General features: G+C 61.7%; 60 protein-coding genes (2 of these 60 running past the window's edge). 28 read left to right on the forward strand and 32 right to left on the reverse strand.

The window, feature by feature from the left end:
- Positions 1-248, forward strand: partial view of a LysR family transcriptional regulator gene (locus LPJGGPFB_RS06890; RefSeq protein WP_173420969.1) — the 3' end only. It extends 646 nt beyond the left edge of the window; the window shows 248 of its 894 coding nt (coding positions 647-894); its start codon lies beyond the left edge, outside the window; it ends in the stop codon at positions 246-248.
- Between the two features lie 53 nt (positions 249-301).
- On the opposite strand, the gene tam is transcribed toward LPJGGPFB_RS06890, so the two are convergent.
- From tam to LPJGGPFB_RS06910, 4 genes are all read right to left on the reverse strand, one after another.
- Positions 302-1075, reverse strand: a complete 774-nt coding sequence (gene tam / locus LPJGGPFB_RS06895; RefSeq protein WP_173419314.1) for a trans-aconitate 2-methyltransferase — start codon at positions 1073-1075, stop codon at positions 302-304.
- A 12-nt stretch (positions 1076-1087) separates the two neighbouring features.
- A complete protein-coding gene (locus tag LPJGGPFB_RS06900) occupies positions 1088-1750 on the reverse strand; it encodes a haloacid dehalogenase type II (RefSeq protein ID WP_173419315.1) in 663 nt (220 codons plus the stop codon).
- Between the two features lie 179 nt (positions 1751-1929).
- The gene (locus LPJGGPFB_RS06905) at positions 1930-2490 is read right to left on the reverse strand and encodes a phosphatase (RefSeq protein WP_173419316.1); all 561 of its coding nucleotides are present in this window, start codon (positions 2488-2490) and stop codon (positions 1930-1932) included.
- Between the two features lie 112 nt (positions 2491-2602).
- Positions 2603-3643, reverse strand: coding sequence for a zinc-dependent alcohol dehydrogenase family protein (locus tag LPJGGPFB_RS06910; protein ID WP_173420970.1), 1041 nt, complete (start codon positions 3641-3643; stop codon positions 2603-2605).
- Positions 3644-3802: 159 nt separating this feature from the next.
- Between LPJGGPFB_RS06910 and LPJGGPFB_RS06915 the strand changes: the two genes are divergently transcribed.
- Positions 3803-4684, forward strand: a complete 882-nt coding sequence (locus LPJGGPFB_RS06915) for a branched-chain amino acid aminotransferase (RefSeq protein ID WP_173419317.1) — start codon at positions 3803-3805, stop codon at positions 4682-4684.
- Positions 4685-4881: 197 nt separating this feature from the next.
- Here the strand turns inward: LPJGGPFB_RS06915 and LPJGGPFB_RS06920 are convergent, their stop codons facing one another.
- Positions 4882-5220: a hypothetical protein gene (locus LPJGGPFB_RS06920; RefSeq protein WP_173419318.1), complete on the reverse strand. Its 339-nt coding sequence runs from the start codon at positions 5218-5220 to the stop codon at positions 4882-4884.
- A gap of 221 nt (positions 5221-5441) precedes the next feature.
- On the opposite strand from LPJGGPFB_RS06920, the gene LPJGGPFB_RS06925 reads away from it, so the two are divergent.
- Both LPJGGPFB_RS06925 and LPJGGPFB_RS06930 read left to right on the forward strand, forming a co-directional pair.
- Positions 5442-6044 (forward strand): superoxide dismutase, encoded by a 603-nt coding sequence (locus tag LPJGGPFB_RS06925; protein WP_173419319.1) that lies wholly within the window; start codon positions 5442-5444, stop codon positions 6042-6044.
- Positions 6045-6165: 121 nt separating this feature from the next.
- Positions 6166-7050, forward strand: a complete 885-nt coding sequence (locus tag LPJGGPFB_RS06930; RefSeq protein WP_173419320.1) for a metallophosphoesterase — start codon at positions 6166-6168, stop codon at positions 7048-7050.
- Here LPJGGPFB_RS06930 and LPJGGPFB_RS06935 read toward each other — a convergent pair.
- Positions 7016-7711: a helix-turn-helix transcriptional regulator gene (locus LPJGGPFB_RS06935; RefSeq protein WP_173419321.1), complete on the reverse strand. Its 696-nt coding sequence runs from the start codon at positions 7709-7711 to the stop codon at positions 7016-7018. The genes LPJGGPFB_RS06930 and LPJGGPFB_RS06935 overlap by 35 nt on opposite strands.
- A gap of 132 nt (positions 7712-7843) precedes the next feature.
- On the opposite strand from LPJGGPFB_RS06935, the gene LPJGGPFB_RS06940 reads away from it, so the two are divergent.
- The 4 genes from LPJGGPFB_RS06940 to LPJGGPFB_RS06955 all read left to right on the forward strand — a co-directional run bounded on the left by LPJGGPFB_RS06940 (position 7844) and on the right by LPJGGPFB_RS06955 (position 10968).
- Positions 7844-8479 carry a LysE family translocator gene (locus LPJGGPFB_RS06940; protein WP_173419322.1) on the forward strand — a complete coding sequence of 212 codons (636 nt, stop codon included), beginning with the start codon at positions 7844-7846 and terminating at the stop codon, positions 8477-8479.
- A 212-nt stretch (positions 8480-8691) separates the two neighbouring features.
- Entirely contained in the window at positions 8692-9138 is a 447-nt protein-coding gene (locus LPJGGPFB_RS06945; protein ID WP_173419323.1) for a c-type cytochrome, read from the forward strand.
- Positions 9139-9304: 166 nt separating this feature from the next.
- Positions 9305-10219 (forward strand): cytochrome c, encoded by a 915-nt coding sequence (locus LPJGGPFB_RS06950; protein ID WP_173419324.1) that lies wholly within the window; start codon positions 9305-9307, stop codon positions 10217-10219.
- Between the two features lie 74 nt (positions 10220-10293).
- Entirely contained in the window at positions 10294-10968 is a 675-nt protein-coding gene (locus LPJGGPFB_RS06955; protein WP_173419325.1) for a nitroreductase family protein, read from the forward strand.
- A 12-nt stretch (positions 10969-10980) separates the two neighbouring features.
- Here LPJGGPFB_RS06955 and LPJGGPFB_RS06960 read toward each other — a convergent pair whose 3' ends face one another.
- From LPJGGPFB_RS06960 to LPJGGPFB_RS06970, 3 genes are all read right to left on the reverse strand, one after another.
- Positions 10981-11505 (reverse strand): DJ-1/PfpI family protein, encoded by a 525-nt coding sequence (locus LPJGGPFB_RS06960; RefSeq protein ID WP_412728329.1) that lies wholly within the window; start codon positions 11503-11505, stop codon positions 10981-10983.
- A 67-nt stretch (positions 11506-11572) separates the two neighbouring features.
- A complete protein-coding gene (locus LPJGGPFB_RS06965) occupies positions 11573-12076 on the reverse strand; it encodes a GNAT family N-acetyltransferase (protein ID WP_173419327.1) in 504 nt (167 codons plus the stop codon).
- 260 nt (positions 12077-12336) lie between these two features.
- Positions 12337-12750 (reverse strand): MerR family transcriptional regulator, encoded by a 414-nt coding sequence (locus LPJGGPFB_RS06970; RefSeq protein WP_173419328.1) that lies wholly within the window; start codon positions 12748-12750, stop codon positions 12337-12339.
- A 694-nt stretch (positions 12751-13444) separates the two neighbouring features.
- On the opposite strand from LPJGGPFB_RS06970, the gene bla reads away from it, so the two are divergent.
- On the forward strand, positions 13445-14335 hold the full coding sequence (gene bla / locus LPJGGPFB_RS06975) for a class A beta-lactamase (protein WP_173419329.1): 891 nt from the start codon (positions 13445-13447) through the stop codon (positions 14333-14335).
- Here bla and LPJGGPFB_RS06980 read toward each other — a convergent pair.
- The 5 genes from LPJGGPFB_RS06980 to LPJGGPFB_RS07000 all read right to left on the reverse strand — a co-directional run bounded on the left by LPJGGPFB_RS06980 (position 14332) and on the right by LPJGGPFB_RS07000 (position 20238).
- Positions 14332-16032, reverse strand: a complete 1701-nt coding sequence (locus tag LPJGGPFB_RS06980; RefSeq protein WP_234902776.1) for an ABC transporter ATP-binding protein — start codon at positions 16030-16032, stop codon at positions 14332-14334. The two genes, bla and LPJGGPFB_RS06980, sit on opposite strands and share 4 nt — an antisense overlap.
- 93 nt (positions 16033-16125) lie before the next feature.
- Positions 16126-16590 carry a hypothetical protein gene (locus LPJGGPFB_RS06985; RefSeq protein ID WP_173419330.1) on the reverse strand — a complete coding sequence of 155 codons (465 nt, stop codon included), beginning with the start codon at positions 16588-16590 and terminating at the stop codon, positions 16126-16128.
- 105 nt (positions 16591-16695) lie between these two features.
- Positions 16696-19029, reverse strand: coding sequence for a glucose/quinate/shikimate family membrane-bound PQQ-dependent dehydrogenase (locus LPJGGPFB_RS06990; RefSeq protein WP_173419331.1), 2334 nt, complete (start codon positions 19027-19029; stop codon positions 16696-16698).
- Between the two features lie 365 nt (positions 19030-19394).
- Positions 19395-19694, reverse strand: a complete 300-nt coding sequence (locus LPJGGPFB_RS06995; protein WP_173419332.1) for a DUF6958 family protein — start codon at positions 19692-19694, stop codon at positions 19395-19397.
- Positions 19678-20238, reverse strand: a complete 561-nt coding sequence (locus LPJGGPFB_RS07000) for a GFA family protein (protein WP_486599031.1) — start codon at positions 20236-20238, stop codon at positions 19678-19680. The genes LPJGGPFB_RS06995 and LPJGGPFB_RS07000 overlap by 17 nt, the downstream gene beginning before the upstream one ends.
- A gap of 109 nt (positions 20239-20347) precedes the next feature.
- Between LPJGGPFB_RS07000 and LPJGGPFB_RS07005 the strand changes: the two genes are divergently transcribed.
- Positions 20348-20980, forward strand: a complete 633-nt coding sequence (locus LPJGGPFB_RS07005; RefSeq protein ID WP_173419334.1) for a TetR/AcrR family transcriptional regulator — start codon at positions 20348-20350, stop codon at positions 20978-20980.
- Positions 20981-21025: 45 nt separating this feature from the next.
- Here the strand turns inward: LPJGGPFB_RS07005 and LPJGGPFB_RS07010 are convergent, their stop codons facing one another.
- Both LPJGGPFB_RS07010 and LPJGGPFB_RS07015 read right to left on the reverse strand, forming a co-directional pair.
- Positions 21026-22531, reverse strand: a complete 1506-nt coding sequence (locus LPJGGPFB_RS07010; RefSeq protein WP_173419335.1) for a protein adenylyltransferase SelO — start codon at positions 22529-22531, stop codon at positions 21026-21028.
- A 163-nt stretch (positions 22532-22694) separates the two neighbouring features.
- Positions 22695-23651, reverse strand: a complete 957-nt coding sequence (locus LPJGGPFB_RS07015; RefSeq protein WP_173419336.1) for a homocysteine S-methyltransferase family protein — start codon at positions 23649-23651, stop codon at positions 22695-22697.
- A 239-nt stretch (positions 23652-23890) separates the two neighbouring features.
- Here LPJGGPFB_RS07015 and LPJGGPFB_RS07020 point away from each other — a divergent pair, with 239 nt between their 5' ends.
- Entirely contained in the window at positions 23891-24508 is a 618-nt protein-coding gene (locus tag LPJGGPFB_RS07020; protein ID WP_077504068.1) for a TetR/AcrR family transcriptional regulator, read from the forward strand.
- A gap of 3 nt (positions 24509-24511) precedes the next feature.
- Here the strand turns inward: LPJGGPFB_RS07020 and LPJGGPFB_RS07025 are convergent, their stop codons facing one another.
- From LPJGGPFB_RS07025 to gstA, 5 genes are all read right to left on the reverse strand, one after another.
- Positions 24512-25039: a DUF1697 domain-containing protein gene (locus LPJGGPFB_RS07025; RefSeq protein WP_173419337.1), complete on the reverse strand. Its 528-nt coding sequence runs from the start codon at positions 25037-25039 to the stop codon at positions 24512-24514.
- Between the two features lie 10 nt (positions 25040-25049).
- Positions 25050-27164: a S9 family peptidase gene (locus tag LPJGGPFB_RS07030; protein WP_173419338.1), complete on the reverse strand. Its 2115-nt coding sequence runs from the start codon at positions 27162-27164 to the stop codon at positions 25050-25052.
- 156 nt (positions 27165-27320) lie between these two features.
- Complete coding sequence (locus LPJGGPFB_RS07035; RefSeq protein WP_173419339.1) at positions 27321-27533, reverse strand: tautomerase family protein; 213 nt, start codon at positions 27531-27533, stop codon at positions 27321-27323.
- Between the two features lie 10 nt (positions 27534-27543).
- A complete protein-coding gene (locus LPJGGPFB_RS07040) occupies positions 27544-27939 on the reverse strand; it encodes a nuclear transport factor 2 family protein (protein ID WP_173419340.1) in 396 nt (131 codons plus the stop codon).
- Positions 27936-28550 (reverse strand): glutathione transferase GstA, encoded by a 615-nt coding sequence (gstA, locus tag LPJGGPFB_RS07045; protein ID WP_173419341.1) that lies wholly within the window; start codon positions 28548-28550, stop codon positions 27936-27938. The genes LPJGGPFB_RS07040 and gstA overlap by 4 nt, the downstream gene beginning before the upstream one ends.
- A 134-nt stretch (positions 28551-28684) precedes the next feature.
- On the opposite strand from gstA, the gene LPJGGPFB_RS07050 reads away from it, so the two are divergent.
- Positions 28685-29086 carry a winged helix-turn-helix transcriptional regulator gene (locus LPJGGPFB_RS07050; protein ID WP_173419342.1) on the forward strand — a complete coding sequence of 134 codons (402 nt, stop codon included), beginning with the start codon at positions 28685-28687 and terminating at the stop codon, positions 29084-29086.
- Between the two features lie 27 nt (positions 29087-29113).
- Here LPJGGPFB_RS07050 and LPJGGPFB_RS07055 read toward each other — a convergent pair whose 3' ends face one another.
- On the reverse strand, positions 29114-30034 hold the full coding sequence (locus LPJGGPFB_RS07055) for a LysR family transcriptional regulator (protein ID WP_173419343.1): 921 nt from the start codon (positions 30032-30034) through the stop codon (positions 29114-29116).
- A gap of 150 nt (positions 30035-30184) precedes the next feature.
- On the opposite strand from LPJGGPFB_RS07055, the gene LPJGGPFB_RS07060 reads away from it, so the two are divergent.
- The 3 genes from LPJGGPFB_RS07060 (at position 30185) to LPJGGPFB_RS07070 (ending at position 31897) form a co-directional block, all read left to right on the forward strand.
- Entirely contained in the window at positions 30185-30457 is a 273-nt protein-coding gene (locus tag LPJGGPFB_RS07060; protein WP_173419344.1) for a DUF2798 domain-containing protein, read from the forward strand.
- A 132-nt stretch (positions 30458-30589) separates the two neighbouring features.
- On the forward strand, positions 30590-30967 hold the full coding sequence (locus LPJGGPFB_RS07065; RefSeq protein ID WP_234902861.1) for an SH3 domain-containing protein: 378 nt from the start codon (positions 30590-30592) through the stop codon (positions 30965-30967).
- A 165-nt stretch (positions 30968-31132) separates the two neighbouring features.
- Positions 31133-31897 (forward strand): class I SAM-dependent methyltransferase, encoded by a 765-nt coding sequence (locus LPJGGPFB_RS07070; protein ID WP_234902777.1) that lies wholly within the window; start codon positions 31133-31135, stop codon positions 31895-31897.
- A gap of 60 nt (positions 31898-31957) precedes the next feature.
- Here LPJGGPFB_RS07070 and LPJGGPFB_RS07075 read toward each other — a convergent pair whose 3' ends face one another.
- Both LPJGGPFB_RS07075 and LPJGGPFB_RS07080 read right to left on the reverse strand, forming a co-directional pair.
- Positions 31958-34117 carry an inverse autotransporter beta domain-containing protein gene (locus tag LPJGGPFB_RS07075; protein WP_173419345.1) on the reverse strand — a complete coding sequence of 720 codons (2160 nt, stop codon included), beginning with the start codon at positions 34115-34117 and terminating at the stop codon, positions 31958-31960.
- Positions 34118-34393: 276 nt separating this feature from the next.
- Positions 34394-35233 carry an SDR family oxidoreductase gene (locus LPJGGPFB_RS07080; RefSeq protein ID WP_173419346.1) on the reverse strand — a complete coding sequence of 280 codons (840 nt, stop codon included), beginning with the start codon at positions 35231-35233 and terminating at the stop codon, positions 34394-34396.
- 135 nt (positions 35234-35368) lie between these two features.
- Here LPJGGPFB_RS07080 and LPJGGPFB_RS07085 point away from each other — a divergent pair, with 135 nt between their 5' ends.
- Positions 35369-35728, forward strand: coding sequence for a winged helix-turn-helix transcriptional regulator (locus LPJGGPFB_RS07085; protein WP_173419347.1), 360 nt, complete (start codon positions 35369-35371; stop codon positions 35726-35728).
- A gap of 46 nt (positions 35729-35774) precedes the next feature.
- Here the strand turns inward: LPJGGPFB_RS07085 and LPJGGPFB_RS07090 are convergent, their stop codons facing one another.
- Positions 35775-36662 carry a VOC family protein gene (locus LPJGGPFB_RS07090; protein ID WP_173419348.1) on the reverse strand — a complete coding sequence of 296 codons (888 nt, stop codon included), beginning with the start codon at positions 36660-36662 and terminating at the stop codon, positions 35775-35777.
- A 308-nt stretch (positions 36663-36970) separates the two neighbouring features.
- Between LPJGGPFB_RS07090 and LPJGGPFB_RS07095 the strand changes: the two genes are divergently transcribed.
- The gene (locus LPJGGPFB_RS07095) at positions 36971-37393 is read left to right on the forward strand and encodes a universal stress protein (protein WP_173419349.1); all 423 of its coding nucleotides are present in this window, start codon (positions 36971-36973) and stop codon (positions 37391-37393) included.
- Between the two features lie 65 nt (positions 37394-37458).
- Positions 37459-37803 (forward strand): TraR/DksA family transcriptional regulator, encoded by a 345-nt coding sequence (locus LPJGGPFB_RS07100; protein WP_173419350.1) that lies wholly within the window; start codon positions 37459-37461, stop codon positions 37801-37803.
- Positions 37804-37920: 117 nt separating this feature from the next.
- Here LPJGGPFB_RS07100 and LPJGGPFB_RS07105 read toward each other — a convergent pair whose 3' ends face one another.
- Positions 37921-38391 (reverse strand): GNAT family N-acetyltransferase, encoded by a 471-nt coding sequence (locus tag LPJGGPFB_RS07105; protein ID WP_173419351.1) that lies wholly within the window; start codon positions 38389-38391, stop codon positions 37921-37923.
- A 241-nt stretch (positions 38392-38632) separates the two neighbouring features.
- On the opposite strand from LPJGGPFB_RS07105, the gene trhA reads away from it, so the two are divergent.
- Positions 38633-39295: a PAQR family membrane homeostasis protein TrhA gene (gene trhA / locus LPJGGPFB_RS07110; protein ID WP_173419352.1), complete on the forward strand. Its 663-nt coding sequence runs from the start codon at positions 38633-38635 to the stop codon at positions 39293-39295.
- A gap of 118 nt (positions 39296-39413) precedes the next feature.
- Here the strand turns inward: trhA and LPJGGPFB_RS07115 are convergent, their stop codons facing one another.
- From LPJGGPFB_RS07115 to LPJGGPFB_RS07125, 3 genes are all read right to left on the reverse strand, one after another.
- Positions 39414-39938, reverse strand: coding sequence for a hypothetical protein (locus LPJGGPFB_RS07115; protein WP_173419353.1), 525 nt, complete (start codon positions 39936-39938; stop codon positions 39414-39416).
- A gap of 113 nt (positions 39939-40051) precedes the next feature.
- Positions 40052-40459 carry a peptide-methionine (R)-S-oxide reductase MsrB gene (gene msrB / locus LPJGGPFB_RS07120; protein ID WP_173419354.1) on the reverse strand — a complete coding sequence of 136 codons (408 nt, stop codon included), beginning with the start codon at positions 40457-40459 and terminating at the stop codon, positions 40052-40054.
- A 148-nt stretch (positions 40460-40607) separates the two neighbouring features.
- A complete protein-coding gene (locus tag LPJGGPFB_RS07125; protein WP_345790985.1) occupies positions 40608-42224 on the reverse strand; it encodes an EAL domain-containing protein in 1617 nt (538 codons plus the stop codon).
- 529 nt (positions 42225-42753) lie between these two features.
- Here LPJGGPFB_RS07125 and LPJGGPFB_RS07130 point away from each other — a divergent pair.
- The 8 genes from LPJGGPFB_RS07130 to LPJGGPFB_RS07165 all read left to right on the forward strand — a co-directional run bounded on the left by LPJGGPFB_RS07130 (position 42754) and on the right by LPJGGPFB_RS07165 (position 49525).
- Positions 42754-45114, forward strand: a complete 2361-nt coding sequence (locus LPJGGPFB_RS07130; RefSeq protein ID WP_173419355.1) for a putative monovalent cation/H+ antiporter subunit A — start codon at positions 42754-42756, stop codon at positions 45112-45114.
- A complete protein-coding gene (locus LPJGGPFB_RS07135; RefSeq protein ID WP_077504048.1) occupies positions 45111-45530 on the forward strand; it encodes a Na(+)/H(+) antiporter subunit B in 420 nt (139 codons plus the stop codon). Before LPJGGPFB_RS07130 ends, LPJGGPFB_RS07135 begins: the two co-directional genes overlap by 4 nt.
- Positions 45530-45907: a Na+/H+ antiporter subunit C gene (locus LPJGGPFB_RS07140; RefSeq protein ID WP_173419356.1), complete on the forward strand. Its 378-nt coding sequence runs from the start codon at positions 45530-45532 to the stop codon at positions 45905-45907. The genes LPJGGPFB_RS07135 and LPJGGPFB_RS07140 overlap by 1 nt, the downstream gene beginning before the upstream one ends.
- 7 nt (positions 45908-45914) lie before the next feature.
- Positions 45915-47477, forward strand: coding sequence for a Na+/H+ antiporter subunit D (locus tag LPJGGPFB_RS07145; RefSeq protein ID WP_173419357.1), 1563 nt, complete (start codon positions 45915-45917; stop codon positions 47475-47477).
- Positions 47477-47950, forward strand: a complete 474-nt coding sequence (locus LPJGGPFB_RS07150) for a Na+/H+ antiporter subunit E (protein ID WP_173420975.1) — start codon at positions 47477-47479, stop codon at positions 47948-47950. The genes LPJGGPFB_RS07145 and LPJGGPFB_RS07150 overlap by 1 nt, the downstream gene beginning before the upstream one ends.
- Positions 47947-48330, forward strand: a complete 384-nt coding sequence (locus LPJGGPFB_RS07155) for a cation:proton antiporter (protein WP_173419358.1) — start codon at positions 47947-47949, stop codon at positions 48328-48330. The genes LPJGGPFB_RS07150 and LPJGGPFB_RS07155 overlap by 4 nt, the downstream gene beginning before the upstream one ends.
- Complete coding sequence (mnhG, locus tag LPJGGPFB_RS07160; protein ID WP_173419359.1) at positions 48330-48689, forward strand: monovalent cation/H(+) antiporter subunit G; 360 nt, start codon at positions 48330-48332, stop codon at positions 48687-48689. Before LPJGGPFB_RS07155 ends, mnhG begins: the two co-directional genes overlap by 1 nt.
- 404 nt (positions 48690-49093) lie before the next feature.
- Positions 49094-49525, forward strand: a complete 432-nt coding sequence (locus tag LPJGGPFB_RS07165) for a Ros/MucR family transcriptional regulator (protein ID WP_065782210.1) — start codon at positions 49094-49096, stop codon at positions 49523-49525.
- A gap of 168 nt (positions 49526-49693) precedes the next feature.
- On the opposite strand, the gene LPJGGPFB_RS07170 is transcribed toward LPJGGPFB_RS07165, so the two are convergent.
- The 3 genes from LPJGGPFB_RS07170 to LPJGGPFB_RS07180 form a co-directional block, all read right to left on the reverse strand.
- Positions 49694-50116 carry a SufE family protein gene (locus tag LPJGGPFB_RS07170; protein ID WP_173419360.1) on the reverse strand — a complete coding sequence of 141 codons (423 nt, stop codon included), beginning with the start codon at positions 50114-50116 and terminating at the stop codon, positions 49694-49696.
- A 193-nt stretch (positions 50117-50309) separates the two neighbouring features.
- Positions 50310-51044, reverse strand: coding sequence for a hypothetical protein (locus LPJGGPFB_RS07175; protein ID WP_173419361.1), 735 nt, complete (start codon positions 51042-51044; stop codon positions 50310-50312).
- Between the two features lie 214 nt (positions 51045-51258).
- Positions 51259-51714 (reverse strand): DUF5330 domain-containing protein, encoded by a 456-nt coding sequence (locus LPJGGPFB_RS07180; protein WP_173419362.1) that lies wholly within the window; start codon positions 51712-51714, stop codon positions 51259-51261.
- 636 nt (positions 51715-52350) lie between these two features.
- Here LPJGGPFB_RS07180 and LPJGGPFB_RS07185 point away from each other — a divergent pair.
- A protein-coding gene (locus LPJGGPFB_RS07185) for a sensor histidine kinase (protein WP_173420976.1) crosses the window boundary here: on the forward strand, positions 52351-53580 show its 5' portion. Its footprint extends 348 nt past the window's final position; 1230 of the gene's 1578 nt are visible here — the first part of the coding sequence; it begins with the start codon at positions 52351-52353; the stop codon falls past the right edge of the window.

The raw sequence follows: 53580 nt of genomic DNA on the forward strand, positions 1-53580 counted from the left end.
TGTCCGTCTTTGGAAACCTGCAGGTATCGAGCGGCGCCATCGTTCAGCAACTCTGCCTCGCCGGCGTCGGCATCGGCCGCATTGGCCGTTTTCACGCCGAACCGGATCTGGCGGCGGGCCGCCTGGTCGCGTTATTGGAGGATTATCGACCCGACGAGATCGAGACGGTCTACGCCGTCTATGCCGGCCACGAACATCTCGCCGCCCGCATCCGCGCTTTCATCGACTTCCTGGCAGACCGGATCTGAAGCCTGAGCTGCCACGCTCTGCGGGGCTTCTGGCCAGCTCCGGTAAACCGGGGCTAGTCGCCTTTGACTGCGACAATGAAAAATCGCGGAAAGCGCAGCAGCACCCGGCCGTCGTTCAAGGCCGGGTAGGCGTCACGGATCCGGTCGGTATAGGCGGTTGTAAAGGCGTCGCGCCGCGCCATTGGCAACGCGTCGAGATAGGGGCGCAAGCCCGTGCCTTTCACCCATTCGACGATCGCCTCGGCGTTCGCCAGCCGGTGATAGTAGATCGTGTGCCAAACCTCGATATGGGGGGCATGTTTGGACAGGCGCTCGACATAGACCGATGGTGCCGGCAGCGGATTGCGGCGGATCGTCCGGCCTGCGAAGGCGTCACTGAATTCAGTGCTGTGGGCTGTCTCTTCCATCAACACATGGGTCGGTTGGTCGATATTGTCGGGCATCTGCACCGCGAGCGTGCCGCCTGGCGCAAGCGAAGCGGTCAGCCTTTCAAGTATGTCGAGGTGACCCGGCAACCACTGGAACACGGCATTGGCGAAGAACAGCGAGGCGCCTTTCGGTGGCACCCAGGTGGCGAGATCCGCCTTCTCGAAGGTCAGGCCCGGCAGCCGCTTGGCAGCAGCGAGCAGCATGTTCTCGTCGCTGTCGAGCCCGGAAAGAGAGGCGCACGGATACCGCTGATGAATGAGCTCGGTCGAGTTGCCGGGGCCGCAGCCGAGGTCGAAGGCCGGCCCCGGCGGCAGGTCCGGAACCTGGGCCAGCAGGTCACGCGCCGGCCGTGTGCGCTCGTCTTCGAACTTCAGATACTGCGACGCCGACCAAGCCATGGAGACAGATCCTCAAATACCAAATTGCAGGCTTTCAAGCGAAGGCAGGATCAGGGCCGGCCCCTGGTCAAGGTATTCGTCGGGCACATCCGCCCGGTTGATCCAGACCGTGCGGAAGCCGAATTTCGTCGCACCTGCAATGTCCCACCGGTTAGACGACTGGAAGGAAACCGCATGCGGATAAAGCCGGTAGCGGGTGGTGACGAGATCGTAGACCGCTGGTGCCGCCTTGTAGGTCTTGACCGTGTCGACCGAGAACACGTCATCGATGACGATTTCGAGCGCGGCATTCCGCACGGCCGCGGCCAGCATATCGGGAGAACCGTTTGAGAGGATTGCAAGCCGCGCTCCGCGCTCCTTCAATCCCTTCAGAACGGCGGGAACTTCAGGATAGCAATCGAGCGTCCAGTAGGCGTCGAGCAGCGGCTTCCTCAGTTTGCGGTCGGCGGAGGGAAACCGGGAAAAGGCGTAGTCGAGCGATTGCTCGGTCAGCTGCCAGAAGTCCTGGTAGGCGCCCATCAGCGAACGCACCCAGGAATATTCGAGCTGCTTGGCGCGCCAGAGTTCGGAAAAGGCCTGTCCGTCCGGGCCGATCTCGGCGGCATGGCGCCGAACCGCCGCATGCACGTCGAAAAGCGTGCCATAGGCATCGAACACATAGGCCGCGTGGGACATGCTTTCCTCCCGTCCGTCATCTTCGGCTACGCGGCGAATGGGATTTCTGATCCCGCCAATGCGCATCCGAAAACAAGGGCTTACCGCATTGTACCGGTGGAGGCACGCTGCGAAGTCAGTTCTTTTGCGCGATCATGTCAAAGATTTGTGCATTGCACAACGACATTGCGCCGTCAGCATCAGCCTTTGCCGGGTTTCCAGACTTTCGCGGGGAACCGCAGGGCCTGTTTCGCAAGCTTGCCCTTCAGCCCGAGCGCCGTGTCGCAAAGACCGACCACATGCCGGTTCGGCTTCGCCTCCGGCCGGAGCGCATGCAACGCCGCAGCTGCCTCTTCGGGGGCCAGGTAGCGGGCGAGAATGCCGAGGCTGAGCGCCGTCGCGCGACCGATGCCGCGCAGACAGTGAACCAGCAGATGCGCATCCTCAGGCAAGCCGTCGACAAAGTTGAAGGCCGCGTCGATCGCGTCCGGCCGCGCGGCATCGGGCGCATCGGGATCGGTGGCGTCGCCGAAATAAAGCTCGAGATGCCTTTCCGGCGGCAGGTCGATCATCGACAAAAGCCGGCTCGCCGGCGCCCGCATCGAGATCAGGTGTGTGGGCGCCCAGAGCGCCCGATTGTGCCGGGCCTCCGTCTGCGAACTGATGATCATCCGGATCGGCCACCCGTTCGGATGGGCCGGGTTGGTTTTGAGGACAGGGCTGTAGAGTTCTTCCCCGGTGGCAGCTGCCGCTAGCGCCATGACAGGACCTCGTCGTGATTCTTGCTGCGATGATTTTGCCCTGAAACCGGTTTCGACTTAAGGGCAAAATCGCATCCGTGACCAAAAGCAAACAGGCTTTGGGATGCGCCGGCTAGAACCGGGTAATCACGCTGATGCCGAGATCGGTAGCGCGGTCCATCGAGACGAGGGCAGGGATCGCTTCTTCGAGCGAGATTTCGCGACCGATCAGTTGCTGCGGCTGCAGCTTGCCGCTGGCGATCATCGACAGCATGGCATCGTAGCGCCAAGCCTGCATGCCGTGGCTGCCATAGATCTCGAGCTCGTGGCCGATCACCTGCGCCATCGGGATTTCGGGCGTCGCATGGTCGCCGAGCATCAGGCCGACCTGCACATGGCGGCCGCGTCGCCTAAGGTTCTTGATCGAGTTGAAGCAGGTGACGGGATGGCCGAGTGCGTCGATCGAGACATGGGCGCCGCCGCCGGTGATTTCCTTCACCGCACCTGCAACATCGTCCGTGTCGCGGCCGTTGACCGTGGCAACCGCGCCGAGCCTCCTGGCGAAGGCGAGTTTTTCTTCGGAGATGTCGATCGCAATCGGGTGCGCACCGAGCGCTGCGGCAATCATGATCGCCGACAGGCCGACACCGCCGCAGCCGTGAACCGCCACCCATTCGCCGCCCTTGACGCGCGCCTGGTCGGCGACGGCGCGAAACGATGTGGCAAACCGGCAGCCGAGGCTGGCGGCGGTCTTGAAGTCCATGCTTTCCGGCAGATGCACCAGGTTCTGATCGGCAAAGTCGAGTGCGACATATTCGGCAAAGGAACCCCAGTGGGTGAAGCCCGGCTGGAACTGCGCCTCACAAACCTGCTGGTTGCCCGAGCAGCATTCGCCGCAGCGGCCGCAGCCGGAAACGAAGGGCACCGTCACCCGGTCGCCAACCTTGTAGCGCATGACGCCGCGCCCCGTGGCGGTCACGATGCCGGCGAGCTCATGGCCCGGCACATGCGGCAGGCGAATGTCGGCGTCGTGCCCCATCCAGCCATGCCAATCGGAACGGCACAGACCCGTCGCCTCTACCTTGACGACCACGCCGTTCTCGGTCGGCGTCGGATCGGGAAGCGTGCGGATCTCGGGCGTCTTCTCGAAGGCGTCGTAGTACATGGCTTTCATCGGGGCAGGCTCCTTGGCTGTCGGCCGGTATTCTGGCATGCGGCTTCCGGCCGTTCCAGAATGGACGCCATGACATTTTTTGATGTACCCATTCACCCCCATGCTGTTTTTTCGAGCTATGGCGGAAGATACGGAAGACAAAACGTGAAGGAGACGCCGATGGCCGTCGATACATCCCCTCGATCAGTGACCTGGACCTTTGTCGACGGCGAATGGCTGTCGGGCAATCCGCCGCTGATCGGCCCGACCTCCCACGCCATGTGGCTGGGTTCGACCGTGTTTGACGGCGCCCGTTTCTTCGACGGCATCGCGCCGGATCTCGACCTGCATTGCCAGCGCGTCAACCGCTCGGCAACGGCGCTTGGGCTGAAACCGACGATGAAGTCGGAAGAGATCGAGGCGCTGACTTGGGAAGGCGCCAAGAAGTTCGACGGCCAGACGGCGCTCTACGTCAAGCCGATGTACTGGGCCGAGCATGGCGCGGCCGGCGTCGTCGCCATCGATCCGGAATCGACACGTTTTGCGCTTTGCCTTTTCGAGGCGCCGATGGGCAATGGCCATGGCGGTTCGTCACTGACGCTCTCGCCATTCCGCCGGCCGACGCTCGAATCCATGCCGACCGATGCCAAGGCCGGTTGCCTCTATCCCAACAATGCCCGCATTCTGACTGAGGCCCGCTCGCGCGGCTTCGACAATGCGCTGGTGCGCGACATGCTCGGCAACATCGCCGAGACCGGCTCGTCCAACGTCTTCCTGGTCAAGGATGGTGTGGTGTTCACGCCGGCTGCCAACCGCACCTTCCTTGCCGGCATCACCCGCTTCCGCGTCATGACGCTGCTGCGCGAGGCCGGTTTCGAGGTCGTCGAGGCGACGCTGTCGATGGCCGATTTCGAAGCCGCCGACGAGATCTTCACCTCCGGCAACTATTCCAAGGTCCTGCCGGTGACCCGCCTTGATGATCGCGACCTGCAGGCGGGCCCGATTGCTGCCAAGGCACGCGATCTCTACATGGATTGGGCGCATTCCAGCCAGGACGGCTGAGGACTGGTCAGCATCCGCAAAAAAAGGCCGATCAAGAATAGGCGGCCGCCAACGCTCGGCGCGGACCACGTTGTCTGCGCCGCGGTCGCGGGCGAGGTTTCGAGGCTGTGCAACATCGTCATGCACGCCTCGGCCCCTCGATCGAAACCGGTTCTGCGCGTGCCGCCACCGATCTGCGGGCTACGAAGGTCTCAGAGCTATTTGTCGGCTGGTGGTGCCACTACCGTGACGGTGTCGCCTGCCAGTTCGCCACCGATTTCCACCGTCTTCTTCTGCTTGTCGTAGACGCAGATCTGGGTGACGGCATTTTCTGCACCCTTCGGCTTGCCGGAAACCAGCGCCAGACCGAAACTCTCCGAGCCGAACGGGTCGACGACGACGACCGGCTTGTCGAGCGAAGGCGCAGCCGCGATGCACTTTTCCGAAACGTCAGCCCGGAATTCCTCCCAGGCATCGCCGGAGGATGCGTGGGCGCCGGTCGCGACAAATCCGGTCGCGGCGAGAAGGGCAAGGGTCAGGATCGGGCGATGCGGCATGTTCAGTCCTTAATCTCGAATGGTTGCAGTGCGCGCACGCTGCCCGCCAAACGTGGCGCCAATGTGCCCGGGCTTTGGCCGCTTTCAAAATGATCTTGAAAGTATATTCCGTGGGTTGAGGAAAATTTGGCATTGCATCGGTTGCCTCCGTCAAGGCCGGTGCCTATGTTCCCGCTCACAGATTTCCCTGACGAAATCCCATGCCAAGAGGAGATGCCCACATGGCTTTCGAATTGCCGAACCTTCCCTATGACTACGATGCGCTGGCGCCCTACATGTCGCGCGAGACGCTCGAGTACCACCACGACAAGCATCACCTCGCTTACGTGACCAACGGCAACAAGCTTGCCGAGGAAGCCGGTCTCGCCGACCTGTCGCTCGAGGAAGTCGTCAAGAAGTCCTATGGCACCAACCAGCCGCTGTTCAACAATGCCGGCCAGCACTACAACCACGTCCACTTCTGGAAGTGGATGAAGAAGGGCGGCGGCGGCACCAGCCTGCCGGGCAAGCTCGACGCGGCCATCAAGTCGGACCTCGGCGGCTACGACAAGTTCCGTGCCGATTTCATCGCTGCCGGCACCGGCCAGTTCGGTTCGGGCTGGGCCTGGCTCTCGGTCAAGAACGGCAAGCTGGAAATCTCCAAGACCCCGAACGGCGAAAACCCGCTTGTTCACGGCGCTTCGCCGATCCTCGGCGTCGACGTCTGGGAGCACTCCTATTACATCGACTATCGCAACGCGCGTCCGAAGTACCTCGAAGCGTTCGTCGACAGCCTGATCAACTGGGATTACGTGCTGGAAATGTACGAAGCGGCTTCCAAGTAAGCCTCTCCACAGTTCGATTTCGGGACCCGGCGCTTGCGCCGGGTCTTTTCGTTCGGCGAGGTTCGCGCGGCAGGCGCCGCCGTCACCAAAGTGTCATCGCACGGCGCTAGGGAGAGGCGCCATGCACGCAGACACACAGCCTCTCCTCCGCTTCGGCGTCATCGCCGACCCGCAATATGCCGCCGTGGAACCGAACCTCGTCCTCGGTCGCTATTATGCCAACAGCCTGACGAAGCTCGCCGAAGCGATCGAGACCTTCAATGCGGAAGACCTCGCCTTCGTGGTGACGCTCGGCGATATCATCGATCGCGACTGGCAGAGCTTCGATGCCATCCTGCCGCTCTACGACAAGCTCCGTCATCCCACGCACTTCCTGCTCGGCAATCATGATTTTCGCGTCGAGCCGGAGCGGCTCGACGACGTCTTCGCCCGGGTCGGTATGCCTGGCCCCTATCAGACATTTGCGGCGGCCGGCTTCCGGTTCGTGCTGCTCGATGGCAATGAGGTCAGCCTCTTCGCCCCACCGCCGGGCGATCCGCGTCTTACCGTCGCCGAGAGGTGGATCGACACGTTGAAAGCGCAAGGGGCCGACAACGCTCAGCCCTGGAATGCAGCACTTGGCGATGAGCAGTTCGGTTGGCTGGAAGAGGTGTTGCACGGGGCGGAAGCTGCCGGCGAACAGGTTGTCGTGATGGGCCACTATCCCGTCTATCCGCCCAATGCCCACAACATGTGGGACAGCGAACGCATCGTCGACCTTTTCTGCCGCTTCGAAAACGTCGCCGCCTATTTCTGCGGCCACAACCACGACGGCAACTACGGCATCGTCGACGGCACCCATTTCGTCAACATCAAGGGCATGGTCGAAACCCCCGATACGACAGCCTATGCGATCGTCGAGATCCATGCGGACCGATTGGAAATCCGCGGCTATGGCCGCGAAACGGATCGAACCCTGGCATTGACCACCGTCAGGCCCCGCCTGGCTGCGTCCGCCAGCCGCTGATCCAGAGATCCCGAAGGCGTTCGCCTTCGCCCGGGAAAAAGTCGTCGGTCGCTTCACAATGTTCGACCCGATCGGCGCGGAAATTGCGGATGGCCTGGCGCAGTTCGCACCAGGCGACGATATTGGCGGTTTCCGAGTAGTAGATCAGCGCGATCGGCCGGATCGTGCGCTCGGTGGCGCGGCCAAGTTCGTCGCGATAGTCGACGCCAAGCTTGCGCTCATCCCGGATCGCCCGGCGCACCAGCGCCAGATCGATGCCGGCGGGGGACGGTGCCACCGTTCCCCAGGCATGCAGCGCTTGGTTGCGAAAGGCAAGCCTGAGGGGTTCCGGCACAGCTCCGGTGATCTTCTGGTTGACGCGGCCGGCGGCCGCCTTCAGTTCCTCGTCGCCGGTGCGCGCCAGCAGCGCCAGCGCCAGCACGATCGCCTCGGTTTCCTCGATCGAGAACATCAGCGGCGGCAGGTCAAAACCGGGGCGAAGAATATAGCCGATGCCGCGCCCGCCCTCGATCGGCACGCGCATGGCCTGAAGAGCTGCGATATCGCGGTAGATCGAGCGCGGCGTCACCTCCAGCGTCGCGGCCATTTCGGCCGCCGTCACCGGCTTTCGGGCGAGCCGCAGGATCTGAATGATCTCGAACAGGCGCGAGGCCTTGCGCATCGAAAAAACTCCGCCATTTCAAAATGCTCCTGACAAGACCCTGTCAGTTGCCGGCGGTTATAACATCCGACAACGGATTGAAAAATAAGCAATCCGCTCAGGAAACGATCGAACGGACCTCGGACAACTGACATGAGCTACACTGAAAACCTCTGGCTTTTCTTCACCCTTCTTTTCGGCATCATTATCGTGCCGGGCATGGATATGATCTTCGTTCTGGCGAACTCGCTGACGGGCGGCCGGGCCTCCGGCCTGTCGGCGACCGCAGGCATCATGGCGGGCGGCGTGCTGCACACACTCTATGCAGCACTCGGGGTCAGCGTCATCCTTCATCTCGTGCCGCAGCTCTTCAATGTTCTATTGGTCGGCGGCGCCGCATACATCGCCTGGATCGGGTATTCCCTTATCCGCAGTTCCATCACCATTGGCGGTATCGACGGCACCGGACGGCTGTCGCGCTGGGCGAGTTTTCGTCAGGGCGCACTCACCAGCTTGATGAATCCCAAGGCCTATCTCTTCATGCTGGCGGTCTACCCGCAGTTTCTCAAACCTCAATTCGGGCCTGTCTGGTCGCAGGCCGCCGTTATGGCTGTGATGATCGCCGTGACCCAGCTTGCCGTCTACGGCGGCCTGGCGCTCGCCGCCGGTCGCGGCCGTGATTTCCTCGTTGGAAGCCCGGGTGCGACCGTCCTGATCGGCCGCGTGGCCGGCATCATCCTCGTATTGGTGGCGGCACTCACGGTCTGGCAGGGCTGGGCAGCTGGATGATTGAAGGGCAAAGTATAAACATGATTATTATATTCATGTTATAAGAATGGATCGGACGGGATGGTTGTCAATAGCCTCGTCCGTTTCGAATTATGCTGATGCGACAAGGACATCAAAAAAATGTTACTTCCGTCGAATAGCTAAAATGCCATCATGCCGGCGCATTCAACACGAAGGCCGCAGAAGCGGATTCGAATGACCGGGAGATCACGATGAAGATACGCGCTCTTTTGCTTGCCGCCTCCCTCGCTGGGCTTGGCGTTACAGCCGTGACTGCGGCTGACGAACCGCAGGCGGTTCGTCAGGAACTGATGAAGAAGGTTGGTAAGGCTGCTGGTGCGCTCGGTGGCATCGCCAAGGGCGAAAAGCCCTATGACGCCGAGATCGTCAAGGCGTCGCTGACGACCATCTCCGAAACGGTCAAGGTGTTCCCGGACCATTTCCCCGCTGGCTCCGAAACCGGCATGGAGACGGAAGCAAGCCCGAAGATCTGGGAAAACATGGATGATTTCAAAGCCAAGGCCGCCAAGCTTGGTTCTGACACGGACGCCGTGCTCGCCCAGCTTCCCGCTGATCAGGCCGGCGTCGGCGCTGCCATGGGCATTCTCGGCAAGGACTGCGGCAGCTGTCACGAGATCTATCGCGTGAAGAAGAACTGACAATAGGTCGTCTTCCCAGAGAACTGATGATGACGCGCCGGCTTTCGCCGGCGCGCTGAACTGTTGTCGTGACGTCCGGAACGTCACGACGGTTGCGGCTTGCCGCGTTATATGGAGTGTGAGCGAAGCTCACGAATTCAAGAGTGTGCAGTTGAAAGGCAGCTTGATGGGCCGACGAATTAGAAAGCTTGTCTCGGGCATCGTGTTTCTGGGCCTCGTCGGCGGTGCGGCTTTCTGGTGGTTGACGAAGCCGGCGCCCTGGCCTGCGGATCATTGGGAAGGTTTGGGTGAACCGGATCTGGCCAATGGCGAGCAGATCTTCTGGGCTGGCGGCTGTGTCAGCTGTCATGCCAAGCCGGGCAGTGAGGGCGACGCGAAGCTCGTTCTTGCCGGTGGCGCGCCGCTGAAGAGCCCGTTCGGCACTTTTCACGCGCCCAACATCTCGCCGGACGAAACGGCAGGGATTGGCTCATGGACGCTTGCCGAATTCGGCAATGCGATGACGCGCGGCGTCGGGAGAAATGGCGAGCACCTCTATCCGTCGTTCCCCTATGCCTCCTATGCGCGGATGACGCCGAAGGACATCAATGATCTCTGGGGCTACATGAAGACGCTGCCCAAGGCGAGCGATGTCGCGCCTGGTCACGAGCTGCCGTTCCCCTTTAACATCCGGCTGGCGCTCGGCGGCTGGAAGCTGTTGTTCCTGACCGACACGCCGCGCGTCGCCATCGATGGCGCCGATCCGAAACTGGCGCGCGGCCAGTATCTGGTCGAAGGGCCAGGACATTGCGGCGAGTGTCATACGCCGCGAAACGCGCTTGGCGGACTGGAGCCGGCACAGTGGCTGGCTGGCGCGCCGAACCCGGAAGGCGAGGGACGCATCCCCAATATCACGCCCGGTTCGAAGAGCATCGGTGGATGGAGCGCCTCCGACATCGCCTCCTATCTCGAAACCGGCTTCACGCCGGAATTCGATTCCGTTGGCGGCTCCATGGTCGAAGTTCAGAAGAACATGGCGAAGTTGATTGCCGCCGATCGCGAGGCGATCGCCGCCTACCTCAAGGCCATTCCTGCCCTTTGAAGGGCAGGGAGACCCGGTTGATTCCGGGCCGCCGGCGCGCTCTAACTCTTCCCGGAAAGAGGAGGAGATCGACGATGCGTACCCATGAGACCTTGCCCTACGACCAATGGATCGAGCGCAGCCCCGAGGAGATGGCGGCGCGGGCGGTGCAGTTCTACGAGGACGTCAACCGTCGTCGCACCACGCGCTACTTCAGCGAACGGCCGGTGCCACGCGGCGTGATCGAGACCTGTCTGCTGGCGGCAGGCACCGCCCCAAGCGGCGCGAACCACCAGCCCTGGCATTTCACGGTCATCGAAAGCGCTGACATCAAGAAGAAGGTGCGCGAAGCGGCCGAAGAGGAGGAGCGCGTCTTTTACCAGCAGAAGGCGCCGCAGGAATGGCTCGATGCGCTGGCGCCGCTCGGCACCGATGAGGAAAAGCCGTTTTTGGAGACGGCACCCTATCTCATTGCCATCTTCTCGCAGAAACGCGGCGGTCCCAATCCGGGCGACATGAAGAAGAACTACTACGTCAACGAAAGCGTCGGTATCGCCACCGGTATCCTGATCACTGCCCTGCACCACGCGGGCCTCGCGACATTGACCCACACGCCGGCACCGATGAACTTCCTCAACGACATCTGCGGTAGGCCGGAGAGTGAGAAGCCGTTCCTGATCCTGGTGGTCGGTTATCCCGCGCCCGATGCGACCGTGCCGGTCGCAGGCAAGGTGAAAAAGCCGCTTGAGCAGATTTCGACTTGGCTTTGATGGCCGGGCCGCTCAGGCGGCTGTCGTCACGGCCGCATGCTCGTGGCCATGCAGTGCCGCATAGCCGTCGAGTTCGGGTGAGCCTAGGCCGAGCGCGCGAAAGATTTCGACTGCGAAGGTGACGGGTGCGGTGCCGGCCGCGGTGACGACGCGGTCGCTGCTGCATGCCTGCGGCTGATCGCGATAACGGCCGTGGCCGTGATAGCCACGGAGCGAGGCAAGACTGTCCGCACTGTTACCAGTGTGGTCAATGGCGTCGAGAATTCCGCTCGAAGCCAGTGCATCGACGCCGCCGCAGATTGCCGCAACCAACCGCTTCTCCCGGTGAAACGAGCGGATCGTCCCGCCGAGATCGGGAGCGTCGGCGGTACCCCAGATCGCGCCGCCGCAGATCACCAGGCCGTCGAAGCCCGCGGGGTCGAGCGCGTCGATCGACAGATGGGCGGAGACATCGAGGCCGCCCATCGACATCACCGGCGCGCCATCAGGGGTGGCGACTTCGATATCGACCCCCAGGTGCGCGCGCGCCGTCGCCATCAACAGCGCGCATTCCCAGTCCGCAAAGCCTTCATGCAGCACGATTGCAAGCCGCATCGTCTCGTCCTCAGCCAAGTTTCTGCATATAGCGCATGCCCGTCACCGGACGAGGCACGAAGCGTTCGGATTCGTAGAAGTGATGCGCCTTGAAATTGCCGGTGGCGGCGCTGACCGACAGGTAATCACAACCGGCCATCTTCGCCTGCTCACGGGCCTTGGCGACGAGGTGGCGGCCGATGCCGGTGCCGCGATTGTCGGAGCGCACGAAGAGATGATGCAGTTCCATGCCGCGCGCGCCTTCCGCTGCCCGGTAGACCGGCACGAGGATGGCGTAGCCGATCAGCCGGTTGCCGGCTTCGGCGACAAGCGCCGTGATCCAGGGGCTGCGGCCGAAGAGGTCGCGCTCGAGCTGCTCGGGCGTGATCGGGGCGGCGTCGCCATGATGGGCGGCGAGCTCGGCGATCATTTCGCGCAGTTCCGGAAGGTCGCGCTGCTTGGCACAACGGATCGTCACCATCGGCGGGCGCGTCGATGGCAGCGGATGGAGAGAGGGGATGGCGGTCTGTAGCATTGTCGGCTCCTCATGGTTCTCTTGCCATCAGGTGCCGTGAAAAACAAAAGCCGCCTGATGGCGGCCTTGTTGAATATGATCAGCAGGCCGCTCCTATGGGAACAGCCAAAAATACACGCGGCAGATGGGTGCGCTCTTGATCATGTGCTTAGATTGTCCGTTTCCGAGCGTTTGTCAACGGGGATTCTTGCGCTCGGTTGGGGACAGGTCAGGAGGCCGATGTTCGAAGTCGCCCTTAGTCAGCTGTCCCGAACCGAAGTTCAGTGATCGGTCCCGCACATCGAATGATCGGCAAGCGCACGGATGACGTAGCAGTCGCCGATCGTGTGGTCGCCGTTGCAGGCGACGATGCGTTCGAGTTCTCGCTCCAGCTTCTGCAGTTGCGCAATCTTTTCGCGAACGGTGACCAGATGTTCCTTGGCGATACGGTCGGCTTCGCCGCAGGGGCGCTCCGGGTGCTGACTCAATGCCAGCAGATCGCGGATCGATTCAATCGACAGCCCGAGATCACGCGCATGGCGGATGAAGGCGAGGCGTTCGAGTTCGCGCTTCTCGTAGCGCCGCTGGTTGCCTTCCGAGCGTTCCGGCGCCGCGATCAGCCCCATCTGCTCGTAGTAACGGATCGTTGGGATTTTTACGCCGGTGCGGCGGGAGAGATCGCCGATCGAATACATGCTCGTGCTCCAAACCTATAGCTTCTGGAGTATTAGATAATCGCTCTGCAATTTCCGTCAATGGGGCAGGAAAGGCCGGTTAGGCCTCTCCCTTTGGTCGTCCGTTCAACGTGCGAGGAAGGACAGCAGCGTCTCGTCGAAGAGGTCGCTCTCTTCCAGTTGCGGCGTATGGCTGCTCTTCTCGAACATGCGGATCGTCAGGTCTGCAAAATCCCCGCGTCTCCCTCTATGCGATAGCCGAGCTCGAAAGGACCGGCGCGCAGGCGACCGGTTTCTGGCAGGGATGGATGGGTCGTCGTCATGGATAGGATCCTGCAATGGGCCGGAGAACGATGGTTCAACTGTTGGCGTTCTCATCGGCTTTCAAGAAAAGCGTCCACGCCAATTGAAGCCGCAGAGCGACCTTGGCGTCGGTGGTTTTTCATGCCGGTGAGCGTCGCTAACGGATCAGGCGCACGGATCGGTATCCCTGTTTTAAAGCGGCTTCATACCAGCCAGTACGGTCGAGCCGCGAGCGCCGACCTGAGGCATTCCGACCGTCAGCCTCATTCGAAGACGGTGGCACAAGGACGCCACAATCGGCGCCTAGCGATCTGCGCAGCATTCGACTCAGCTCAGCGTCGGGCCGAATGCTTATTGTTCAACAGTCAGTTAGAGCGTCGGCATGCGTGCCCGGCGCACGACGGAGAAACACGTGTCGCTACTCATCAATCGTCGCCAACTGCTCGTCGGCTCCGCGCTGATCTACCCGGCCATCGCCTTCGGCTCGCCCGCAAAGGCCGCCGCTGCCGCCGGTAATGATGTCGATGCGCAGCTTTCCGAACTCGAAAAGCGCACCGGCGGCCGGCTCGGCGTTTCCGTCCTCGACATGGAAACCGATATATCCTTCGGCTGCCGCGAGGATGAGCGTTTCGCCATGTGCTCGAGCTTCAAGACGCTGGCCGCCGGCTTCGTTCTGGCCCGCGCGGATCAGGGCGCCGAAAAGCTAGATCGCCGCATCGTCGTTGCGCAGAAGGACATCATCGCCCATTCGCCGGTGACTGAGAAACATATCGGCGGCGAGGGCATGACGATCGCAGACCTCTGTGCCGCAACGATGACGACGAGCGACAACGCGGCGGCGAACCTCTTGCTAGAAAGCTTCGGCGGTCCGCAGGCACTGACCGGCTGGCTGCGCACGATCGGCGACGAGACCACGCGTCTCGACCGCAACGAACCGACCTTGAACGAAGCCAGGAAAGACGATCCGCGCGACACGACGACGCCGGCCGCGATGCTGGAAACGCTTGGGCTTCTCGCTTTCGGGCCGGCACTCACCGAGCCGTCGCGCAAGCTGCTGATCGAGTGGATGGTTGCCAACACGACCGGCGACCAGCGCATCCGTGCCGGCCTGCCGAAGGGCTGGAGAGTTGGCGACAAGACGGGAACGAACTCCACGGGCTCGGCGTCCGACATCGCCATCGTCTGGCCGGAGGGCCGGGGGCCGTTGCTGGTCGCGGTCTATATCGCAGAGGCGACGGCGCCGCTTGCCGAGCTGAACACCGTCTTTGCCGATGTCGGCCGGATGGCCGCGGAGATGGTTTAGCCGGCGGTCGCCAGGTCGGCATTGGCCGCAGCGGTCTCCGTCGCGCGCCACTTCTTCAGCCGGATGACCTGGTCATCGACGCCAATGACGCTCTTGCGGTGGGTGATGGCGATTACCGTCACCTGGCCGCAGACTTCGCGGATATGCGCCATGATATCGCGCTCGGTTGCCTCGTCGAGCGCCGAACTGGCTTCGTCCAGAAACAGGAATTCGGGGTCGTCGTAGAGTGCGCGGGCAATCGCGATGCGCTGGCGCTCGCCGCCCGAAAGCTTGAGGCCACGTTCGCCGACCGACGTGTCGAAGCGCGCGGGCAAAGCCTCGATGAAATCGAGGATGGCGGCCTTGCGGGCGGCGGCGACAAGGCGGTCATGATCCTGCGGTCGGCCGAGCGCAATGTTGGTGGCAAGGCTTTCGTTGAGCATCACGATGTCCTGCGGCACAACGCCAACCTTTGCGAACCAGTCGGCGCGAGAAATGTCAGCCAGATCCTGACCGTCCACGTCGATCCGACCCTTGGTGGGATCAATCGATTTCAAGACCAGCTTGAACGCCGTCGACTTTCCCGCGCCGGTCGGGCCGACCAGATAAGTGATGCGCCCGCGTTCCGCCTGGAAGCTCAGTGCTTCGACGCCACGGCTCTCGCCGTAGGAAAAACCGACGCCGTCGAACGTCAGGCGCCCCTCGGTTGGCGCAAATTTTTTGGAATGTCGGGCGTTGGTTTCGTCTTCGGCATGCCACATGGCTGCAAAGGGGCCGAAACGCGCCTTGGATTCCATCAGCGTGCTGACAGCCCGTCCTATCATCTCGAAGGGCGAGTTCAGTTGAAGCAGCAGCATGTTGAAAAGAACGAGGTCGCCGGTTGAAAGCTCTCCGGTCTCGAGACGTGGAACGAGAAGAAGGAAGGTAACGCCAAGTTGCAGCCCCAACGCGGTTGCGGACGCAGCTCCGCCGAGCGCTTCAGTGCCGAAGAAACGGCGCCATCCGTCACGCGAGATTGCCTCCTTTTCGACGAAACGGGCGTTCATCCACCGCTCGCTGCGGAAGTGCCGCAATGTTTCCATCGCGTTGATGGCGTTGCCGGTAAACTTGGCATTTTCCTGCGAGGCTTTCATCGCAGTTTCGATGTGGCGTGCGGCGACCTTGGAGGTGTAAAAGCGCAGGCCGATGAAGATGCAGCCATAAAACAGCGCCACCAGGATGAGCTCGTTGCTGATCGTCGCACCGAGCATGACCAGCGTCACGCCAATCTGCAGTGTTCCAGGAATGAAACCGCCGAGAAGCGTGGTCGAGATGTTGTTGAGCGCGCGTTCGCCGCCAGTGCCTGCCTGCTGGATCTGCGTGGGATTGTGCTCGACGAAGAAAGCCCCGGTCTTCGTCAGCAGCCGATCGAAAAAGGCGGTCCGGACGATGAAGCCGAGCGCTTGGCCCTGGCTCGCCGCGAGATACATGAGGCTGTTCTGCATCGCCGTCGAAAGCGCCATGACCAGAGCATAGAGCAGGAAACCGCCGATGACGGAAACGGAAGGGTCGTTCAGCCTGTCGATCTGTCTGGAGAAGAGATACGGACCAGCGACAAAGCTCAGGGAGGTCAGGACCGTGATCGCGACGAGCAACAGGATCGAGAGCCACTCCGTCCGCCAGTAGCGAGCAAAAATAACCGCCATCGGTTCGCCCGCAAGGCGCCAATCGTCACGCATATCCCTGTTCTCCTGTGAATCGGCAGGGCGACATATGTCGCGTGCCGGGGGTGCCGATTCAAGGAAAAGTTGAGAATTATAGGCAAGTTTATTTTAGGCTGCAGGGCTTCCGTCGGCGATATCGGATGCGGTATCATTGCGCTGCTGGTCGACGCCCATCGCGCGCTCGACCGCCTTGCGGATTTCGTCCTCGATCGCTTCGCGCTGCTTCGGGTCCATCGCCTTGAGTTCGTCTTCTGTGATGCCGTGCGCCTCAAGGATCTGGGCGCGAATCTGCTCCGCGAAGCTCATCTTGGCGCGTTTCAGGAACTCATCGCCGACTGATTCGCCTGAGGCCGTCTGTTCGCCGGTTCCGATCGAAGGCTTGGCTTCCTCTTCCCGGGTCGCGCTGATCCAGAAGGCGTTGGACAGCGAGGCTGAACTGGAAGCCGGTGCAATGGTCGGCGGCAGTCTTGGTCGGGCATCGGTGCTGCCATTTTCTTCGAGTGGCGCGGCCGGTCCCGATTGGGCGCGGCGCTGCGAGAAGTAGTAGTTCGAGATGCTGTTGTCGATTTTCATGGGAATCCCCCGGAATCTTATGTCCGGGGGAAGCTGCTTCCGGTGGCTTGTGTGGAGCTTGCCAATACAACCCAATAGCGAGAATTAGGGGTGCCTGCTCGCGCTCTAGGGCAGGGTATAGGCGATGACGTAGTCTCCAGGCTTGGTGCCCACCGAGCCGTGGCCGCCGGCGACGATCAGCACATATTGCTTGTCGCCGACCGCATAGCTCATCGGCGTCGACTGGCCGCCGGCCGGAAGACGTGCTTCCCAGAGCTGCTTGCCCGTCGTCAGGTCATAGGCGCGCAGATAATCGTCCACCGCCGCGCCGAGGAAGGCGACGCCGCCCTTGGTGATCATCGGTCCGCCGATGCCGGGAACGCCGACCTTGAAGGGCAGCGGCAAGGGCGTCATGTCCTCGACGGTGCCGTTCTTGTGCTTGTAGGCGATCTTGCCCGTCCTGAGATCGGCACCCGCGACGTAACCCCACGGTGGTGCCTGGCAGGGGATACCAAGCGGGCCGAGGAACGGCCCCATGAACACACCATAGGGCGCGCCGTCGTTGCGGTTGAGGCCCTGCTCGGATCCTTTTTCGTCCTGGCCCTTCGGCGGGATCTGGTCGCGCGGAACGAGGCGCGAGGTGAAGGCGAGGTAGGTCGGCATGCCGAACATGACCTGCCGTTCCGGATCAACCGCAACCGAGCCCCAGTTGAACGTGCCGAAATTGCCGGGATAGACGAGTGTCCCTTCCAGCGACGGCGGCGTATAGCGCCCCTCGTATTTCAGCGAGCGGAACGAGATGCGGCAGGCGAGCTGGTCGAACATCGTCACGCCCCACATGTTCCGCTCCTGCAGAGGTGCCGGCATGAAAGTGAGGCCGGAGACCGGCTGGGTCGGCGCGGTGAAATCTTCCGGGATCGCGCCCTTGGGAGCTGCGACTTCCTCGATCGGGATGATCGGCTCGCCGCTCCTGCGATCGAGCACGTAGATATCGCCCTGTTTCGTCGGTCCGACGAGCGCCGGCACGACTGTGCCGTCGTCCTTGGTAATGTCGAGCAGCGCCGGTTGTGCCGGCACATCCATGTCCCAGAGATCGTGGTGCACGGTCTGGCGCACCCAGCGCACCGCGCCGGAATTGATGTCGAGCGCGACGATCGAGGAAGAATACTTCTCCACATGTTCGCTGCGGCCCATGCCGAGCTGGTCCGGCACCTGGTTGCCCATCGGGATATAGACGAGGCCGAGACCGTCGTCGTAGCTGGACACCGACCAGCTGTTGGGCGAGTTGGTGCTGTAGGTCTGCCCCTCAGGCAGCGGCGTTGTCACGTCAGGGTTGCCGCTGTCCCAGTTCCAGATGAGGGCGCCGGTGTTGATGTCGAAGGCGCGGATGACGCCGGATTGTTCCTGGGTGGAATAGTTGTCGTTGACGGCGCCACCGATGATCAGCTTGCCGGCGACGGCGACCGGTGGCGAGGTCGAATAGTAATAGCCGGCCGGGTTGTACTTCATGCCCTTTTCGAGGTGCAGCACGCCGTTGTCGGCAAAGCTGGTGCAGACGGCGCCCGTTGCCGCATCGAGCGCGATCAACCGCGCATCGGAGGTCGGCAGGTAGACCCGTTCGGCGCAGACGCCGCCGCCAGTTGCCGCCGGATCGGCCCAATAGGTGACGCCGCGGCAGGTCTGGTGCTGCCGGTCCGGGTTCATGCCGGAGTTGCTGTCATACTTCCATTTCTCCTCGCCGGTCGCAGCGTCGAGCGCGATCGCCCAGTTGTGCGGCGTGCAGGCATACAGCGTGTCCTTCACCTTGATCGGCGTCACCTGATAGGTGGTCTCGCCCACGTCCTCGGGGCGTTTGACGTCGCCCGTCTGATATTGCCAGGCAACCTTGAGGTTCGCGACATTGTCAGGGGTAATCTGATCGAGCGGCGCATACCGCTGGCCGAACGGCGTGCGCCCGTACTGATGCCATTCGCCTGGTGGTACGTTGCCGCCGAGCGGCGGATTGGCGGCGACCACGTCGCTTGGCAGATCGCCACGGATGTCGTGCGGATCCTGGGTCAGCGAATAGCCGGCGATGCCGATCGAGGCGAGGACGGCGACCGCCAGCGGCCACGCGCCGGCGGCATAGCGTTCGCCGGTCGGGCTCTCGAAGCCGAGCGGGCGACGGATCGCCGGCAGCATCAGCCACAGGCCGAGCAGCACGATAATGCCGCCACGGGGTCCGAGCTGCCACCAGTCGAACCCGACTTCCCAGACGGCCCAGGCGAGTGAGCCGAGGATGATCAGGGCATAAAGCCAGATAGCGGCGGCGTTGCGCTTGAAGAGAAGAATGGCCGTCAGCAGGAAGCCGATACCGGCGATGAGATAATAGGGACTGCCGCCAAGCATCAGGAGTTCGATTCCGCCGCCGCCGAGCGCGATACCGATCAGGGCGAAGACGATGGCCGTCAGAATAAGCATGGTGGGAACTCCCGAATTGAAGTACGGCGCCGTTGCACGGCTTTTTCGTTGGGGCGGCCCGGATGAACGGCCACGCGGGAAAAATCGGTATCGGGGTCGGCGGTCGCGAGGCAGACCGCGGCCGTCAGATCGGGCTTGGGCCAGTCTCGCGACGGCCCGCCCTCTAGCACCTAACGCGCCGGACTTGCCTTTCAATAGCCGCAATTTCGCAGCGCAAAATTTAAGGTGTCCGCAATGAAGTTGCGCGCCGGGGAGCTGAGCAATGCTTCTCGGCCTGCCGGGCACGGCCGCCTCGGCAGTCGCATGACAGGCCAAGGCCTGGCGCGCAGGCGAGACGTCTGTCGAAGACAGCGAGTGTGGACTGTCTAGGCGAGGCGAAGGCGCAGCGGTTTGGTGTTTTCCCGGCGCAGCACGCCCTTGGCCTCGAGGTCGAGCTGGACCGCCTTCAGCCACCACCCGGCCTTCTCGCCGCCAGGAAAGAGATCGTCGGGCAGCAAAGGCAGCAGCATCTGCTTTGCTTCCGCAACCGTGAGGGGCGCGTCAGAGCGGGATAGCGCTGTCAGCAGCGCGTCCTTCATCGCATCGTATTTGACCTTGTCGACACGGGTGACGTGTCCGGGCGAAACGATATTCTGGATCTCGATCTTTTCACGTCCCGTGGCCATCGAGCGCTCCCTTCACATAGTCGATGTCAGGTGACCGGAACGCCATTGCGGCCCAGGCGCCGATGAGCTTCAGCATGAACTTTCCGGAATGCCCGGCGTAGCTGGGCAGGTCGTCGGCGATGGTGACACCTGGCCGGCGGTCCCGTGTCATCACCCGCATCTGCACCGGTGGCCGCGCCTCTTCCTCGAGCCGATTTCGATAAAGCGTCAGCCAATGACCACCGGTAAACTCGAGGAACATCGGTGTGTTGCAGCACGTTGCGACAACGCGTCGGGTCTTTGACGTTGGTGCCAGTCGATGTTCATGCAGCTGATCGGCGCCACGAACGCAGTTTATCCGGTCCTTGCGGAAGAGAACGAAATCCGTGGAACCATCGCCGTTGAGCACCGGCGAGGCGCCGGGCAGTGCCGCGAAGATTTCGCCTGCCGTCCGGCAGCTTTGGCAATAACAAGCGGCTGTCACGATCGGGCTGCCGACAGCGCGCATGTGCACCTGCCCGCACTCGCATCGCGCATTCAAAGTCCGGTTTTCGCTCCTGCTCACCCGCAATCTCCGTCTTCAAACTCAAATCAAACTGTACCGTCCAGTTTGATTTGTCAATGCGGTCGTGCTAACCGGGACCGCAGGCCCCTGTGAGAGGTTGTGACTGAAAATGACGAACCCGGTCGAGACGCGAACGACAAGGAAGCGCCAGTCCATCCTGGCTGCCGCTACCGAGCTTTTCCTGCAGCGCGGTTTCCTTGCGACCAACATGGACGAGGTGGCGGCGATCGCAAGTGTGTCGAAGCAGACCGTCTACACCCATTTCGGCACCAAGGAAGCGCTGTTCCTCGAGATCGTCACCGGCATGACGGGCGAGGCCGGCGATGAACTGGAAGGGCAGGTAGCAGACCCCGTTGATGGGCGCCCGATCGAAGACTTTCTGCTGGAGTTTGCCGAACAGCAGCTGGCGATCGTCATGACGCCGCGGCTGATGCAGTTGCGGCGCCTGGTGATCGGCGAGGCTGAACGCTTTCCGGAGCTCGGCAAGAGGTTGCACGCAAAGGGGCCGGGCCGGTCAATCGGCCGGCTCACGAAAGCCTTTGCCCACTACAGCGAGAGCGGCGACGTCGAGGCGGAGGACCAGCGCGCCGCCGCATCCTTCTTCAACTGGTTGGTGATGGGCGAGCCCGTCAATGACGCCATGCTGCTCGGTGATCGGGCCATTCCTGATGCCGATGCTCTTCGCAGCCATGCAAGGGAAAGCGTGCGGATTTTTCTCGCTGCCTATGGCCGGAGGCCATAGGCGCGGACCATGACCTGTAAGCGTTGCGCGCCTGTCGATTTGTCCTCACGTACCGCAAAAGGTCTGCTGTACTTCTTCCTCTGGCTGCGGCGGATCGGCATAGGCTGCAAAACGGGGCTGGTCCTCATAGGGTTTTGACGTCACGTCGACCAGCGCTTCGAACAGCGAGAAGTCGGCGTCTTCCGTCGCCGCGACGATCGCCTGTTCGATCCGGTGGTTGCGCGGGATATAGGCCGGGTTCACTGCCCTCATCGCCGTCGCGCGGTCGTCGGCGGCCCCCGGCTCCCGCTCAAGGCGCTTGCGCCAGTCGGCGAGCCAGGATGTCACGGCGACAGGGTTGGTGAACAGGGAGGCGAGGGCTACGTCCGCACTGGGATCGGCAGCACACTCGCAAAGCCTGCGGAAGGTGAGGGTGAAATCGGCTTCACCCTGATGCATGGCGCTCAGCAGCCCCTGCACGAGGTCAAGGTCGCCTTCCTCATCGCCGACAAGCCCGATCTTGTGGCGCATGCCGTCGAGCCAGTGTCGCTGGAAGATCGCGCCGTATTCGCCAAGTGCGTCGTTGGCGTGGTCAACCGCTGTCGCTGCCACCGGATCGAACAGCGGCACCAGCGTCTCGGCAAGCCTGGTCAGGTTCCACTGGCCGATCGCCGGTTGGCTGGCATAGGCGTAGCGCCCGAACTGATCGATCGAGGAAAACACCTTCTTCGGATCATAGGCATCCATGAAGGCGCAGGGGCCGAAGTCGATGGTCTCGCCCGAGATCGTCATGTTGTCGGTGTTCATCACACCGTGGATGAAGCCGACATGCAGCCAGCGGGCAATCAGCGCCGCCTGCCGCGCGACCACGGCCTTGAAGAAGGCGAGATAGGGGCGTTCTTCGTTCTTGATCTCCGGATAGTGGCGGTCGATCGCGTAGTCGGCCAGCGCCTGCACAGAAGCCATGTCACCGCGCGCCGCGAAAAACTGGAAGGTGCCGACCCGGATGTGGCTTGCCGCCACCCGGGTGAAAACGGCACCGGGCAGGATCTGCTCGCGATAGACCGGTTGGCCGGTCACCACGGCAGCAAGCGCCCGTGTCGCCGGGATGCCGAGTGCGAACATGGCTTCGCTGACGATGTATTCGCGCAGCACCGGGCCAAGCGCCGCCCGCCCGTCGCCGCGGCGCGAGAAAGGGGTCTGTCCCGGTCCCTTCAACTGGATATCGCGCCTTTGCCCGCTCCGATCGATGACTTCGCCGAGAAGGATCGCGCGGCCGTCGCCCAACTGCGGCACGAAGGTGCCGAACTGATGGCCGGCATAGGCCATCGCAAGCGGCGCAGCACCGGCAGGCACGCTATTGCCGGAAAAGATCTGGGCGCCGTCGCGCTCGAGAGTGGCGACGTCGAGGCCGAGTTCTTCGGCAAGCGGTCGGTTGAGCTTGATCAGCCAGGGCTCGGCAACCGGCGTCGGATCGACACGGGCGAAGAACTGCGGTGGCAGTCGCGCAAAACTGTTGTCGAAACGGAAACCGTCGGTTTCGGCGGTCGGCGAAGGCGGCACGTAGTTCATGGTTCAACGGTAAGCGGCTCCTGCCGGGACATTCCGGCCACCGCCCTTTCGGACCAAAGTCTACACGAGCCATCTCAATTTCGCGAGGGTTGGCTGACAAGGCGGCGCCCTCCCGCGAGAGGTCTTTCGCGGGAGGGCCGGGAGGGCGAGTGCCGTCTTCGTGTCAGGCGCTCAGCGCCGTCGGCGAAAGGCAGGCCTCGCAAATCGCCGCGATATGGCGATGGTCGGTGCCGCAGCAACCACCGAGGATGCGCAGTCGCGGCAAACGATCACTCAGCATCCGATAGCGCTGCCCGAGTTCAACAGGATCGCCCGCATCGAGCGTCTCACTTTCGTCGAGCTCGCTGTGGCTTTTCGCCGACGCGTTGGCGCGGATGCCGCCGATCCTGTGCACCCAGGCGCTGTCGGTATCGAGGCTGGCCTCGAAATGATCCGGATGGGCGCAGTTGATCATGTAGTATTGCGGAAACCGGCCGGTTGCCGCGTCGACGATCTCGATCGCGTGTTTGAGCGTGCGGCCGTTCGGCAGGCGCCCGTCTGTCTCAACCGTGAACGAGATGGCGCAGGGCATGCCGTGGCTCTGCGCCGAGCGGGCGATGCCGATCGCCTCGTCGATATTGGTAATCGTGTAGGCCGAGATCATGTCGGCATCGCTGACGGCAAAGGCAGCGACCTGTGCGGCATGATAGTCCTCGGCTTCGTCGGGGCTCATCCGGCCTGCCCTGTAGCCGTCGCCGCGCGGCCCGATCGCGCCGCTGAGCACGATCGGTGCCTGCGGCCGCTCGTATTCGGCGCGCAGTTCCGTCAGCAGATAGACGGCATCCTGGTTCAGTTCGGCGAGCGCTCCAGCATCATAGCCAAGCTTGGAGCCCCAGTCGGCACTCGCCCGCCACGTCGCCGTGTCGAGGACGAAGCCGGTGCCGTGGTGTTGCGCGATGTCGAGATACCGCGTGTAGTAGTTCAGCAGCCGCCGTCGTCCCTCGGACGTCGACAGCAGAACGAAGGAGGCAAAGTGCGGAAGCGCGACGCCTTCGTGAAAGATGAGCGTCGTTTCCATGCCGCCGTCGCTGAGAAAGGTTCCACCCTTCATGAGCGGCAGGCTGCGTCGGTATTTGGCCATGTCGGTCTCCACCCGTTTTGGTCTCGTTGGATCCCGGCGGAGCGCTCCCATTCCCGCAAGGATGGTTAAATTTCTGCCTTTTTATCATCTTCTAAACTAGGCGACTTGCGGTATACTATTGCTAATATACGTAAATATCTCAGTAAAATCATTATGTTGCTGGTAGAGTTTTGCTGCGGCATTGCTCGCTGGTCGTGGGTTCGTTGGCGAAAACTGTACCGACGGTAGGGAAACGGCTAATGCGAAAGGGTGAGGAAACCCGTGCCAAGATCCTCGACGCGGCCGAAATCTCGGTGCTGGCGAAGGGCTTTGGCGCGACCTCGATCGATGAACTGATCGCCGAAACGGGCATCACCAAGAGTGGCTTCTTCTACCATTTTCGCGACAAGAACGAGCTGGCGAAGGCGCTGCTCGAACGCTACGTCGAGAACGACGAGCGGATTTACGACGAGATCTTCAGCCGGGCGCGCGAGCTTGCCGATGATCCGCTCCAAGCGTTTCTGCTCGGCCTCAAGCTCCTGTCGGAGCTGCTCTCCGATCTTCCGAACGGTCATCCCGGCTGCCTGGTCGCGGTAATCTGCAGCCACGAGCGAGCCTTCGACCGCGATATCCAGGAGATCAACCGGCAGGCAGCCTTGATGTGGCGCAGGCGTTTCGGCGCGATGTTCCGCGACATCATGCAGGTCTACCGGCCACGCGAGCCACTGGATGTCGACCAGCTTGCCGACATGGTCTCGACGGTGATCGAGGGCGGAATCATCCTGTCAAAGGCGTTGAAGGAGCCGAAGAACCTGCCCGCTCAACTGTTGGTCTTCCGCACCTTCATCCGGCTGCTGTTCCAGCCGGCAGCCTCCTGAGCATCAAGCCTCGTCAGCTTCCATCGCGTGCGCCAGTTCGGCGAGCTTGCGGACGGTGTTGAGATTGCGCGCCGTACCCGTTTTGAGCGCCGGCAGCTTCATCTTCGACGGCCCGGAACCATTGGGATAGTGCACGTAGATCTCGTGTCCTGCGACTACGACCTCTTCGCCGTCGGGCGCAACGAGCTTGTCGAGTGCATCCGCCGGTGCTGCATTCGGCAGGAACACCACATGCAGGAGGTTGGTCTTGGCATCGGGGAAAGGAGAGGCGTCGGCAATCGCCCGTAACTGCCGGGCATCCCGGATGACAACGCCGGGCACCTTGCCGAGTTTTTCGCCAAGGACCGCGCCGAGCTTTACCGCCGCCTCCGGCGCCGGCAAGTCAGAGCGGAACAGCACGTTTCCGCTCTGGATGTAGGTCTTCACGTCGCTAAAGCCGAGGCCCTCGCAGATCGCCCTGAGATCGGCCATCGCCAGCTTGCCGGTCCCGCCGACATTGATGGCGCGAAGAAGGGCGACGTGAACGGGCATCGGCCTCTCCTCAGCCTTGCATCTTGCCGGCGACCTTGATGGCGAAGGCATATTCGAAGGCGATCTCTTCCAGGCGCTGGAAGCGGCCGGAGGCGCCGCCGTGGCCGGCGTCCATGTTGGTTTTCATCAGGATCGGCGCGGTGCCGGTCGTCTTTTCGCGCAGGCGTGCCACCCACTTCGCCGGTTCCCAATAGGTCACGCGTGGGTCGGTGAGCCCGCCAAGCGCCAGGATCGCCGGGTAGGGTTTTGCCTCGACATTGTCGTAGGGCGAGTAGCCGGCGATGATGTCGTAGAACTCGCGGCTGTCGATCGGGTTGCCCCATTCCGGCCATTCCGGCGGCGTCAGCGGCAGCGTGTCGTCGAGCATGGTGTTGAGCACGTCGACAAAGGGAACGGCTGCGATGATGCCGGTGAATTTCTCCGGCGCCATGTTGGCGATCGCGCCCATCAGCATGCCGCCAGCCGAGCCGCCTTCAGCGACGATGTTCGCGTAGGAGGTGAACTTCTCCTGATTCAGATAGTCAGCGGCGGCGATGAAGTCCTTGAAGGTGTTGGTCTTCTTGGCCATCTTGCCGTCTTCGTACCAGGAAAAGCCCCGGTCCTTGCCGCCACGGATATGGGCGATGGCATAGACGAAGCCACGGTCGGCGAGCGACAGGCAATTGGTGTTGAAGCCGGCGGGAATGGTGATGCCATAGGCGCCGTAGCCATAGAGCAGGCACGGTGCCGAGCCGTCGAGCGGGGTATCCTTGCGATAAAGCAGCGTGACGGGAACCTTGGTTCCGTCCCAGGAGGGCGCGAAGACACGGCGGGTGACGTAGTCGTCGGGATTGTGTCCCGACGGTACTTCCTGGGTCTTCAAGAGCGTGCGCTCACGCGTCGCCATGTCGTAGTCGAAGAGCTGCGACGGCGTCGTCATCGACGAGTAGGAAAAGCGGATGACGTCGGTGTCGTATTCGGCAGCACCCGAAAGCCCGAGCGAATAGGCCTCTTCGGCAAAGGCGATCGCGTGCTCCTCGCCGGTCTTGCGGTCGCGGATGACGATTTCCGGCAAGCCGTCCCGGCGCTGCAACCAGACGAGATGGCGCGCATAGGCCATGTGGTTGAGGATCAGCGTGCCCGGCTTGTGCGGTACGAGCTCTCGCCAGTTCTCCTTGCCCGGCGCATCGACCGGCGCTTCCATGATCTTGAAATCCTTGGCGCCATCGGCATTGGTCAGGATGTAGAAGACATCCCCGCCCTCGGTCATCGCATATTCGAGGCCGATGACGCGGCCGGCCACCAGCTTCGGCTCGGCTGTCAGATCCTTTGTCGAGAGCAACCGGTACTCGCTGGTCTCGTGATCGTGGATGTCGATGTAGATGACGTCGTCGAGGAGAGAGCCGCCGACCGACATGAAGAAGCCTGGGTCCTTCTCCTCGTAGACCAGCCGGTCGTCCGCCTGGGGGCTGCCGATCACGTGGTGGAATATCTTCGACGGGCGGTGGTTGTCATCGAGCACGGTGTAGAAGAAGCTCTTACCGTCCGGTGCCCAGGCGCCGCCGCCGCCGGTGTTCTCGATCACGTCGGCAAGATCCTCACCCGTCGAGAGATCACGCACCTTCAGCGTGAAGTATTCCGATCCCTTGTCGTCGTAGCCCCAAAGGCCGCGGCCGTGGTCGGACGAGTGGTCGAGGCCGGCAAGGCGGAAGTAGGCCTTGCCTTCCGCTTCCTTGTCGCCGTCGAGCAGGACCTGCCGGATCGTCTCGTCCTTGCTGTCACCGTCGCGTGGAATGCGGAAATAGCGTGGCTGCTCACCGCCGGTCACATAGAGGCTGCCATAGGCGAAGGGACCGTCCTTTACCGGGATCGAGCTGTCGTCTTCCTTGATGCGGCCGCGCATCTCGGCAAACAGCGTCTTCTGCAGCGCCTTGGTGTCGTCCATCGCCGCATTCATATAGGCGTTTTCGGCCTCCAGATGTGTGCGGATTTCAGGGTTGAGGATCGAGGGGTCCTTGAACATCGCCTGCCAGTTGTCGTCCCGCAACCAGGCGTAGTCGTCGGTGCGGGTAATGCCGTGGCGCGTGTCGGTCACCGGCTTTTTCGCGGCGACGGGAGCTTCGGGCAGGTTCTTGAAAACGGACAAGGCATGTCTCCGGGATTTATGCGGCGGGAGACACTGAGATAGAGAGCCGGGCTGCGCCGATCAAGCGGAAAGGTTTTTGACGTTTGGCGGTGCCTTCTCCCCGGAAGGGAGTGGGGAGAAGGCAGGGCAGTCTTTCGGTTGACGCTCGTGGAGCGGCTAGCCTTTTGCTTTCAATTGCTTTCGGTATTCATCGACCGGCAGGCCGCCGACGCCCCAGTCTTCGAAGGCCACCTCGTCGATGACGACGAAGGTGGTGGCCGGGCTCTTGTCGAGCACGGTGACGAGCAGGTCGGTGACACCCTTGATGAGGGCTGCCTTCTGTTCCGGGGTTGCACCTTCGCGGGTGATCTTGATGTTCACATAGGGCATTGCTGGTTCCTCAGGCTGGTTGTCGAATGTCGTAATGAAAGACCTTGGCGATGATCTGCCAGCGCCCGTCGACGAAGATCAAGGACAGGAAGTCGGTAAACGCCTTCTCGCCAATGGCACATTGCACCTTGGCAAAAGCCGTTACGGGTCCGGCAAACTCGATCGAGACGATCCTGTCGGCACGCTGTTCGCCGCGGCTTGCCGGCGAGGGGCGCTTGTCGACGATAGGGAAATACCTGTCCATGTCGAGTTCGAGCAGTTCTCCCTCGGTCGCCGTGGCGTAGTGGGCTTTCGGGTGAAAGACCTCGCGCAGGATTGCCGTGTCGCTGAAATAGAGCCCGTCGAAATAACGTCCGAGCACATCGATGACGGCGGCAAAGCGTGGATCGTTGTGGGTGCCGCTCATGCCGCGATCAGTCCTTCCGCCTTCATGGCCGCCTGCACCGCCGGGCGCTGGCCGACGCGTTGCATATAGGCCGTCAGCTGGGGCCAGGGCTCAAGCGAAATTCCGGTGACGCTGGTCCAGTTGACGACGGTGAAGAGATAGGCGTCGGCAACGGAAAAGGTGTCGCCGAGCAGATGGGCGCGACCGTCGGACAGCAGGGCTTCGACGTTGCCGAGCCGTTTGCCGACCTGCGCTGCGGCAGCTTCCTTGGCGTCGGCGCTCGCCGTCTTGCTGAACAGCGGCGAGAACGCCTTGTGCAGTTCGGAAGCGATGAAGTTCAGCTGCTCCTGCAGGCGGGTTCGTTCCAGCGTGCCGTTGGCGGGTGCCAGTCCTGCCTTCGGAAAGCGATCGGCAATATACTGCACGACGGCTGCACCCTCGGTGACGACATCGCCGGTCTCGAGCACCAGCGCCGGCACATAGCCCTTGGGGTTGATCGCCTTGAAATCGGCGCCGCTTTCGGTGAGGTGGGTGACAGTGTCGACCTTGACGATCTCGAACTCGACGCCGGCTTCGCGCAGGCTGATATGGGGGGAGAGCGAGCAGGCGCCGGGGGCATAATAAAGCTTCATGGCCAAATTCCTTTTGCAATTGGGTCTCTGTCGAAGACGGCGGAACCTAAACCGATGCGATAACTTTTGTATATGAGATTACTTTATGTTACCGACGTTTCAGGTTTCCCTGGGGTAACTGGAGAATTTTGCCCATGAGCTTGAAAATTCGAAAGAATAGGGCTGCCGCCCTGCCACCGACCTGCCCGGTTGGCGAATGCATGGTCATGCTCGGCGGCGCCTGGGCGCCCAACATCATCTGGTATTTAAGCGGCGGCCCGCGCCGCTTCAGCGAGCTCAAGATCGACATTCCCGGCATCTCGGCAAAAGTGCTGAGCACGCGCCTGAAGGACATGGAGGAGAAAGGCGCGATAGAACGGCGGATCATGCCGACATCGCCGCCCTCGGTCGAGTACCGGCTGAGCGAGCTTGGTCAGGAGTTCGTGCCCGCAATCCACGCGATCGTCGAGGTCGGCTACAAGCTCAAGCTTCGCCGCGAAGCGAAGCTCGCAGAGGAAGCCGCTGCCCTGAAGACGGAGCATGCGGTGCCCGCCTGACCGCAAACTATAGCGCAGTGTTGAAGTCTACCATCGGCCCTTGAGCGACTGTGCTGCATGCTCGATGAAGGCGCGGACTTTTGGTGTTTCCGCCTGCCGATCGACGAAGCAGGCGTAGAAGTCGAAGGGCTCATGGTCGGTGTTGGCAACACCTTCGCAAGGTGCTCCGCCGAACAGCGGCACAAGCAAGCCGCGCGCAATCAAGTCCGTCGCGATGAAGGCGCCAAGCCGCGTGATGCCGGCACCGGCGATCGCCATTTCGGCCAGCGTGTCGATATCGTTGCTGACGATCGTTGCCTTCAGCTCGGGCTCGAAGCGCAGGCCGTCGCGCACGAAGCCCCAGCGAAAGATCCGCCCGTGCCCGGCGTAACGGTAGACGAGGCAATGATGATGGATCAGGTCTTCCGGCCGCTCGGGCCGACCGTGCCGCTCGATGTAGGAGGGGGAGGCACAGATGACCATCGGCACCGAGGCAAGCTTGCGCGCAATCAGCCCAGGCTCCAGCTGCAGGCCGAAGCGCACGCTGATATCGATGCCTTCGCCGATGTGATCGATCTCCCGGTCGGTGACCACGAGTTCTATCGAGACTTCCGGATGCCGCTCGGCAAAAGATGGCACAAGCGGCGCTACCACATGTCGGCCGAAGGCGACGGAGGACGCGATCTTCAGCGATCCCCGCGGCTCCGCATTCAGTGACGCGACGGCAACGGCTGCGAGTTCGAGATCGTGAACGACGCTGCGCACCCGGTCGAAATAGACCCGGCCGCTCTCCGTCAGGCCCAACTGCCGTGTTGTGCGGCTCAGCAACCGCGTTCCGAGCGCCCTCTCAAGCCGGGCGATATTCTGGCTCGCAGAGGCCGGTGTGATGCCGAGCTTGCGCGCCGCCGCGGCGATGCTGCCTTCCTCGACGCTCCGGACGAAACTCTCGACGCCGCGCAATGTATCCATAATGACATCCATCGAATAGTTGTTTCAATTCGATGGTTTTGCCTAATTCTGAACAAGGCTGCAATGGTCTACCTGCGCGCGGGACCATCCGTATAGTGCCGGCCATACCGCACGGATGATCCTTGCGGACAAGCTACGGAGATCTTCATCATGGAAGATACGATACCCCCGCTGCGGGTCGCGCGCAGCCGCAAGCTGCCGCCCCGCGCGGTGCCGATTGCCTTTGCTTTCTTCATGTCGGCGATCATGGCGTTTCTGATGTGCTGCGTCATCGTCGGCGTCAACACCGGCATCGACGCCGGCTACCCCGCCCGTGTTCTTAGCACCTATGTGTTGGCGATGCCGGTGGCATTCCTTTGCGTGCTGACCGTCCGACCCTTTGTCCTGAAACTCGTCGGTGCCGTCTGCCGCATGCCCGGTTGAGTTTTCGGGCCCGTCCCGGGGAGCCGGGACGGCCGTTGCATTCAAGTCCACATCTCAAGTGAACCGCCTGTTCAGCCACAATTCAGCCTTGTGCCAATATGCTGCGATCATTGTTCCTGGGAGGGGTTCGTGATGATCGGCTTTCGCAGCGTCCTGATTTCACTGGCGGTGGTGACCGCCGGACTTGCCTCCAAGGTGGAGGTCGCTTCAGCCAGCACTTTCGTTGCCTGGGAGGTTTCCGGTGTCGCCTGGAACGACGTGCTCAATGCCCGCGCCTGGCCGTCCTCGTCGTCTGCCGTTCGCGCTGGTTATCCGAATGGAACCAGACTGCAGATGACCGGTCGCTGCATGAACGGCGTCGATCTTCAGCGGATTGCCCGCTGGTCGGCGCAACGGCAGAGTAATGCGGTACGCGCCACCTGGTGCCAGATCTGGCACGATCCGCAACAGAACGGCCGCTGGCAGGAAGGCTGGGTCTACGGCAAGTTCATCCGGCCGGCGCGCTTCTGATCGTTCTCGCCCCCCCCAAAAAAAACATGTCTGCGCCGTTGATGCGATGCGCGATGTCGGTCCGCATCACAAAAGCGATTGACGTTGCAATCGCATGACACCGCTTTCGAGCAAGCTGCTGTATAGCATAGGCGTTTCGCTTTATTCAGCAGTTTGGACGAATGCATGTTGAACAATACTTATGGCAAGCTTGCCTCTCATGTTTATAATTTAGACAAATATATTGGAAAATCCTTCGACGACGTCGAGTATTATCGCGAACGCTTGAAAGGCTGTTCCGGCCCGATATTGGAACCGGCCGTCGGCAACGGTCGTGTGCTGATCCCGCTGCTTGAAGCCGGCCTTGACGTTAGAGGTTTCGATGCCTCGCAAGACATGCTCGACTATTGCCAGGCGCATTGTGCCGAACGCGCGCTGACACCGGCTTTATCACAGCTGACCTACGAGGCGTTTTCCTACGAGGAGCGCTTCGAGGCGATCGTCATTCCTGCCGGCTCGCTGCAACTGATCGCCGACCATGCCACCGCGACCGCGATCCTCAAGCGTTTCCTCGATCATCTTCGGCCGGGTGGCCGCCTGATCTTCGACATCTATCCGCACGATCTTTTCGCCGATGACACTCAGCCGAACATCCGCAGCTGGCAGACCGAGGCCGGTGATCTGCTGACGTTGACCAGCCAGCGGGTCAAGGCCGACCTTATCGCCCAGACGACGGTGTCGCACCTGCGCTACGAGCTCTGGTGCGAGGGGAGGCTGGCGTTGAGCGAGCTTGAATTCTTCACGATGCGCTGGTGGGGCATCGAGGAAATGGCGCTGACCTTGCGCGCTGCCGGATATGTCGATCTCGTCATCACGGGCAATTACGATTTCGGTCGTGCGCCGAAGGATGGTGACGAGGTTGTCACCTTCGAGTGCCGCCGGCCGCAGTAGCGGGCGGCCCAGGCAGGATGAAAAGCCACGCCCCCGACACCGGGGGCGTGGCTGCAACCGTTAGCGGCAACGGCTGGCGGCGTTGCGCTGATCGAGCGGCGAACCGTTGACGGTCAGCACCGAGCCAGCCGCCTGGGTGATCGTACCGGCCGACCAGCCATTGTCGAGCAGGCAATCCATCGGGGTGTTGGTCACAGTGACGTTGCCCTTGAGGTTTTCGGCCGGACCCGAGAAGTAGAGGCCGGCCTTGCCGGCCTTGTCGACCGTCATGTTGTTGAGCACAATGTTGCTCACCGGGCCGCCCAGGAATTCGTAGTCGCTGCCATAGATGTAGGCGCCATAGGTGCCGGCGTTGGTGACGCTGACATCCTGCAGCGAGATGCCGGAGACCGGGTTGAAGAAGATGCCGGCGTTGCGCGTGCCGTCGATCTTCAGGCCCTTGACGTTGACATTTGTGGTTGTCGCATCGAGGTTCGGGCTGGAGATCAACATCAGGCCGTTGATGCCACCTGCGAGCCGCATGTCGTTGATCGCAACGTTCGACGTGCCCTGCAGCACCACCAGATCCATGTCGCGGTCCTGCTTGGAGTTGTCGATGGTCACGCGGTTGAGTTTGATATCCTTGCCGGCGACCAGCAGCACACCTTCGCGGCGAGAGTTGCTGATGGTGACGTTGTCGAGCGTAATATCCGTCGTGCCGGTGATCAACTCATATTCGGTGCGGTTGAGTTTCTTGAATTCTCCGCCGGCAAACACGCCATAGGTGACCTTGTCGATGGTCGTGTCACGCACGGTCACGTTCTTGCTGCCGATCGCGCTGACAGCCGCATAAGGCGCTTTGTTCGGATTGTAGACCGAGAACTCGCAGGCCGTGTTGTTTTCGCAGATGAACAGGTCATGGATGCGGCTGTTCTGCACGACCGCGCCGTTGACGCGGGTGAAGCGGATGCCGTCGTGGTTAGTGGCGGAGATATCGACATTGTCGATCGTGACATTCGCCGCGTCCGTTGCAGCGATGCCGGCAATGCCGCCGCGGATCGACAGCGACGCGACGCTGCTGCCGGAGGCCATGGTGACGACGTCCTGGGCCGGGTTGTAGCCGGTCAATGTCGTGGCTGCACCCTGGTTGACGAAGGATGTGGTGGCGCCGCTTCTGGCGCCGCGCACCGCAATCGAGCCGCCGCCGCCGACCAGCGCCTGACCGGAGCCGAGCGTCAGCGACTGGTTGAGGCCGAGATTACCGTCGGCAAGGATGAGGGCGTCAACGCCGGCGGCGCCGATCAGTGCGTTGATCGCGGCCGCATCGTCATTCGCTGCGGAGATGTTGACGACCTTGCCGGTGGTGCGGCCGTTGACGACGAACTGCGCGGCTTCGACATCACCGGTTGCGCCTGCATGGGTACGGATCTTGGTGGAACGTTCGACGCGCTGGAACATCGGGTCGAAGGCATCGCTTGCCTTGGCCGTCGCGCCGAACGGGATGCGCAGGCGCGCCATCACGGCGCCCTTGAGCTTGTCCTCGTTGTCATAGGTGCCGGTAACGCCGAGCGATACGGTCGAACCCTCGGAAAGACCGGGCAGGTCGGCGAAGGTCAGTTCCCCGCGCAGCTTGGCGCCGAACATGTCGCCGAGGTTCTTGCCGCCGTACCAGTAGGTGCCGCCGAAAACCTTCAACTGCACGTCGGATCCTTCATCGAAGACCGGAAGACGGCCGCCGATTTCGGCGTCGAGCCCGCGTCGAGCCCGCTCCTTGCCTTCCTGGAAGACGAGGACATGGTCGCGAACATAGGCGGCATTGAAGGCGCTCAGCGTCTTGGCGCCTGACAGCGGCAAATAGAGATTGCTGCGCATCTCGAGGTCGCCGCTGAGCGCTTCGAGACCGAAGGAGATCTGGTTGAACGAATTGCCGTGCTCGCTCTTCAGATAGTCGTAGTAGCCATAGGCGCCGATGACCCACTGGTCGTTGGCACGGAAGCGGTAACCCGCGCCGATCGAGCCCTGCCGAACCTTGTCGTTTCCTATCGTTCCGCGTGTATCGATGAAAATGGCATTGCCTGAGTCGAGCACGAAAGGCAGGAAGAATCCGCCGCTGGCAGCCGAGCCGCCGCTGAAGAAACCGCCTTCGATTTCAGCCTGTGGTCGGAAATCCACAGCCAGGGCCGAGGACGAAAGCATCGTGCCGCTTGCGAGAGCAAGCGCTAAAATAGTGTTGTTTTTCATATTATTAACTCCGCATACACTGGGGCGTTGGCGCGCCCTTGGTGATGCGGTTAGATTATACGACTGTATTACTCAAGTTTATTGATCGATTATCCCAGGGCTTTCCAGCGGCGTGATGACGCAGACTGCGGCAGCACGTCGGATACACAATCATGGCGGTAGTCCCGCAAATCGTCCGGGGGCCGTGTCCGTTCATTTTCAAAGGGGCGCCAGAGGCCGGAAGACCCTGCCTGTCAGTCGGACGGGCAGGGCTTGCGTTCTCGTCAATTGGCGGCGTCAGACCTTAAGCGCTGCGACATTGTCCCGGGCGTAGGTCTCCAGGCTACGTGGGTCGTGTCCGGTGAGCGTCTTGACGTCTCCGGTCGGCGTTGCCGTCCAGCCCTCGCGCACCGGATGGAAGATTGCGGCCAGGAAGCGCGCATAGTTTTCGGGCACGCCGGCACCGGTCAGGATGCCGACAAAGGTCTCGTCGTCGATAGGTGTGTAGGCGATGGGCTTACCGATGACGCGCGACAGGATCGCTGCCGCCTCGGCGTAGTTCAGGGCCTCGGGCCCCGTCAGGTTGAAGGCGCGGCCGTTGAATGCGTCGCTGGTCAGGGCGGCAGCAGCACTTTCGGCGATGTCGCGGCTGTCGATAAAGCTCGTCTTGCCTTCAGCAGCCGGTACCGCGATCCTGCCGTGGCGGATGCCCTCGATCCAGTAGGTCTGGAAATTGTCAGAAAACCAGTTGGGCCTGAGGATCACGAACGGTGCGCCGGTCTTTTCGACCAGCAGTTCAACCTGCCGGTAGGGAATGCTGTCGTCGGCATCGACGCCGATGACGGTCATCAACACGATCTTGACGCCGCGTGCTGCGGCTGCGGTGATGATCGGCGTCAGCAGGCCGACCGGATCGAGGTGGCCGCCCGGAGTAAGCACGAACATCCGGTCGACCCCGTCGAGCGCGCCGCCATAGCTTGCGTTGTCCTGATAGTCGAACGCGACCGCTTCGGCGCCCGGGATCGGCGTTGCCTTGCGCGTCGCGGCCTTGACGCTTTCTCCCTTTGCGACCAACGCGTCGATCACCTTGCGTCCGACTGTGCCATTTGCTGCGAGCACCAGAATCTTGCCTGACATATCCGTCTCCTTGGTATCACATAGAAACCATGTTAATAACGGGAACTAGATATAAGTGCCGGAAAATGCTGTAAAGAAGGCACTTTCCGGTGACATGGTTTCCTCCGGGAAACCGCCAGTTGGAGCCCGCGCGCTATGGAATACGATGCCTATATCCAGACTTGCCCGACCCGCATGGTGCTGGATCGCCTTGCCGACAAATGGGCGGTGCTGGTTCTCGGCCGGCTTGACGACAAGCCCGTGCGGTTCAATCAGCTAAAACGCGAGATCGATGGCATCTCACAAAAAGTGCTGTCGCAGGTGTTGAAGAAGCTGGAACGCGATGGGCTGGTCAGCCGCGCGATCTTCGCGACGGTGCCCGTGACGGTCGAATATGCGATCACGCCGCTCGGGCGAACGCTGAGCGCCACTGTCGACGCGCTGCGCCGTTGGGCCGAGGACAACATCGAGACAGTGCTGGCAGCCCAGCAGAAATACGACCGCGCCGCGGTGTGAGCGACGCGGCACCTCGTCGTGGCGGCATTGGAAGAGGAAAGTGGCCTCAGGCTGCGAGCCTGAGGCCGATACCCCAGGGATCGACGAGGCTGTAGGCGGTGCCGCTTCGGTTGACCGAAATGCCCATCTCGTCGAGCTTGCCAAGCGCTGCGGTGAGCTCTGCCGGATCCTTGTACTGGATCGTGTAGTCGGAGAGGCCGGTCATGTTGGCCTCACGTTTCGGTGCACCGCGAGAGTTCCAGATATTGGCGGCCACATGGTGGTGATACTTGCCCGAGCCGAAGAAGCTTGCGCCCGGATAGCGCGCCATCAGCCCGAGCCCCAGCACGTCTCGGAAGAACGCATCGGCCTCAGGAATATCCGACACCTGCAGATGGATGTGGCCGATACCGGTGCCCTCGGCAAGGCCGTTCCAGTCGTCCTTCGGCGCCTCGTCATAGAGCGCCTGCAGGTTGAGCGGCAGCGTATCCATGCCGACCGTGCCATCGGGCTTGAAGGTCCACTCGGCCCGCGGCCGGTCACGATAGACCTCGATGCCGTTGCCTTCCGGGTCGGCGAGATAGATCGCTTCACTGACGAGATGGTCGGAAGCGCCTTGCAGACGGACATTGTTGTGTGCGGCATGGGCGAGCCAGCGGCCGAGTTCCTCGCGGTTTGGAACGAGGAAGGCCGTGTGGAAAAGACCGGGCGCATTGCGCGGCGCCTTGGCGGCGTTGCCGGCTGTGGTCAGCGTCAAAAGCGGCCGGCCGCCCACACCCAGCGTCTCGCCGCTGGCAGCAGTTTCAAGCGGCTTTAGGCCCATGATGCGCTGATACCATTGCGACACCGTCGGCAGATCTTGCACCACCAGATGCGAATGATCGACATGCGCAGGCATTGCCAAGGCGTGATCCGCAGCAACATCGATGGTCTGTGTGGTCTGGCTGGACGTCATGTTTTGCCTCCTTGGGCGCCGAAACTGGAGGCCTTGCCGGGTCCTCAGTTTCGTTGAAACTGTCGGCTGAATATGGGCCCAACCGGGCGTTCACGAAAGACTGTCAGTCACTTGATGTTGTGTTCGATGAGCGTTGACAGTGGCCGTTATCGCCCTAGCTCAATTGTATAGGGCAATGCGATCGCGGCGCTTTCGATTTGATTTCAATCAATGCCGGAAGAGCCGTCTGGGCTCAGTCTCGAAGTCGAGGGATTTGCCCCCGCGTTTCGGCGCCGGCGATCCGGGTAGGCAACGCAAAGGAGTGCAGTATGTACAAGAAGATCATCGTCCCGATTGCCATGGATCAATTGGAGCATGGTGAAACCGTGCTCGGCATTGCCGAAAAGCTGATCGATGAAGGGGGCGAGATTATCCTGCTCAATGTCGTCGAAGATCTGAACGCCTATGCCCAGGGCTACATGATCGTCGATTTCCCGCTGGAGATGGTCGAAGAATCGCGCAAGCATGCCTTGAAGACGCTGGAAGCGATGAAGGCCAAGCACGGGATCAACGGCCGCATCGAGATCCGCACCGGCGGTGCTGCCGGCACGATCAATGCGCTCGCCAAGGAAGAGAATGCCGACCTCGTGATCATCGCCTCGCACCGACCGGGCCTCATCGATTATTTCATCGGGTCGACGGCGAGCCGGGTCGTCAGCCATTGCCCATGCGCCGTTCTCGTCGACCGGTGAGCCGCCAACAAACAAGAACAGGAGCGTGGCGCGCGTGAAGTGCCACGACTTCAAGGAGTCATCTGATGGACAAGCTTGTGCTTGACGACTTTCGTGAACGGTTGACCAGCCGCAAACGGGAACTCTATGGCCGGTTGGTGAAGATCGAGCATGATCTCGATGAGCCGATGAACGCCGACGTGCCGGATCGGGTAACCGAGCGGGAGAATGACGAGGTGCTGGAGGGTCTTGGCCTTGCCGGCCAGGAAGAGATCCGCGGGATCGACGCGGCCCTCGACCGCATCGCGTCCGGCACCTTCGGGACCTGCGTGCGTTGCGGCTTGCCGATATCTTCTGAACGGCTGGATGCGGTGCCGCACACGCCGCTCTGTCAGGAATGCGCGGCCGAGGTTTCGGCCGGGGCAAAGTAGGTTTCCGCTCAGTTTAACGATCGGCTGTTGAACGATTGGCATGCTTTGCGCCCGGGAACACTGTATGGGAGCCAATTGAAACTGCCAATCTTGTTCCGGGGCTGTTTTGTCTCGCCGTCAGCGCGGCGGGACGTTCGCCAGATCGAGCTTCAATCTCGGCAGGAACCGTCCAGGTACGACCGTCGAGGCGACCATGCCGTCATCGACCGCGCCCAGGCGTCGATAGAAATCGGCGGCACCGGGATCGGCATCGATCGTCATGACCTTCGCTCCTCTGTTCAGGGCGGTTTCCACGCTCCAGCCAAAGAGCCTTCGGCCTATGCCACCGCCCAACGCGTCGGGATCGACAAACAGCTTGTCGAGTTCGGCAGCGTCACCGTGGTACATCACCTGGGCGACGCCCACGATCTTGCCATCGTCGACGGCGACCTGGATATCCGATTGTTGCCAGTCGGCCACCGCTACCGTCAAGGCGGACCGACAAGCAGTCATGAACGCCGCGTCGTAGCCCCAGACCGCCTTGGACCGAAGGCAAAGCTGCGTCAGGATTTCGGCCTCGTCCGGCTCCGGCGTGCGTAAAGCCGTCATCACTCGTCCTCCCCGTGAACGTGCGGTTGTCCGCCTCGCTTGCCAATGTGGTTGCGGCCCGTGCTGCGGACAAGGGATGCCCGTCTTCGCAAACACATCATGCCGCTGTTGTAATGCGTTGCAAAAGTTGATGCTTTCGTCATCCTCGAGCCCTTTGCCGCGGCGTCTGGCTGTGGCAGGATAAAGCATATCAGCAACGCGACCGCCGCCTGAGGGCGAAGGAAGGTCGGAGGTGGGGTCCGTGGAATTCGCCGGCGTCAAGTGGAACTATGATCGATCGGAACTGATCGCCGATGGCATCGTGCATGGGGTTGGCCTTGCCGCGGCCCTCGTTGGCGTCACCGCTCTGATCTTTTACGCGATGCTCTGGAGTTCGGCCGGCCAGCTTGCTGCTGCCGCGATTTATGGCACCGGTCTGCTGGCGACGCTGTCTATATCGTTCCTCTACAACCTCTACCCGGTTTCGCGCACCAAATGGTTTCTGCGCCGCTTCGATCACTCGTCCATCTTCGTGCTGATCGCCGCGACCTATACGCCCTTCCTGCAGCGCGGCTGGGACGATCCGTTTCTGTTTGCCATGCTGATTGGCATCTGGGCGATTGCCGCGCTCGGCGTGGGGATCAAGTGCCTCTTTCCCGGTCGGTTCGACCGGCTGGCGATCCTGCTTTATCTCGCCATGGGCTGGAGCGGTGTCCTTGCGGTGGGGCCGCTGCTGTCGGCGCTATCTTCGACGACGCTGGTGCTGATCCTCGTCGGCGGCATCATCTATTCCGCCGGCGTGATCTTCCATGTCTGGGAGAAGCTGCGTTTCCAGAACGCCATCTGGCATGCCTTCGTCGTTACCGGCGCCGCCGTGCACTATTCGGCCGTCATCAACTGTCTGACAGGCACGGCGATATCCTGATACAGTTCAGCGAGAGCATTTCCAGGAAAAGCAAGACGCGGCTTCCGTTGGGAAACGCGTAAAAACAAAGAGATAGAGCGTCTCCGTTGTGGTCGGAAACGGTCACGAACGACACCGCTCAGTTCGGCGCGGCCACGGGTGCTGCCGCCACCGGCGTCTGCTGACAGCCTTCCGAGGGGCGCAAAGCCTCCGCCATCCGCGAGATGACACCATCGAAGCTGGTCAGCCGGCTCTTGCGGTACTGCAGACGGAAATAGGCCGCGCTGCCGTCGCAGAGCGCAATGGCGCGCGTGTAAAATACCTCGTCGCCGCGCACGCCGGAAAAACTTGCCCAGGCTGCGGTGACGCGCGAGTAGGAAATCCGCCACTGGTCTTCCCGTTCGCTCGCCATCCGATCGTTGACGTCGATCTCGAAATCGCCGTCGACAAGCTCGCTGCCGAAAACGGCGAGCGTGGCGCCGTTGTCGTTGGCATGAAAGCTGACGCCGTCGCCATTGTCGGCTTCACCTTGCGGTTCGAAGCCGGGCGGAATGTCGAGGATATAGCCGAAACGCGGATTGGCGTAGGCATGCCAGTCATCGTCCGCAGCGGCCGGGAACGCAGCCGAGAACAGAAGCGCGAATGCAGCGAGAATGCGACGCATGCGGACCTCCTCCCGACTTGCTTCGACGGTCTGTTTATGAATAGCACATCCGTGCAGGAAGCGCTGTTTCTATCGGAACAGCGGCAAGCCTAAGCCGCAACCTTCCGTTTGCGTCAATCCTCGGTAAACGTCATCGCGTGGCCGTTCAGGCAGTAACGCAGGCCGGTGGGCGGCGGTCCGTCGGGGAAGACGTGACCGAGATGAGCATCACAGTCCGCACAGCGGATTTCGGTGCGCACCATGAAATATGAACGGTCCTCGATCTCGCGGATCGCCTCATCGTCGATTGCGGCGAAATAGCTCGGCCAGCCGCAACCGGAATCAAACTTGCTGTCGGAGCGAAACAGCGCACGGCCGCAGCAGACACATTCATAGGTGCCCACCCTCTTGTTGGAAAGGAAGGGACCGGTGAAGGCGCGCTCGGTGCCGTGTTCGCGGGTGATGCGGTATTGTTCGGGCGACAGCTGCGCGCGCCACTCCGCATCGGTCTTGATCACTTTCGGCGCCCTTGCGTCTCTCATCGAAGATCTCCCTGTGATTGTCGACGAGTATATAGGATCGCTGGCGGCGCGCCGCAAATCACGCTCGCGTGCCGACAGGCTGCGATCAGTCTGGGCTGTGTCCGACAGCGGAACTTCAGCTCGATCAGATGCGATGCGAGGTGTGGTCTCAATCACCTCCAACGCCCGGCGGCACCTCGTTAAAATTTCGCCGGATCACAGTCGGGCCGGTACCGTGAACGCGTTTGCTCTCGTTGTAGAACGCGATGAACTCTTGCGCGGGTAAGGCTTTGGAATAAAGCCAGCCCTGGCCGTAGTGCACGCCGCGTTCGAGCAGATAATCCGCCTGCTCCTGTCGTTCGATGCCTTCGGCGACGATGTAGAGGTTCAGCGATTTGGCGATGTCGATGATATGAGGGGTGACGGCGCTCGTGGCCGAGACGAGCCCGACGGTATCGATAAAAGACTTGTCGATCTTCAATGCGTCGAGCGGCAGGTCCTGTAGATATTGCAGGCTGGAATAGCCCGTGCCGAAATCGTCGATCGCCACGGAATGGCCAAGTCGACGGGCTTCCTCGATCGTTGCTCGGGCGGATTTCACATCCATGAAGCCGCGTTCGGTGGCCTCGAGCCAGATCTGCTCGGTGAGGACGCCGGAGTTCGCGAGCGCTGCCTGGATGACGGGCAGGACACGCCCGGATTTGATGTCGTCGGCCGAGAGATTGATGGCGATGTGCAGCGAACGGTCGGCGACGAGGACCGCGCCGAGATCGCCAATGACCCCGTCGATGACCTGATCAGTAATGGCCTGGATCAGGCCGCTTTCCTCCGCAAGCGGGATAAAGGTGTCAGGCCTGACCAGCGAGCCGTCGGGCCTGCGCCAGCGCACGAGCGCTTCCGCACCGACGCAGATGCCGGTCTTCATCTCGATGAGCGGCTGATAATGCACGATGAATTCACGGCGATGTACGGCGATTGAGAGTTCGCCGAGCGGCGAGAGCCGTCGTCGCGACAGCCAGAGGACGAGGCCAACCATCAATGCGGCGACAATCGCGCCGAGCGGCAGGAGCAGCAGCCGTTCGCGGCCGAGATCGTTCAGCAGCGACGCCCTTGACGACGTTGCTATCGCGATCCAGCCGGAGCCGCTCGCGGTGGCAAAGAGATTGTCCGCATCGCTGCCGGTCTGCGGATGCTCGACCAGCCGCTTGATCAGCGAAGCGTCCGGCGCGTTCAATGCGCTGACGAGGGTGCCCGTGTCACTAGCGATCGCAAGGCGCGTATCAGGGGAAGCGAGCACGTCGACAAGCCGTGCCGGATCGGTCAGCACGCTGTAGGATCGATATCGCAATCCCAGCATCGCCCGACCGTTGCTGATCGTTGGGTGAACCCGAGCCGTCACGCCGATGCCGCTGGCCGTGGTGAAGTCGACTGGCCCGCGACCGATGGTCGACTCCGGTTTGCCCCACGAAGTGCATTTGAGCTCGTCGCCTTCGAAGTAGCCGATGTCTTCGACGGAGCGCGTGTTGACGACAAGGGTGCGCATCGCCGCGATATGGGCCTGGGAGCAGGGCGCGAAGCTGAACTGGTCGGCAGACTTGAGCGCCGAGGTCGCTTCGCCGAGCGCCGTATCGGCACGCACCAGCGCATACTCTGCGAGACGACTGAGGCGGGTCTCCTCCCTGTTGGTGGCGACCGACCAGGATAGATAAAACGCGGCGGCGATCGGCAGGATGGCACCCAGCGCCGCGAGCACACTGGTCATCGCCACAATGTAGGACCGTTCCAAGCCAGACCTCGTGAGCTCAAGAGAAGCGCTGTGCAATTCGTTGCATCAATCGATCAGCGATGGCGACCGATCTAGACCATGACGTGCTCGCCAGGAAGCACGAAGGATGGCTTTAGTCCTTGAAAAATAGCGCACTTGACGATTCTCAAATGCGCACGCCAGAGGTTTCGGGTTCGTATCGAAACTCACTCGATGCCGTTGCATCACGACGAAGTACCAGATGCGATGCATCTCTTGCGACCGATAAAGCTGGACGTTGCCAACAACACGTTAAAATCGCGTTCGCCGGTTGATCGGTAGCGATGACCCTGAGTGTGCGAATGCGTTGCCATATATCGGACGGTTTCGCCTCGTCACGCGATCATGGCCGCAAATCTCACAAGAAAACCGGAGATTTACCGGCTTTTCTGGAGTTAACAGCGCATAACGTCGATTTTCCCCGAATAAGGCTTGAGGCGCGTGTACCCATCTTTTATGTCGGGTATTCGTTTGATCCGACAATCAAATCGCAAAGGAGCGCGCCCGGACGATGGATGCTGCCGCCCTGACATTGCTGGCCTTGTCGCTTCCGTTTGTCGGTGCGCTTGTCGCGCCGCTGCTGACCCGCCTGCTCGGACACAACGCTGCCTGGATTCTCGCGCTTTTTCCTGCGGCGATCGTCCTGCACTTCACGCGCTTTCTGCCTGAAGTCTCTCGTGGCGAGATCGTTACCGGTGGCTATGAATGGATCCCCTCCTTCAATGTCAGTTTCTCCTGGCTGATCGATGGCCTGTCCCTGACCTTCGTCTTGCTGATCGCCGGCATCGGCACGCTGATCGTGCTCTACTCCGGCGGCTACCTGAAGGGACATCCGCAGCAGGGTCGGTTCTTCTCCTTCATCCTGATGTTCATGGGATCGATGCTCGGGCTCGTCGTGTCCGACAGCTTCCTGATGCTCTTCGTTTTCTGGGAGCTGACATCGATTACCTCCTTCCTGCTGATCGGCTTCGACCATTCGCGGGAGGCCGCCCGGCGTGCCGCCCTGCAGGCGCTTGTGGTTACCGGGGGAGGTGGGTTGTTTCTGCTCGCGGGCCTGCTGGTCATCTGGAATGTCACCGGCGTCACCCAGCTCTCGCTGCTGGTGTCCTTCGGTTCGGAGATGCGCGCGAGCCCCTTCTATCTTGCGGCACTGCTGCTGGTGCTCGGCGGCGCGTTCACCAAGTCCGCCCAGTTCCCCTTCCATTTCTGGCTGCCCAACGCGATGGAGGCGCCGACGCCCGTCTCGGCCTACCTGCACTCCGCGACAATGGTGAAGGCCGGCGTCTACCTGCTGATGCGCCTCAACCCGGTGCTTGGCGGAACGCCGGAATGGCAGATATTGCTGCCGCTCTTCGGCGGCGCGACGCTCGTCATTGGCGCAGTTCTCGCCTGCCGACAGACCGATCTGAAGTTGATGCTTGCCTATACGACCATGGCATCCCTTGGTCTGCTCGTGATGCTGACCGGGATCGGCTTTCCGCATGCGATCGAGGCGGCGGCGCTCTATCTGGTGGCGCATTCGCTGTTCAAGGGCGCGCTGTTCATGGTTGCCGGCATCATCGACCATGAAACCGGGACCCGCGACGTGACGAAGCTCGGCGGCTTGCGTTCCGCCATGCCGCTGACATTCGTGATCGCACTCGCCGCGGCACTTTCGATGGGTGGCTTGCCGCCGTTTTTCGGCTTCCTCGCCAAGGAAGAGATCTATGACGCGTTGGCCAGCCTGGACCGGCGCGCGATGGTTTTCGCGGCGCTCGCCATCCTCGGCAATGCGCTGATGTTTGCCGTGGCGTTTGCCGTTGCGCTCAAGCCCTTCGTCGGCGCAAAGACCGAAACACCGAAGTCCGCGCATGAGGCGCCGGTGCTTCTGTGGATCGGCCCGGCGCTCCTGGCTGCCAAGGGGCTGTCAGCTGCCCTGCTGACCGGCCTCACCCACGAGCTCGTGTCGACACCGATGGCAACGGCGATTGCCGGCGAGCGCAGACAGGTCACGATTTCGATCGTTCCCCATATCGGCATGCCGCTGGCCCTGTCCTGCGTCACCATTGCTCTCGGGGTGATCTTTTATCTCAACCTTGCCCGCCTACGCGCCTTCATCGCCACCATCCTCAGTGACATTGGCTGGGGACCGGATCGTGGTTTCGACCAGTTCATGCGCGGGCTTGTGCGCTTTTCCGTCGCTTTGACCCGCCGGCTGCAATCCGGCCGGCTCGATGTCTATATGACGGTGACATTCATCCTGGTTGCCGCCGTGCTGCTGGGCGCACCGCTTTATTATGGCGAACTGCCGCGCGCACCGTTCTTCGCCGCCGACGTGCCGCTGCATGAGCTGGCGATCATGGCGATTGCCGTCATCGGCCTTTTCGCCGTCGTGCTCGCTTCCGATCGGCTGACCGCGATCGTCTCGCTCGGCATCCAGGGCTTTGCCGTTGCTGTCATTTTCCTGCTCTATGGTGCGCCGGACCTCGCCTTCACCCAGTTCATGATCGAGACCCTGTCGGTCGTCGTGCTGGCACTGGTGATGACGCGGCTGAGGCTCGCACCCTCCGATCATCGGCCGCTCGTTCAGAAGGTGCCGGATCTTACGATCGCGCTTGCCTGCGGTATCGGTTTCGGGCTGATGCTCTTGAAAGTGACCGGCGTGCCCTTCGACGCCTCGTTGACCGACTTCTTCAACCTCTATTCGAAAACGATCGCGCATGGCGCCAATGTCGTCAACGTCATCATCGTCGATTTCCGCGGCACGGACACGCTTGGCGAAATCGCCGTCGTCATGGTGACCGGTCTCGCCATCCTGTCCTTGGTTCGCCTCAGGGCCGGCGCGTTGCGGCGCATCGCCGACAATGACCCGGATGCGGAGGAACGCACATGAGATCGGTGATTTTCCGGGCCGTCGCACCGTTTCTGACCAGTCTGATGGTTCTGTTTTCGATCTTCGTGCTGCTGCGCGGGCACAACGAGCCGGGCGGCGGCTTCATCGGTGGACTGATTGCCGTGTCAGCATTGGCGATCTACGGTATCGCCTGCGGCGTCGAGACCGTGCGTCGCGCGATCTACTTCCACCCGATGGCGATCGCCGGTGCAGGCCTGTTTGCGGCCACTATCGCCGGATTGATCTCGATCGCGGCCCGCGTGCCTTTCATGACCGGGCTTTGGATCTATCCCTCCTTGCTCGGCGTGGAAGTGCCGCTATCGACGGTGACGCTGTTTGATTGCGGCGTCTATCTGGTCGTCGTCGGTGCCATCAGCTCGATCGCCCTGTCGCTCGAAGAGCGGGGAGGCGAATGATGGAAGCCTGGTTTGCGCTGCTGGTCGGCACCTTCTTCACTGTCGCCATCTATCTGCTTCTGTCGAAGTCCATCATTCGCGTCCTGTTGGGCGTGGCGATCCTCGGCAATGGCGTCAACCTCTTGATCTTTACCGGCGGCCGGCTGACGCGCGGCGTGCCGCCCGTCATCCAGGAGGGTGCCGATACGCTCACCGGATCGGCGGCCAACGCTCTGCCACAGGCTCTCATCCTCACGGCGATCGTCATTTCGTTCTCCTTCTTCGCTTTCCTGCTCGTTTTGGCCTGGCGCGCCTACGAGGATCTTTCGACCGACAATACCGACGAAATGCGCGTCGCCGAGCCGGAAGAAGAGCCGGCTCCCCCGCTTGGATACTGACCGACAGATGGCCGTTTCGACTTCACCCCCCGCCGATCTTTCTGCTGCCCTCGTTCTCGAGCCGGTTGCGGCAGCCGACTGGCTGGTGATCCTCCCGGTTGCCTGGTGCCTGGCGATCGGTGCGTTGCTGGTCATGCTGCGCCGCCCGATCGGCCTGCATCCGTTCATCGCCATTGCGGGGCTTGCGGGCCTGGTGGTGATCGACGGGTTGCTTTTGCACCATGTGATCGCGAGCGGCCCGGTGACGATGGTGATGGGGCGCTGGCTGCCGCCCTTCGGTATCGCCTTTACCGTCGATCTCACCGGCGCACTATTTGCACTTACGGCGTCCGTCGTAGCACTTGCCGGCGGCGTCTACTCGCTCTCCGACATCAATGACAGCGGCCGGCGATACGGTTTCTATCCTTTCCTGATGCTACTTATGGCCGGCGTCTCCGGTGCGTTTCTGACCGGTGACATCTTCAATCTCTACGTCTGGTTCGAGGTGCTGCTGATCTCGTCCTTCGGCCTGATCGTGCTCGGCTCCGAGCGCGAGCAGATCGATGGCGCGGTGAAGTATGGTTTCCTCAACCTCGTCGCGACGACGCTGTTCCTGGTCACCACCGGCTATCTCTATGCAAGCTTCGGAACGCTCAACATGGCCGACATCGCCCGCAAGGCCGAAGGCCTGCGCGGCACCGCGCCGTTGATGACGCTGACAGCATTGTTCCTGCTGGCCTTCGGGATGAAGGCGGCCGCATTCCCCGTCAATTTCTGGCTGCCGGCGTCCTATCACACGCCGCGCGTCGTCGTGTCGGCACTCTTCGCTGGCTTGTTGACCAAGGTCGGCATCTACGCGCTGATCCGCGTGACCGTGATGCTCTTGCCGGTGGAGCGGGAAGAACTCAGCTTCGTCATCGCGGTGATCGGGGCGTTGACGATGCTCGTCGGCGTGTTCGGCGCGCTCGCACAGGCCGATTTCCGTCGCATGCTCGGCTATCTCGTGATCTCCGGCATCGGTTCGATCCTTGCGGGCGTTGCCGTTGGCGGGCCGGGCGGCATCGGCGGGGCGATCTTCTATGCGCTGCATTCGATGCTTGTCATGACGGCGCTCTACTTCGCCTCGGGCGTTGCGGCGAAGCTTGGCGGCAGCTTCTCGCTATCGTCGCTATCAGGTCTTTATCGCCGCCATGCTGGCTTTGCCGCCATCAGCCTGATGCTCGCCTTTGCCGTGTCCGGCCTGCCGCCGTTCTCCGGCTTCTGGCCGAAGGTCATGCTGGTCAAGGCAGCACTCGACATCGGCGCCTGGTGGCTTGCGGCCACACTGCTCGTCACCGGCTTCCTGACGACGATCGCGACCGGCCGCTTCTTCCTGCTTGCCTATTGGCGGGACACGGCCGGAGGGCAGGGGGCAACGGACAAGGCGCAGATCCCGGCGACCATTCTCCTGCCTTTGGGCGTGCTGACGTTGCTGACGCTCGCGATCGGCCTTTATCCCGAACCGCTGCTGGCAACGATCCAGAGTGCCGCCGCCGGCCTATCCGAACCGTCCGGATATCTGAACTCGGTCTTCCCGGGAGCCGCGCGATGATCAAGTTCCTCTGGATCAATCTGGTCTTCACCGCGATCTGGGCTGCGATCAGCGGCAGCCTCGGCGTGCCGAACCTGTTGCTTGGTTTTGCCGTCGGCGCACTGTCCCTGTGGCTGATCCGGCGCGAATTGCAGCCTGTCGCCTACCCGGTCCGACCGCTGAAGATCCTGCTGTTGACCGCGTTGTTCTTCAAGGAGCTGGCGGTTTCGGCGACCAAGGTCGCATTCATGGTCGTCCAGCCGAAAATGCGGCTGAAGCCAGGCATCTTCTCCTACCCGCTGACCGTCAAGAGCGATTTCGAGATAGCACTGCTGGCCAACCTCATCACACTGACGCCGGGTACACTTTCCGTCGACGTCTCCGAGGATCGCAAGATCCTCTATGTTCACGCCCTTGATTGTGCGGATCCCGGCGGCCTCAGGCGCGATATTGCCAATGGTTTCGAACGCCGGATCAAGGAGGCTTTCGAATGACGCTGCCGGACCAGATACTTTCGACCGCCACCGGCTTCGCGCTTGTGTTTTTGTCCGTGGCGCTGCTGGTGACCGTCTGGCGCATCATCCGCGGCCCGACGCTGCCCGATCGTGTTCTCGGCCTCGATATGCTCGTAGCCATCGCCATCGGTCTGATCGCGGTCGTTGCCATCCGCACCGGCTTCAATCTCTACATCGATATCGCCATTGCCCTGGGGCTGGTCGGTTTCCTTGCAACCATCGCCTTTGCCCGATTTGTTCTGGCACGCGGTCTGTCGCCGGAGAAGGGCAGCCTGGTGCAGGCTGCGCCAGATGCAGGCAAAGGGGGGCGGTCGCCGAGGGCGAAAAGTAACAGGCGCAAACGCAAGGGGGCACGCTGATGGAAGCGACCTTCGAGACGATCATTACGCTTTCCGTTGCCGTACTGCTTGTCGGCGGCGCCGTCTTTTCCTTGCTCGCAGCGATTGGCATCGTGCGTTTCCCCGATCTGTACACCCGCATGCACGCGGCCTCCAAGGCCGGGACAGTTGGCTCGGGCCTGCTGCTTTTGGCCGCGGGACTGCATTCGCTCGATGTGGCAATACTGTTTCGGGCGTTGGCGGGATGTTTCTTCTTCGTACTGACGGCCCCCATTTCCGCCCATCTATTGGCAAAGGCCGCTCATCAGGCGGGTTACAGGCTGACGAAGCAGTCGGTCATAGATCAGCTTCCGCAAAAGGAAGAGCCGCGCCGGCATTGAACGGCAACGTTTCTGTTTTTGTATTTCAGAACATTCCGATAGACCGCGACCGCGTTAGCAATTTCGAAATAAAGTTGCTAGCGGCGGCCAAATTTATGTTTGGAATTTTCACTGATCAGTGTTAATCGAGTAAATGTAAAGTGTCGTCGTGGAAAATACTTAGAGCTGAAATTCCAGCTTGAGTTGTGAATATTGGCTGTTGCTTTGAGAGGTTGGTTGTTCCAGCGACTCGGCAATAGGTTTCGTGATCAAAATTCCAACTCTTGATATTGCGGCAAGAATTTGTCCTTGTCGTGCGATTGATGGTCTATCCCAAGGCAGCGAAGGCTTCCCGACGGCATTTGCATGTATTCCTCCCCCTGAAATGTTTTCGGGCTTGTGCTGAATTCCGATAGGAGAAAGAAATGACTGAAACAACGCTTGGCGCGAGCCATGAACTTCTGGTTGAACTGACGGCTGAGATCGTTTCCGCTTATGTCAGCAACCATGTCGTTCCGGCCGCCGAGCTCTCCACGCTGATCGCCGACGTCCATTCGGCTCTCAACAACACGGCGGCGCCGGCGCCGGTCGTGGTTCCCGTCGAAAAGCCGAAGCCAGCCGTCTCGGTCCGCAAATCCGTTCAGGACGACCAGATCACCTGCCTCGAATGTGGCGGTACGTTCAAGTCTCTGAAGCGCCACCTGATGACGCATCACAGCCTGTCGCCGGAAGAATATCGCGAGAAGTGGGACTTGCCGACCGACTACCCGATGGTTGCTCCGGCCTACGCCGAAGCCCGTTCGCGCCTCGCCAAGGAAATGGGCCTCGGCCAGCGTCGCAAGCGTCGCGGCAAGTAAGCAAACCGCCGTCCATCGCCGTGATCGCGCTCTGCGCTGGTTTGGTTTGAGGGGCGGAGCGTAAGTTCATATAAAGGCCGGGCTTTTGCCCGGCCTTTATTTTTTGTGGTTTGGGAAAGTGTGGCTATTCACAAGGCTTGGTTCCGAGGATAGCACGCAGCCGTGATCTCAAGCGGCGAGGCGCGTCTCGGCTTCATTCTTGATCCGCCGGATCATCGAGCGCAGGCCGTTTGCGCGCTGCGTCGACAGGTGCTCGATCAGGCCGATCTTGCTGAACGTATCGATCGCATCCAGCCTGGCGATCTCGGAGGCATGCTTGCCGGAATAGATCGTCAGCACGATGGCGACCAATCCGCGCACGATGTGCGCATCGGATTCACCTTCGAAGATCAGTACGGGATCTTCCGGGTCACCGGTCGCCTGGGTGGCGAGCCAGACCTGGCTGGCGCAGCCTTGCACCTTGTTCTCGCCGGTGCGCTTGGCTTCCGGCATCTCGGGCAGAGCTTTGCCGAGTTCGATCACATAGCGGTAGCGATCCTCCCATTCGTCGAGGAAGGCGAAGTCGTCGATAATCTGGTCAAGCGTGGTCATGGTCCAGTCCGATTGTCGGCACCATCAGGCGGCGCCCGTCGCCGCTCGAGAGCGATGCCTATACCGCGCGATCCTCGCCAGCCCTGACGGCATCGCGATCGGCGTGACGTTCATATAGGTGATGGTAGCACAGATGAGAACCGCGAATCGCCACTCGGATGCGTCAGCGCTCATTTCGGTCGAAGCTGCTGCGCTAGATCGAAACGCTTGTGGGAATTGTTACGGCGCTGGCAGTCGCGCCGGCTGTGCCCGCCGCATCGAGAGATGCCATCGAGGTGGCGAGGGTGTTGCTTGCCTTTCTCGCGTCATCTGCATCGTTGCCCGCACCTTTGGCGCGCAGATCCTGTTCTGCCTTCCTCAGCACTTGCTTGAGCTGCTCGGCAAGCGCCTTGAACTCCGCGATCGTCCTTGCGTCGGAGCTGTCCTGCGAGCCGTCGGAGCTGAATTCGCGATAGGCGCGCTCCACGAAGGACGAAGGCTGCGGCTTGTCGTGATCGTTGCTTTCTTCGCCGCCTGCATTTGCCGCCTCGGCTGTACTTGCCTGCATCGCCGCCATGGCAGCCGTTGTTGCCGCGGATTCAGCACCTGCCGTGGCGTCGCTGCCTCCGCCTGTCATGCCGGTCGAGCCACCGCCGGCGAATTGCTGTGCGGCGGCGCCAAGCTGCTGGGCCAGCTGTTTTGCAAGCCGCGCGAGCGTTTCCGGGTCCGAAGCCCAAAACCGCAGCATTCGCAGTTGTTCCTTCAGCTCGTCCAGCTTCTTCTTGGCCACGGCCTTGCGGCTGGCAGTGGTTTCTTCATCCGCGCGCAAGAGATTGAGAAGAGGAGACCCGTTCTTTTGCTCCAGCGCTGCCGCATCGGTCGCGGCTGGCGATCCGGTTGTGGTCGCACGCGTCGCGCCGGCATTTGAAAAGAACCCGTATATCTGCATCGGGGCAGTAGTCTCCGCTGAATGTGCGGGGACCTAAACAGCCATGTCTTGTGCGAGCCTGTCGCTGGACCGCCCTTCGGTTGCAGCCCGAAAAAAGAAAAACGCCGCGAGGGGATGGGTTCCTCGCGGCGGCCGCATGAAGGCGGCAAGTCAGGCAGTGTCAAAGGATGTTTCGGCGGCGGTCGGACGGACCTGCTGTTGCCGGAAGAAATGCTTACTGGGTCAGCGATGCCTTGGGATCGAGGCGCTTTTCCGGAACCGGGGTCCGCTTGAAAATTGGAGCAGCGTCCGCGGCGGTCTGTTCGACGGGAGCTGCCAGTTGATCGGCGGTCTCGGCCACCTGGCCCACGGTTCCGGTCGTTACCTTGGCGTCGGGCTTGATCGCATCGGTCTCGGCGAACTGCGTGTCGAGGAATTCGTAGGCGATGCGGGCGCCTTCACGGGCTCGATGGCCGAGTGCGACGAAGGTTTCAGCACCTTTCTCGCAGACGTCAGGCTTCTGGATGCAGATGGCGCTGATGTACTGGAAGGCCTCGTTGGCGGCAGAGAAAGTATCGCCGAGCTCGACCTTCGGTCCGTGCTCCAGCTTCTCCGCGCTCGACGGATCGAGGAACGGCAGCAGTACCAGTACCATCGAAAACCAGAATGTCGCCTTGATGAGAAACCACATGTTCTGCCCATCCTGTATTCGGCTGCCGCGCCCGCCGGTCTTCTAGCCGGTTTTTCCGCCTTCGGCATCCTGGAGCGCCGCTGTATCCCCTGATACCCGTTCACGCCCGCCGTCGTTTCCATGAGGACCGCCGTCTTTCGTCGTCCGGCCCTTTGTTGAGACGGACATTAGGCAGGGAATCACAAGACCGCATTTCAAAAACCCGCAGCATTTGTTTCGAATTTTAATGAAATTCCCGATTTCGAGGATTTGCGGGGCATTTGTGTCGCATTTTAGCTTTTGCCGTTAAGGATCGTGGCGGCGGTCCGCCGGCAAAGCCTGAAAGCGTAGGCAACGGCACCGGAGCGCCTTGCCCAAATCCTTAACGAGAGGCGGAAAATGCACGGAAATCCGTTGCTTACGCCCCGTTAACCACAAGAAATGAAGGTCACGCGAATTGCCTCAAAACGGGATTTTTCAGGCATTTGGCGCCGTTCCGGGACAGTCCCGCTTATTCTTTCATTAAGCCGGGGATGCGAGATTCCGACATGTCACGAGGCAGTTCGAATGGCGGCCCGCATGAAGCGGAAAACGGTCACGCTCAGTCTCGCAAGAACAACAAATGTGGCAGGGTAAGGCGTGAGCGTATTGCGTGACATGGTTGGCAGATGGACGTCCCGCGTGGACGAGGCCGCTGCCCTGTGGCTGCCCCGCCGCGAGGCCGGTTCCGCCGTCGGCCGCCGGGACCTCAAGCGTCTGCGCACGGTCGCTGCAGTCTCCCTGACCACGCTTCCGGCAGTCCCGCTTGCACTCGCGCTCGCCATGCCCGTTTCCTCCGCATTGCCGCTCGGCACAGCCCTCTGGGCGTCCGCCTCGCTGCTGGCCGCTGCAGCTGCCATTGCGCGTGGGCGTGGCAAGCAAGGTGGCGAGACGCTTGATCTCGATGCGGCGACACACGAGCTTCCTGATCTTTCGGCCGCCTACGACCTTTTCGCCGGTCTCGTCACCGTGCACGACCTGCGTGGCAATGTTCTCTCCGTGCATGGCCGCGACGCCGCCGAGCATTTGACGCTGATGCGCGACCCGGCTGGCCGCGGCTTCATCGAGCAGATCCATGTCTCCGACCGCATCACGTTCCTGAGCGCGATCGACATTCTGCGCCAGGGCGGCGAGCGGGCGACCGTCAACATTCGCATCGAGCGTCGTTCGCAGCCGACGGAAGGCGAACAATTCGTTCATATGTGCTGCGAGCTTGCACCGCTTCTCGATCGCAACGGCGGTCTGAAGGCGATCCTTGCGCAGTCGCGCGATGTCTCGCAGGAAGCGCGGCTGCGCGCCGAAGCGGCGGCGAGAACGGCGGAAGCGGAATCGGCAAACGATGCCAAGACCCGTTTCCTTGCCGCCGTCAGCCACGAGCTGCGTACGCCGCTCAATGCCATCCTCGGCTTCTCCGACGTCTTGACCGGCGAATACTTCGGTCGTCTGGAGAACGACCGCCAGCGCGAATATGTCAGCCTGATCCACCAGTCGGGCGAACACCTTCTGTCCGTCGTCAACACCATGCTCGACATGAGCAAGATCGAGGCGGGCCGCTACGAACTGGTTCCTGAACCCTTCCGCGTGGTCGAAGCGGTCTCCGCCTGCGAAGCAATGCTGTCGCATCAGGCGCAGGAGAAGGGCGTCAAGCTGGCAAGCCGCGTGACCCGCAACGTTGGCGAGATCAATGCCGACCAGCGCGCCTTCCAGCAGGTTCTCATCAATCTTGTCGGGAACGCCATCAAGTTCACCGATCAGGGTGGCATGGTGACGATCGACGCCGAGCTTGACGGTCCTTCCCTGAAGCTGACAGTCAGCGACACAGGTATTGGCATCGCCGCCGACAAATTG

It is taken from the genome of Ensifer adhaerens (genome assembly GCF_013283195.1).
Classification (GTDB): Bacteria; Pseudomonadota; Alphaproteobacteria; order Rhizobiales; family Rhizobiaceae; genus Ensifer; species Ensifer adhaerens_G.

Coding starts and splice junctions, on each gene's coding strand:
- LPJGGPFB_RS07080 (WP_173419346.1), bottom strand. CDS start 35,233: ATGTCAGGCAAGATTCTGGTGCTCGCAGCAAATGGCACAGTCGGACGC.
- gstA (WP_173419341.1), bottom strand. CDS start 28,550: ATGAAGCTTTATTATGCCCCCGGCGCCTGCTCGCTCTCCCCCCATATC.
- LPJGGPFB_RS06965 (WP_173419327.1), bottom strand. CDS start 12,076: ATGCTACAGACCGCCATCCCCTCTCTCCATCCGCTGCCATCGACGCGC.
- LPJGGPFB_RS06930 (WP_173419320.1), top strand. CDS start 6,166: ATGCACGCAGACACACAGCCTCTCCTCCGCTTCGGCGTCATCGCCGAC.
- LPJGGPFB_RS07095 (WP_173419349.1), top strand. CDS start 36,971: ATGTACAAGAAGATCATCGTCCCGATTGCCATGGATCAATTGGAGCAT.
- LPJGGPFB_RS07050 (WP_173419342.1), top strand. CDS start 28,685: ATGAGCTTGAAAATTCGAAAGAATAGGGCTGCCGCCCTGCCACCGACC.
- LPJGGPFB_RS07070 (WP_234902777.1), top strand. CDS start 31,133: ATGTTGAACAATACTTATGGCAAGCTTGCCTCTCATGTTTATAATTTA.
- LPJGGPFB_RS07105 (WP_173419351.1), bottom strand. CDS start 38,391: ATGACGGCTTTACGCACGCCGGAGCCGGACGAGGCCGAAATCCTGACG.
- LPJGGPFB_RS06960 (WP_412728329.1), bottom strand. CDS start 11,505: ATGGCGACGGCGCGCGCGCACCTGGGGGTCGATATCGAAGTCGCCACC.
- LPJGGPFB_RS06900 (WP_173419315.1), bottom strand. CDS start 1,750: ATGTCCCACGCGGCCTATGTGTTCGATGCCTATGGCACGCTTTTCGAC.
- LPJGGPFB_RS07005 (WP_173419334.1), top strand. CDS start 20,348: ATGACGAACCCGGTCGAGACGCGAACGACAAGGAAGCGCCAGTCCATC.
- LPJGGPFB_RS07060 (WP_173419344.1), top strand. CDS start 30,185: ATGGAAGATACGATACCCCCGCTGCGGGTCGCGCGCAGCCGCAAGCTG.
- LPJGGPFB_RS07025 (WP_173419337.1), bottom strand. CDS start 25,039: ATGCCCGTTCACGTCGCCCTTCTTCGCGCCATCAATGTCGGCGGGACC.
- LPJGGPFB_RS06970 (WP_173419328.1), bottom strand. CDS start 12,750: ATGTATTCGATCGGCGATCTCTCCCGCCGCACCGGCGTAAAAATCCCA.
- LPJGGPFB_RS07165 (WP_065782210.1), top strand. CDS start 49,094: ATGACTGAAACAACGCTTGGCGCGAGCCATGAACTTCTGGTTGAACTG.
- LPJGGPFB_RS06950 (WP_173419324.1), top strand. CDS start 9,305: ATGGGCCGACGAATTAGAAAGCTTGTCTCGGGCATCGTGTTTCTGGGC.
- LPJGGPFB_RS07015 (WP_173419336.1), bottom strand. CDS start 23,651: ATGGCCAAATACCGACGCAGCCTGCCGCTCATGAAGGGTGGAACCTTT.
- LPJGGPFB_RS07170 (WP_173419360.1), bottom strand. CDS start 50,116: ATGACCACGCTTGACCAGATTATCGACGACTTCGCCTTCCTCGACGAA.
- LPJGGPFB_RS06905 (WP_173419316.1), bottom strand. CDS start 2,490: ATGGCGCTAGCGGCAGCTGCCACCGGGGAAGAACTCTACAGCCCTGTC.
- LPJGGPFB_RS06920 (WP_173419318.1), bottom strand. CDS start 5,220: ATGCCGCATCGCCCGATCCTGACCCTTGCCCTTCTCGCCGCGACCGGA.
- LPJGGPFB_RS07085 (WP_173419347.1), top strand. CDS start 35,369: ATGGAATACGATGCCTATATCCAGACTTGCCCGACCCGCATGGTGCTG.
- LPJGGPFB_RS06980 (WP_234902776.1), bottom strand. CDS start 16,032: ATGCGTGACGATTGGCGCCTTGCGGGCGAACCGATGGCGGTTATTTTT.
- LPJGGPFB_RS07145 (WP_173419357.1), top strand. CDS start 45,915: ATGGCCGTTTCGACTTCACCCCCCGCCGATCTTTCTGCTGCCCTCGTT.
- LPJGGPFB_RS06940 (WP_173419322.1), top strand. CDS start 7,844: ATGAGCTACACTGAAAACCTCTGGCTTTTCTTCACCCTTCTTTTCGGC.
- LPJGGPFB_RS07155 (WP_173419358.1), top strand. CDS start 47,947: ATGACGCTGCCGGACCAGATACTTTCGACCGCCACCGGCTTCGCGCTT.
- LPJGGPFB_RS07090 (WP_173419348.1), bottom strand. CDS start 36,662: ATGACGTCCAGCCAGACCACACAGACCATCGATGTTGCTGCGGATCAC.
- LPJGGPFB_RS07180 (WP_173419362.1), bottom strand. CDS start 51,714: ATGTGGTTTCTCATCAAGGCGACATTCTGGTTTTCGATGGTACTGGTA.
- LPJGGPFB_RS06910 (WP_173420970.1), bottom strand. CDS start 3,643: ATGAAAGCCATGTACTACGACGCCTTCGAGAAGACGCCCGAGATCCGC.
- msrB (WP_173419354.1), bottom strand. CDS start 40,459: ATGAGAGACGCAAGGGCGCCGAAAGTGATCAAGACCGATGCGGAGTGG.
- LPJGGPFB_RS07140 (WP_173419356.1), top strand. CDS start 45,530: ATGGAAGCCTGGTTTGCGCTGCTGGTCGGCACCTTCTTCACTGTCGCC.
- LPJGGPFB_RS06985 (WP_173419330.1), bottom strand. CDS start 16,590: ATGAAAATCGACAACAGCATCTCGAACTACTACTTCTCGCAGCGCCGC.
- LPJGGPFB_RS06915 (WP_173419317.1), top strand. CDS start 3,803: ATGGCCGTCGATACATCCCCTCGATCAGTGACCTGGACCTTTGTCGAC.
- LPJGGPFB_RS06945 (WP_173419323.1), top strand. CDS start 8,692: ATGAAGATACGCGCTCTTTTGCTTGCCGCCTCCCTCGCTGGGCTTGGC.
- LPJGGPFB_RS07020 (WP_077504068.1), top strand. CDS start 23,891: ATGCGAAAGGGTGAGGAAACCCGTGCCAAGATCCTCGACGCGGCCGAA.
- LPJGGPFB_RS06995 (WP_173419332.1), bottom strand. CDS start 19,694: ATGGCCACGGGACGTGAAAAGATCGAGATCCAGAATATCGTTTCGCCC.
- LPJGGPFB_RS07040 (WP_173419340.1), bottom strand. CDS start 27,939: ATGAGCGGCACCCACAACGATCCACGCTTTGCCGCCGTCATCGATGTG.
- LPJGGPFB_RS07010 (WP_173419335.1), bottom strand. CDS start 22,531: ATGAACTACGTGCCGCCTTCGCCGACCGCCGAAACCGACGGTTTCCGT.
- LPJGGPFB_RS07130 (WP_173419355.1), top strand. CDS start 42,754: ATGGATGCTGCCGCCCTGACATTGCTGGCCTTGTCGCTTCCGTTTGTC.
- LPJGGPFB_RS06925 (WP_173419319.1), top strand. CDS start 5,442: ATGGCTTTCGAATTGCCGAACCTTCCCTATGACTACGATGCGCTGGCG.
- LPJGGPFB_RS06935 (WP_173419321.1), bottom strand. CDS start 7,711: ATGCGCAAGGCCTCGCGCCTGTTCGAGATCATTCAGATCCTGCGGCTC.
- LPJGGPFB_RS07100 (WP_173419350.1), top strand. CDS start 37,459: ATGGACAAGCTTGTGCTTGACGACTTTCGTGAACGGTTGACCAGCCGC.
- LPJGGPFB_RS06955 (WP_173419325.1), top strand. CDS start 10,294: ATGCGTACCCATGAGACCTTGCCCTACGACCAATGGATCGAGCGCAGC.
- LPJGGPFB_RS07065 (WP_234902861.1), top strand. CDS start 30,590: ATGATCGGCTTTCGCAGCGTCCTGATTTCACTGGCGGTGGTGACCGCC.
- LPJGGPFB_RS07075 (WP_173419345.1), bottom strand. CDS start 34,117: ATGAAAAACAACACTATTTTAGCGCTTGCTCTCGCAAGCGGCACGATG.
- LPJGGPFB_RS07115 (WP_173419353.1), bottom strand. CDS start 39,938: ATGCGTCGCATTCTCGCTGCATTCGCGCTTCTGTTCTCGGCTGCGTTC.
- LPJGGPFB_RS06990 (WP_173419331.1), bottom strand. CDS start 19,029: ATGCTTATTCTGACGGCCATCGTCTTCGCCCTGATCGGTATCGCGCTC.
- mnhG (WP_173419359.1), top strand. CDS start 48,330: ATGGAAGCGACCTTCGAGACGATCATTACGCTTTCCGTTGCCGTACTG.
- tam (WP_173419314.1), bottom strand. CDS start 1,075: ATGGCTTGGTCGGCGTCGCAGTATCTGAAGTTCGAAGACGAGCGCACA.
- LPJGGPFB_RS07175 (WP_173419361.1), bottom strand. CDS start 51,044: ATGCAGATATACGGGTTCTTTTCAAATGCCGGCGCGACGCGTGCGACC.
- LPJGGPFB_RS07055 (WP_173419343.1), bottom strand. CDS start 30,034: ATGGATACATTGCGCGGCGTCGAGAGTTTCGTCCGGAGCGTCGAGGAA.
- LPJGGPFB_RS07135 (WP_077504048.1), top strand. CDS start 45,111: ATGAGATCGGTGATTTTCCGGGCCGTCGCACCGTTTCTGACCAGTCTG.
- LPJGGPFB_RS07035 (WP_173419339.1), bottom strand. CDS start 27,533: ATGCCCTATGTGAACATCAAGATCACCCGCGAAGGTGCAACCCCGGAA.